Genomic DNA, 57671 nt, shown 5'->3' on the forward strand with positions numbered 1-57671 from the left:
AAAGCGCGGAAAAAACATTAAAGAAGAAGATGCGCTTGATTATGTATTCGGCTGCACGATATTTAATGACGTGACAGCAAGAGATCTTACAAAAAAAGATCCACAGTTTACGCGGGGCAAAGGATTTGATACATTCGGACCTTTGGGGCCATACATCGTTACCGGGGTGGATCCTACAAACTTAAGGATTGTGACCACTTTAAACGGCCGCGTTGTCCAAGACGGAAATACCAATGAAATGTCTCTAAGCATTCCATTTTTAATCAGCTGGCTTTCACAGGTAATGACACTGGAGCCCGGTGATATTTTGGCCACGGGTTCACCATCTGGCAGCTGCCCGATCAAGTCGGGGGATGAAGTCGTTGTTGAAGTCGAGAATATCGGTCGGTTGTGTAATGAGGTTCAGTAGGATGTGCATGGATTGATAATACCAAAAATGAAAATATTCATAAATGTATAGCTGTCTTTAAGACAGCTTTTTTTTATGCAACTATAGGGAGGGTTAGTTGCATTAGTACAAAGTTTTATCGTACTGAGCAGTAACCAACTATAATAAAATTAGAATTAAAACTAAAATCAAATTGGTGGTGTGCAGGTTGAATAAAGTCCTTTTACATCTCTCCAGAATATTTTTAGGTTTTATCTTCCTTATTGCAGGTCTAAACGGTTATTTTGTCATTTTTGACTTTGAACCATTTATTGCTACTAGCCCCGAAGCGATGGCATTATTCAAATTTGAATATCTATTAATATTTGAAAAGTTTTTAGAGATTGTTTGTGGAGTTTTACTTTTAAGTAATCGATTTGTCCCATTAGCACTTGCAATATTGGGTCCAATTGTAGCCAACATTTTCTTACTTCATTTGATCCTTGATCATTCGTTACTTGTTTTAGCAGTAATAATTGTAATCATGTATAGTTATTTGTTGCTTTGTTACAGAAAAAGTTTTAAAAGTATTTTGGAGAAAAAGCCTTCTCATTAATACTTCCTTGAATTACACATTTTACGTCAAGTTTGTATCAACTCTACAATAACGCTATTGAACAACGGGTGCGTTAACTGAAGATCAGAGCTGTCTTTAAGGCAGCTCTTTCTATATGCAACTAACGGGGCAGGTTTTTTGAAGAAGGATTTTGCAATCCTTATGCAGAATAAGGTAATGCTTAAAATCTTAGTACATAAAGGGTGTGTATGAGGATGGATTGTAAGAATGTTACCGGAGAAAATGATACAGGCAAATCACAATTAAATATACTTCTTGAAATAAATGAAATTTGCTTATCACTTAATTTTAACCTGTGGCTACGAGGCGGATGGGCGATAGATTTTCTTCTTGGAAAGATTACTCGTTCACATACTGATATTGATTTAGTTACTTGGTTACATTATCGTGAGCACTTGGAACAGGCTCTTGTTAATGCTGGTTTTCAAATAAAGCCTGTAGGAGAGTTTCAAACCGATTTCCTCAAAAACAATGTCGATGTGAGTTTTGTATTTGTTCGGTATTCTGATAATGGCGATATAGTCGCTAACGGTTTTCCAGATTGGGTATGGAGGAAAGATGCCTTGCCAATGGAACTTTATAATTTAAGAGGTGTTTCAATAAATGTTCTAAACCCATACCAATTACTTGAGGAAAAAAGAGTTTACGAACAAGGAACAGGAAGAACACTTCGTCCAAAGGATTTTAAAAGCATAGAAATTATTAAACAGATAATTGATGCAAAAAGTTAGAGGATAAAGGGAGAGCGTTAAAGATAGAAACTGAGTAGCTTTACAGAAAAATTTATGCAGTTTAGTAGCCTTTTTAAAAACAAATTTTTTTTGAAAATGGATTGTAAATTGAAAAAAAGTGATGTATCATTAATTTGTGAAATGTTTCACAAACAATATTGTCCTTTTGAAAACTTAATGAGATGAAAGGATGAAAAACCTATGACAAAAGAAAAAGTAAGCCGTGTCGCATTAATTGGAACAGGGTTTGTAGGCTCAAGCTACGCCTTTGCTCTTATGAACCAAGGAATTGTAGATGAGTTGATTATGATTGATTTAAATAAAGAAAAAGCAATTGGTGATGTGATGGATTTAAATCATGGGAAAGTTTTCGCTCCAGATCCAACAAATATTCGCTTTGGAGAGTATGAAGATTGTGCAGATGTAGATTTAGTTGTAATTTGTGCAGGAGCGAACCAAAAACCAGGAGAAACACGCCTTGACCTTGTGGATAAAAATCTGAAGATTTTTAAAACAATAGTCGAGAATGTCATGGCTAGTGGATTTGATGGCATCTTTCTTGTTGCAACCAATCCGGTTGACATCTTAACATACGCAACATGGCATTATAGTGGGTTACCTAAAGAACGAGTCATTGGATCTGGTACCATTCTTGATACAGCTCGTTTCCGTTTCCTACTAGGTGATTACTTTAAAGTCGCACCGAAAAATGTGCATGCATATATCATCGGAGAACACGGTGACAGCGAGCTACCTGTTTATAGTTCTGCAGACGTGGGTGGTATTCCCGTTTTGAAAATGATTGAACGCCAAGAACACTATAAAAAAGAAGACTTAGATGAGATTTTTATTAATGTACGTGATGCAGCCTACAAAATCATTGAAGGAAAAGGTGCTACCTACTATGGCATCGCTATGGGACTTGTGCGAATTACAAAAGCCATTCTCCACAATGAAAATAGCGTGTTAACTGTATCTGCTCATCTGGATGGCCAGTATGGTGAAAAGCATGTGTACATGGGTGTTCCAGCAATCATTAATCGTAGTGGAATCCGAGAAATTGTCGAATTAGAACTTAATGAAGAAGAACAACAGAATTTCCAACACAGTGCTTATGTCTTAAAAGACATTTTGGCACCTCATTTTGAAGAATTAAAATTATAACATTAAATAGAAAAAAGGAAGCATCATGTGGATTCAAGATTATAATCTATTGAATAACACGTACTTATCAGCCTTGGTTGCGGCCTTTCCTGTCATATTCCTTTCTATTGGGTCTGACTGTATTTAAAATGAAGGGCATTATCACAGCCCTTTTTACACTAATCATTAGCATAGGTGTATCGGCATTTTTATTCCAGATCCTTACTAGTTGGATCGTTGTTAGAAGGCCAATATGGTCAAAGAAATGTTCATGTTGATACTCCAACTGTAATTAATCGTACAGGTGCAAAAAATAATGTGGAGCTTTCACTAAATGAGAGCGAAAAAGAAAAGTTTGCACACTCTGTTAAAACACTTAAAGATATTCAATCTACCGATTGCAATCTGTGCCGTTCTATTAGTTTCATTGGGATTCAAACCTTTACAGGCAGCCATGCTCAGTCTAGTAGCAAATGGTGCTTCAGGAGTGAATAAGGGGGTGCTGCGGCAACCCCTTATTAAAAGGTTGAACGAAGGAATGTAGGAGCATCGGTTCTGTGAGACATGGGAGGGGTTGACCTCCATGAAACATGTGCGATCATAACATTGCTTAAACTGATTTTTTCCTATAATTGGTTAGTTTAGCATACACTTTTTTCGATAAATCCCTACCCTGGAGGAGTGATGCCTAGCTTACATAAATAACTGTTAATGATATGACTATGAAATCCTAAGAATTCTAGAGCGATCGTGAGAGTGTGTTTAGTTTATTGAGGGAGGTTAGTTCAATAACAAACGTAATAAAAGTTTGGAAATGAGAAATACGGGAAGTGAAATTGAACTTGAATTTACTAAAGTTTCAGCACTAGTTGTATAATAAAAGACTATTTGTCTAAATTGGAATTGCATTAATCAATTCCCATATACATTTTCGTTTAGGAAAATGTAACTTCATTGAAGAATAGAAAATCAATTTATATACTCTAACAATAATTCTTTGGTATCATTCCACAAACTTTGCTGCATAGAAACATCTTTTCCTGGATATATCGGATCAATTTTATCTCCAGTTCCAACATTAAAGTATCCTCCTGTCACTCTCTCATATTCGGAATCAAGTGCTAAACGAACAATGATGTCAGCCCCTCTTTTTGGATTTCCGATATTAAGGAATTCTAAGACTTTTCCCAATACAGAAGATATACGAAGTTCTCTTCCCAGGCCAGTATTATTGAAACCAGGATTTAGAGCGTTGGCATTTACCAAAGTTCCTGAAAACTGACGCACTAACTCACCAGTAAACATGATATTTAGAAGCTTTGTTTTTCCATAAATTTTAGATGAACCCCTCAATGTAAATGGAGATGTGTCCGTCAAATCATATGGTAATTTTAGTTCCCCATGATTTCGTGAGGCTTCCGAAGCGACATTAATAATTTTTGCATTTTTTGCTTTTACCAAAGAGTCCTTTAGCAGATTTGTTAGTAGCCAAGGCGTTAGATAGTTTACCGCAATCATCTCGGCAAATCCTTCAGAGGTAACACGTTGCTCGAACCCATGAAGCCCAGCATTGTGGATGAGTACATCAATTTTTGAATAGTTTTGTTTTATCTCAAGTCCTATACGGCGAACATCATGCATTAACGATAAATCACCAAAATAGAAATCAACCTCCGTATTTGGTGAAGCTTCTCTAATTAATTTCTCAGTTGCTTTAGCCCGTTCTTTGTTACGAGCAGTCAGCACTAAATGTGCACCACGTTTTGCGATTTCAATTGCAGCAATCTGACCAATACCACTGGTAGCACCAGTCATTACAATTATTGGATACTCGGGCATTATACATTCTCCTTCTATAAACTTGACATAGTATTAACAATTAAATATATTTGACATATATCAATCATATTCAAGTATTTGATATATGTCAAATACATTTAGTTGCGTTGAGAAGGGAGAACTATGGATATTAATAATTCTGATTTGAGAGAAGAACTGGAGTTAGCTCTTGGTGAACAGCTCAATTCGTTGATTAGTGAGGCACATGCACTTAATGTCAGAACTGCAGCTACATTTGATACAACTTTGCAGCCAGCAGCCTTTTTGATTGTTCGCTGGTTATTTTCACATGGTCCTACTAACGCATCGACTTTAGCTGAATCAACAGCAATGGACCGTAGCTCTATCAGTAGACTTATAGGGCAATTAAAAGGTCTGGGATATGTAAAGAGTGAACCCCACCCTAAAGATCGTCGAGGGGTAATGTTATCTTTAACCGAGCTTGGTCATGACAAAACAATAAAAGCTTTAAAAGAAAAAGAATCTATTTTTTTCGAACGTATTTCAGGATTGACGGATTCAGAATTGAAGGCATATATTGAAATGCTAAAAAATCTAACGATATAACACAGTTGATAATTCTATTTGGAAATAAGAGTCTACTAATGAACACATGACTAAATCTGAAAAGCTCGTGTGTTAGTGTGTTAGATAGTATCCACTATTCCTACGTTGAAAGTCCAAAAGAGTTTAGAGAGACTAATTTAGATTTTTGCAGTGAAAAAAATTGTATTACAATTGCAGCTAATTAAATAAAACTAAGTATTTGAAGAAAAATACTAAATATAAAATGAAGAAAACCCCTGATATCAAATTTTCGGGGGTTTTCTCCCTACGTGTGGGTAAGAAAAAATAAGCGTTGAACAACCCAACTGAGTAGCTTTTTTGAAAACAGGTTGTTCAGTTATATTTTGAACAAGTAAGTAGTATAACTGATTGTCAGACTATATGTATAAATGCAATTGCAGGAGCTACTGCGCTGTGAGCACGCGCCCTCAGCTTAATAAATAGGGAAGATTACAATAAGTGCAGGTTTTGTTTTGGGGGTGCATAAAATTTTAACTTGTGGGTGCATCCCTGTATAGAAAAAGTTCACATTATAAATTGAGGAATTAAAAAGTTTTATTCGTGTCTTAACGTTGTAAATCCACATTTTCCTGCCAACACTACAAAAAATAAAAGAGCTATTCAAATTTAACTAGTTGAATAGATCCTTTATTTTTCATTCATTATCATCCGAAATACTGTCTATTCTACAAATCCTTATTAGAAAAACAAGAGTCCTAGTGAAATAACAATACCACTTACAAAAAGAGTCAATACACAGTAACCCATAATATCTTTTGCCTTTAGACCAGCAATAGCAAGAGCAGGGAGTGCCCAGAATGGTTGGATTAGATTAGTCCATGCATCTCCCCAGGCAACCGCCATAGCCGTTTTTGGAATGGATACATCAAGTGCTATCGCTGCATCCAGCATGACAGGGGCTTGAACCGCCCATTGACCTCCACCAGAAGGTATGAAAATATTGACCAAACCTGCACTTAAAAACGTAAATAACGGGAATGTAAATTCATTAGATATTGAAACGAAACCATTAGATATAACAGTAGCTAAACCTGATGCTGTCATCATACCCATGATCCCCGCATAAAAAGGGAATTGGATGATGATCCCACTCGCTCCTTTTACTGCATTAACAACAGCCTCTAAAAAGTGTTTTGGGGTACCATGAAAGAGAATTCCTAAAAATAAGAATAAGAAATTAACAATATCAAGATTTAGTTTAAAACCGTTATGTACAAAATAATAGAAAAGAAAAACAATCCCTAATATCCCAATTGATAGGGAGATAATCCAGCTATTCTCAAGCCTCTCAGCAGGAGTCAAATCCTCTTTTTCAATAGTAGCTGCCTGGACATCATCCTCTAGAAGAGCAAGATCTACAGTCACTGTTTGTTCCTTTGAAGGCATCATGAATCGATTAACTAATGGAACGATTATGATTAACGCTATAACAATAAAAAGATTAAAACTAGAAAATATCGTTTCACTTGTTGGGATAATTCCAATTAAATCTTCGGAAAAGTGGCCTGGAGTAGCAATAGTCAATGGAGTTGATCCAGATATTCCACCATGCCAGATGAGAAATCCAGAATAAGCACTCGCAATTAAAAGGCGATAATCAACATTTTTTACTTTTTTTGCTAATTCTTTAGCGAACAAAGCCCCAATTACAAGTCCGAATCCCCAGTTTATCCAGCTTGCTACGAGAGAAACGACACTTACAATAATAATTGCCTGACCTGGAGATTTAGCCATAGATGCAAGAGCACCTAATCCCTTTTTAAAAATTCTGCTACTAGCTAATACATGTCCAGTTACTAAAACAAGAACCATCTGCATAGCAAAAAGAAGCAATCCCCAAAATCCATTTCCCCAATGCTGAGCCATCTGATAAGGCCCGCTATCGGTGAAAATAAGTCCCAGCCCAAACACAACAAAAGTTAAAATAATAACAAATATAAATGGATCGGGTAAATATCTCTGCATAACACGATTAAAAAAGGCTACCATTACTTTCAACTTTTTATCCTCCTTTTTAAAATCAAACCCTCTTTATAATTTCTACAATTATTAACATATTCCTCTATTAGGGGTCATGGACCCCTAATAGAGCAAAAATATGATTATGAATGGTTCAACTAATTGAAGATGATTAAAAGGACCTTGCCAATTATGCGGAGTCCTTTTTTAATGCAGGTAAAATCGTTCCAGTTGTTGAATAAATTTAAGGTTGGAAGGAGCATGAAAAATAATGAGGTTTGATACAAAATACTTTATACGTTGGGGAATCCCCGGTTAGGTGCTGATATTTTGGTTGATTTATGAAAGCTTATTCATAAAAGGCATTAATCCTTTGGAATCAAATTTATTGGATATTTCTAAATGTTTAACCGTGTTGAATTCTTTAACGGCAATAGTGGTGCCAGTCGGATATATAATGCACTAAATTTATTTTGGTATTACTTGGTTTTTGAATAAAAGAAGGAATTTAAATGAAATAGCTGATAAGATTGGAAAAGGTTTCCTAAACATGATGAGTGGGGTCAAGACACACACCAGGATTATTTCCAATTTGAATACGTTTTTGGCATGCGATGCTTATTAATCAAGATGCTGAAACAAGAAAATACCTTGAAGATAGATACAGATACTTGCTGAGTACGGTGCATGAGACCCCGCAGGCGAATGCCGAGGAGGCTCCCCGAATTGCCCGCGGAAAGCGAGTGCCCCTGCGTTCCAATCAACGTTCAAATTGTACAAGCCATAAAAATAGACAAACTCGATTGTCATCGAGTTTGTCTACAGTCTGGGAAGACCATAATAAGTGGTCTTCCTTTTGTTTTCCTAGCCCGAACTTATTTGGTGAAGGAATTGATATTTATCTGATGGGGACAATTCGTGATAGTGGGCTCGTTATAAGAACAGCAGAATACAGTATCACTAGGGATTTCAAACTTTTTCATAACCGGTTCCGCGATTTTTTAATGCTTATGAAAACAAAAAGAAGAGGCAAATATATAACAATGAAGCATACGAAGTAGGGATTGATTATTTTATTTAATATATATAAGGAATCGATATCATAAAAAAGTATATTCACAAGTAGTATGATTATGGACATTCCCCATAAGGGATACTTTTGCTGGACATTGAATAAGCGCTTGACACCCCTGCTGGCAGCCCACAAAGGAATGACCATATTGGGTATGATAATGATGGTCCACCAAGAAACAGTTATGTATTCGAACCGTTGAATAAAGGGCAACTCAATAATACTGGTCAATGTTAGTGTTGGGTATAGAGTAAGGGTCAAATGTTTCTGTGAATAAAAGACTATCGACACAAAATAAAGTAATAAGCTCAATAACGTAGTGAGCACAACTCCTCCGTGAGCATACTTTTGCGATCTTTCAGCATTTTTGATGAACGGATAATACATCAGTATCATTTCAAATCCAAGCATGGATAATGAAAAACTTTTGGTTCCTTCCATTATTTCGAATAAATTATGATGGAAAATAGGAAGAAAACCGGTGAAATCAGAGTATTTAAAACCATAAAAAGGTACAAATAAAAGCCAGTATGAAACGATTACAGTTAAGAAGGCAATACCCGTAATGGTTCGGAATCCCCCTGTATTTATATAATAAATCAAGATAAGGAAAACCAAAGCAAATGCCCAAGAAGGTACCTCTTCAAACATCCAAACATGAATGACATTTATATAACCGATTATGATCGTCATTCCAAGGACAAAGAAGTAAAGAATAAATAAAAGACTGAAGAAATTACCAATCCATTTACCGAATGCATGATTATTAGAGGAGATTATATCGCCAGGAACAAAACTAAATATCTTATAGATTAGCCAAATTAATATATGAACAATCAATCCAGCTAGGAGTATGGATAACCAGCCATCGGTTCCTGTCGCTTTAGCCAAATCTCTTTGAAAACTCAATACGCCTAATCCAGTTTGCATGGAATGCACTAAAAAAAACACATAAAATGGTGATACCTTATATTTTTCATTAACACCAGCTTGATTCATGTAGGACCCTCATTTGTATCACTCATATATTTTAATAATCTGGCTTTTATAAGTGAAATCTATTCAAAAAGATCGATTAAATTGTGAATGGAATTTTTGCAGGGAATTGGTCCCTTTTGTCAAATTAGTTAAACAAAGGGGATGAGAAAATGAATGATGATGAGAAAATCAGTATTTTATTGTCCAATATGACAAACGAATTAGTGTCGAGTAGAGTAAGGGTTAGAACTATAGTGGAATTACTGGAAGAAAAAGGTCTAATAACCCGTGAAGAGTACGAAAACAGGTTTAAAAAAGTTTTTGAACGAGATGCAATTTCGTATAGGAATGATCTATTGAAAGAATTCAAAATTAATGAATAAAAGGAGAAGGCATCCATTGGTTTGGGTGCTTTTTTATGGCGGTGTGAAAGATGAACCGTGATAAGGTAAGAAACCGGTTAAGAAGCCATTGAAACTAAGTCGTGGAATCTGGAAGATCTAATGAATATGAAAGCTTTTACATATAAGGATTTTACAATACGAAATTTAAGCCTAATTTGAAAAAGAAAGAGCGTTAATCCTTGATCAACACTCCCGTTAGGCAGTAACATTCTATTATTTCTTTAGATTTGATTTCATTAATAATGAAATCTGTTGCTCATCCGTATTCGAAATTCGTTCAGTTGATCAATGATTAACTTTTGTCCTTACAATGGATGATTTTGACATAACTTAGTTTCCCTACGATTTTGTTGATTTTTATTTTGAATCCATATTCATGACTGTCGGTCTCTTTCATCTATTGGAATTCGGTTGTTCTAAATGCAGTTAGCTTTTCCCTGATACAGCTACTTTTTTTGTTACAGGAGCATTTTTGCCTAATATGACAGAAAAGACAACAATTACTGCTATTACAATGGTGAAAAATGTGATGGATTCATCTAGAAATACTGTTGCAAATACAATCATCAAAAATGGTTGTAAGTATTGAATCTGACTAACCCTTGCTATTCCGCCCATAGCCATTCCGCTATACCAAGCAACATATGCTAGAAATTGACTAACCACTGCGAGATAAATTAAGCTAACCCAAGCTTGGATAGGGGCATGGAGCATTTCAGTTGAAAGGTTTAGTCCAACTGGAATAATGAAAAATGGAGCACCGATCATAATGGCCCAAGCAATCACTTGCCAGCTGCCTAATTCTTTCGCTAATTTCCCCCCTTCTGCGTAACTAAGTCCCAGTATGATCACTGCTGCCAGTAAAGCTAAATCGGCTAATTGCAATTGGCCGAATCCAAGATGAAGTGCATACATAATGACAGCTAAAGAGCCGATGATACTTGAAATCCAGAACTTGAGGGATGGGATTTCACCTGCCCTAAATATGGCAAATCCAGCTGTTGCTAACGGTAACAGGGCTACTTCCACAGCTCCATGAGAAACAGGCAAGGATTCCATTGCCCAAGAAGTGAGGAGAGGAAATCCTAAAACTGCACCAACTGCAACAATAAGTAGACTTTTGAATTGACTTGGAGAAGGCAGTTTTTCCTTTCGAACGATCAATACCACCGCTACTAAAATAGCAGCAACAACCGTTCTTCCTAAACCGACGACCGTAGTCCCAAAATACTCTACAGCAATACTTGTAGCGGGGAGCGTTAAGCTAAAACAAATGACACCCACCAATCCCAAAAATAATCCTAATTTTTCTCTTGTTTCCCCCAGCATCTTTTCCAACCCCAATCTTTATACTTTGTACCACATCTGTACCATTTTTCACTTATCTTAAAAACAGTTCTGATATAATTAACATACTATGAGTACATTCAATAAAAATAAACCGTTTTTTTACCTATCTGTCCTGGTACAGTTGGAGGGGGATTAATATATGAACTCAAAATATATAATGATAATGGAAGACATTAAGCTTCGCCTAGAAGATGGTTCGCTAAATGCAGGCAGTAAACTTCCTTCTGTTCGTCAATTATCTGAGTATTTTTCATGTAGCAAAAATACGGTAATTAAAGCATATACAGAACTTGAAAAAGAGCATTTAATTTATTCTGTTCCTAAAAGCGGCTACTATGTTGTGAATGAATATCAAAAAGCGAAGGAAGAAAATGAGGTGATTGATTTTTTGTCTGCCGGTCCAGATAAAAATGTTATGCCTTATGTTGAATTTCAACATTGTATGAATCAAGCAATTGATCATTACAAAGAAGAGCTATTTACATACTCTGATCAACAAGGGCTTTACTCACTGCGAGTACAGTTGGTGAAATATTTGGAGAATTTACAGGTCTTCACTAAACCAGAAAGATTAGTCGTTGTCTCTGGCTCGCAGCAAGCCCTCCATTTATTAGTTTCAATGCCATTTCCAAATGGGAAAAACAATATTCTAATTGAACAGCCTACTTATTTTGGATTTATCGAGTCCATCAATCTGCATCAAGCGACCACTTTTGGGATCGAATTATCAATGAAAGGAATAGATCTTGATCGACTGGAATACATTTTTCGAAATAATGATATAAAGTTTTTCTATATTATCCCGAGATTTCACAATCCACTTGGACATAGTTACACGAATGGCGAAAAGAAAAAAATCGTTGAGTTAGCAGAAAAATACGATGTATACATAGTGGAGGATGATATTTTAGGAGACCTTGATCCAAATCCAAAATCCGATCCTTTATTTTCTTTTGATCCTTCTGGGAGAGTGATTTATATTAAAAGCCTTTCGAAAATTTTTCTCCCAGGGCTAAGGATTGGGACTGTCGTTCTTCCTGCATTAATGATGAACAACTTTTTACGTTATAAATTCAGTTCGGATTTTAATAGTTCAGCACTTTCTCAAGGTGCGCTAGAAATCTATTTAAAAAGCGGTATGTTTAATAATCATCTCAAAAATGTAAAAGAGGTATACCGAACTAAAATGCAAATCCTTCAAGAAGCATGTGAAATATTGCTGCCGGCTAATACTTCTTTTTCTAAACCGAATTCCGGATTCTATCTTTCCATCAGTTTGCCCGAGAATGTGAAAGCAAAACAGGTGGTTCATATGCTAAACGAGCAGCATATATATGTTGATGATGCCTCCAGAATGTTTTTAGCAGAATATAAAAAGGAGAATCTCGTTCGTTTATGCATCTCTCAAGTGAACGAGAGTCAAATTAAACTAGGGGTAGAGCGATTGGCTCACTGTATTGCTTTACTTGACAGTAGAAAAAAACATAGTACTCCCAATAACTTTTTACTCATTTAGAAAGTGTCGGGTTTTTCCGGTCACAACCTAAATAATCTTAATTTGTCGCTCACTTAATTCCTTCCTATAAAGTTATTAAAAAAAGAACTGCTTGTTTATAAAGGTAGGTTCTGTTATGATTGTTTGATAAATTTTTTAAGGGGTTTAGAGAGGGTGAGTCAATTGACTAAAAACCTTAGGCAATTGAAAAATGTTTCGGTGTTCCAAACGCTTCTAACTTAGAAAAATAATTTAGAAGCGAGGAATAATCATATGAAAAATCAAAGAATCTTTAATAAATCATTTCTTTTTTTATCTATAAGCAACTTTTTAGTTTTTATTGGGTTTGAAATGTTGCTTCCTATTTTGCCTGCCTATTTGTTAAGCATGAATGCATCTTCCATTCAAGTTGGTCTAGGAACATCATTATTTACGGTAGGTGCTGTTTTAATCAGGCCTTTTGTAGGTTACTATTTAATGGATAACCAGAGGAAAAGTCTGGCCATTTGTGCAAGTGCAGCTTTAATGGTCATTACAATACTATATCCGTTTCTTAATATGATATGGCTTCTTCTATTGTTACGGCTTTTCCATGGTGCAGCATGGGGGGTATCAACCACTGCTAACAGTACAATGGTAGTGGATTTTATTCCTAAGACACGCTTAGGAGAAGGGATAGGGTATTTTTCTATATCCACAACGGTCGGGGCTATCGTTGCACCGAGTATAGGTATCCTTATCTATGACTCTTTTTCCTTCGATATATTGATATGGTCATCAGCCGTATTGAGCTTATTGGCAGTACTTGCGCTTCAATTTGTCTATTCACCTACTATTGTAAAGCGTGAGAAGAAGCCATTTCGCTTTTTGGATATGATTTTTGAAAAAGACGTATGGTTCCAAGCGTTACTTACGGTTATTACAACACTAGGTTTTGGGGCTATCATCACATTTTTGGTTCTTTTTGGGAAGCAAAGGGAAGTAGATCATATTTTTCTATTCTTCCTTATCAATGCAACTGTCTCAACTTTACTACGTCCGTTTACCGGAAAATGGTATGACAAAAAAGGACCTTGGTCTATTATCATTATGGCGGCTGTGTTAGGATTCTTTTCACTTGTTATCCTGTCATATACGACAAATGAATCTCAACTCATCGTTGCTGCGATTTTATTTGGGGCAGGTTATGGTACCGTTATGCCATGTTTACAAACATGGACTGTTCAAAAGGTAAGTGAAGAAAAAAGAGGAGCAGCCAACGCAACCTTTTTTTCCAGTTTTGACGTTGGTGTTGGAGTTAGCGCGTTTGTATTAGGTATTTTAGCAGAATGGATCAGTTTAGAGATGATCTTCAGGATTGTTAGTCTAAGTTTTATTGTTGTTGCTGTGTTGGTCTATAAGGATTATATAAATGAAAAGATAAGGCATAATAAATCGATCTAAAACAAATCCACCTCTATTTTAATAGAGGTGGATTTGTTAGCTGGAATACCAAAATGAGTAGAACTGGAATACATCCAGTTCTACTCGTAAGGGATGAAGTGCTTTGATTCACGAATCGCAAACTTCAAAGCTCCTCTCAAATTTCCCAGGTGCGAAGTTTGAGTTATAATAGTAAAAAACATCCGTCTTCTATAGGATGGATGCTTCTTGATTGAAATACATATAAAGGATTGGTGAATAAGAATGGCAATAGTTGATGTAACGGTTATTCCTGTCGGTACACAAACTCCAAGTGTTAGCAGCTATGTGGCGGATATTCAAAGAGTATTAAAGCAATATGAAGAGAAGGGGGAAATTCGTTTTCAATTGACACCCATGAATACAATCATTGAAGGCGACCTGCCTAAATTGTTTGAAGTGATCCAAGCGATGCACGAAGTACCTTTTGAAAAAGGTCTTGCTAGAGTTTGTACGAATATCCGAATCGATGACCGTCGTGATAAAGAACGCAGGATGGAAGACAAAGTAGAGCGAGTGAAAGGCATGCTTGAGGAATAACAGGCTTTGTAAATAACAGTGAAATGTAGATAATGCTGTTTTCAGGGGTATATCCTGAATTTCGTCGATATATTGCTGTTTTTCGGAGATATATCCTGAATTTCGTCGATATATTGCTGTTTTTTGGAGATATATCCTGAATTTCGTCGATATATTGCTGTTTTTCGGAGATATATCCTGAATTTCGTCGATATATTGCTGTTTTCGGAGATATATCCTGAATTTCGTCGATATATTGCTGTTCTTCATAGATATATCCCGAGTTTCGTTAATGATCTTTATTTAATGTCAATGTATTAATAGCTTTAAAGCCTTGGTATTACTGATTAATCAGTTCCCAAGGCTTTTTTATTTTTTATTTCATACATTTCCATTTTATATCTTGCTGAGGAGATTAGGTAATGATAGATATAGACCGTTATCTGGATAATTTATAAACGTTCGCCATAAAGTTCTTTTTCTTCATTTGGATGAAAAAGAGTGAATCCTTTTGAACAAAACACAAACCTTCTATCTATCTCGAATCCAGCCTTATTCAAAATTTCAACTGTCCCCTGTGAACCAGTGCCAGCATACCCGCAACTACAACCAGAAAGGTGTAGCTCATTTCCTTTTTTGTCTATAAGGATGAGATCGCTATCGAGCAAAATATTATCTTTAATATTTTCTTTAGTAATTTTAGCAATTTTAAAACGATCAAAATGATCCTTGACTGCTTCGAATAATGCAATACTTTTATTGGTAATACCGCGGTCTTCTCCGTAATCTTTTATGACGAAAACTTCCCGCTCATATGATTTCTTATATAGATGGTACTTTTGGTAAGTGACGTCATTAATTTTACAAATAAGCGGCCTAATATTATCCAGTTTTTGATTAAACATTGCACCCCTCCTAAATAGTTAGTTTATTAAGTTTATTAGGAGAAAAAGAGATTAGTACTAAGAAACTGATAAGAAGCAAATTTTTTTCATTTTTGATTCTCGTTTGTTTAATTAATAGTAATGAAACGTATACCTATAAGGAATGAATGAAGCTGTCAGGAAGAAGTGAAACTGTGAAGTCAAATTAAAAAAGCACCAAAAAAGGTGCTTACTAGTTTTATATCTTCTTAAAGTAATGGACAAACATGATATTCATGACAATTTCAACTATAGCATGAATACTTACATCGAAAATATTAGTTTCCTCAAGTGAATGATAAGGAGCATATAAGACAATGTAAATTGAGCCAATGATAGTTAAAAGTATGGTCCATATGCTGTTACGTAAAAACAGTGGAATCAGTAAGCCAAAAAAGGGCAAGAAGAAATTTTATTCTTTCCTCATTCTCTTTTTATAAATACCGACTAAAAGATAGATTGCAATCATATTGATAATAAAAAATAAAATTAGATCAATAACATCATATCCATTCATAGATGAAGGGTTATCAACTCCTGGCAGTGAAAACACTGTAAGGGCAACTAGTACCCAAAAAGTTATCCGATATCGTTTCTTTTGTTTGCCAGTTATTGTTCCTGCTGTAACGCCTTGACAAGTTTGTTAATATTCCAAATATACATGGTTGTCTCCTTATGTAGATTACCGCATTAATTATAGGGGAGGGTCCACTTAAATAGTAAATGCAAGATGCAGAAGAATATGACAACCCCTCTTTGACATAACATTTAGAAAAAGATAAGGGTGTGACCATTCTGAGTATGAAGAAAAACGACCAATTCGTTATTTATATAATAAAAGGTTCAACAATTAAAAGGTTTTTAATCCTGGATCTAATTATTGGATCAGGAATTTTTTATGTGGTCAAATTCATTTCTTCAAGCATATTAATAGCGAGTGCGAGCAGTTTTGTTGGAACCGAAGGAATTAAAAAGGCACCGAAAGTACTAAAAAGTGCAATTGGATTAATATCCTAAAGACTGGAAATTAAATGACCCCTACCCTTACTTATTACAAGAAAATGCACAACAAATAGCCATTCAAATAGGGATCAAAGGGATCGGCCGTAGGATTATACAAACTGGATTTAAACAGATGGTGTGTAGGATGAAGTGGGCAGTAACGAAGTATACATCTATAATGATTCATATTAATAAGGAGGGAACCATGACAAAACCTCAAAAAGTGAGACCCTATTTAACTACGCGTAGTTTACTGCCGGAAAATCAGGAGACACCCATTCAATTCATCAATAATGATAGTGTGGAAAACCAATTATTTTTTAGAAGGAACCACTTTACTTATCCGGCACTTTCTTCTTCAAACTATTGGCTTCCTATAAATGGAGCAGTATCAGCTCCATTACTGCTGTACTTGCAAGACATTCTTCAATATCCATCCAAAACGGTTGAAGTTGTCCTTGAATGCTCGGGAGACAAGCGTAATCTCTTCGAACCTAAAACATTTGGAGAACAATGGGAAAAGGGGGCCATTAGTCAAGGGAAGTGGAAAGGTGTACCATTACGGACATTACTTGAATTATCTGGCATAGGAGAAGGGGCAAAAGAAGTTGTCGTGGAGGGATATGATTATGGCCTTAGGACCGATTTGGATGAGGTTTACACCTACACGAGGAGTTTGCCTATCGAGAAGGCACTGCATCAGGATACAATCATTGCATATGAGTATAATAACCAGCCAATTCCTTTTAAACATGGTTATCCATTGAGATTAATCGTTCCGCAGTGGTATGCAATGGCATCTGTTAAGTGGATAAAGCAGATAAGTGTTATTAATACTACTTTCAATGGACCTTTTCAAAACATTGATTATATGTATTATCCAAATAAAGACAATGATCAAAATGCATTTCCGGTCACTGCAATAAATATCAATTCGACTATCCAAAAACCGCTGGACATGGAAAAAATTAATACAGGTGTGCATTTAATCAAAGGGATTGCATGGACAGGAAAAGGAGTTATTACAAAAGTGGAAATTAGTATGGATGATGGCTATACATGGAGTAACGCCGATATATTACCTGGTAAGAATGTTGGTTATGGATGGGTTAGTTGGTCATTCGAATGGAATATATCAGAAAAAGGTGAGTACACGATTAAATCCAGAGCAACAGATTCATTTGGTCAAATTCAACCTAATTTACCTTTCTGGAATAAAAAAGGTTATGGGTATAATGCCATTGATAAGATTAAGGTTAAGGTAGAATGACTTAAATTTTATTTTAGGAAATGAAAACGGCTGAAAAAACTTTTGGATTTAGCCAAATAACGGTTTTGTGATATAGAGAAAAAACCCTTCCAAAAGGGGTTTGGAGGGTTATTTGTCATGGCCAAAAATAGTATATCATAAGGGAATGAAAAATTTAGAGAAAGAAATTGACATCCTATTAGCTGGCTTAGTTTAAGTAGGTATGGCTGCTTCGTCAGACTTTTGATAATTGCCTCCAGAAACAGCTGAAGGCATGGTGAATTCCAATCTATCTGCTCTCTTATGGTCAGCAAAGAAGGCGAGTGTGAGCTTGGTTTTACAGACATTTGGGTAGTTCCGTAGAAGAAGGAAAAAGTGTATGTGAGTTTATCCATATACAAAAACGGGGATATGTTACTAAACGATAAAGAGGAGGAGACATTTTATGAAACTCGAAGTTTTGTGTAACGTAGAGAATTGTACGTACTGGGCCGAGGGGAATCAATGTATTGCCGACTCCATTTATGTCGTGGGCCTTGATAACAATGACGCTGACAATGTTGAGGAAACGGCATGTAAAACCTTTGAACATCGCAAACAATAATGGAATACAGAATGGGCCGGACGGCTGATGCCGCCCGGTTTTTTATTTCTAGAAATAGGAACAGTCCCCTATCTGTATGCAGTCATACCGGGTTCCTTTCCCATTTTTAATGGGGACTGTCCCCTTAAAAAAAATTTAATTAGCACGACTATGAAAGAGGGATATACCTTGAAAATCAATTTGAAAACTTTATTAATTTAATGAACAAGAGTCATTCCAACTGTTAAAAAAGAAGGGCAGATACCTAAAAATTATCTGCTCTTTTTTAATTTATCCTCTATTTGAACTAACATGTGAACAAATGTACTTACACTAAAGGGTGCGTTAGCGCCATAAGAAGGTTGCCAAATGGTGGCCTTAGGATGAGAAAAGTGACAATAGCTGATTAAATCGGTCTTATAATAGGTGAATAAAGAATATAATTAGACTTCAGATAGGGGTGAAAATAAAAATGAAACCAGATGAAACAGAAGAGTTTATTTTACTAAATCAGATTGTTGTAACGGAAGAGTTTTTAAATTCCAATCCGAGTGTTGAAAAAACACTACAAGTTTTAAATCATGCTAAACGGACAGGCTGCTTAGATGAACCCATTATGATAAATAGGGATACAAAGATCCTTAGGGACGGTTACAGACGCTATATTGCAGCCCAAAAGGTGGGGATGGAATTAGTCCCCGTTATTTATGAAAAATAAGCTTTTACATAATCAAAAATAGAAAAATGGAAGAAAACCCCTGCAATCAAAATTTTTAGGGGGTTCCTATAAAGTTCGTTTAGTTTAAACCAGAACCATCCAGCAATCACTGAACAGCTAAACGTAAACCTACCTGAAAGTAAAACATAGTTTTTAAAGTCAAAAACACTACTTTTTTAAAAATTTAATGCTGAGAAATGCTCTACAAATAAATTAACTAACTTTAGATTTATAATTACCTATTCGATTCAAATTAGAGAAATAAGATTATTTAAGGAAGTACTTATGTAATAAATAATTAGTTTTGTTATTGAAAACATATAAAACAATTATCTGTCTAATAGATATATTATTGGAACTACTTAGATAAATATTTGAATATTCTGAAAACTGGTGGTATAATAGAAAAAAGGTCAAGGAGTTGGTTTCCTATGGAAAAGAATTTGGCTAATACACCACCACAAGCTGAAATAAACGTTAAGGATTCTGAATTTGCTGAAATGGTGTTAAACAAAGCCCTTCTTAATTTCCGAAAAGAGCAAATCCGAAAAGAGATTGACCAGTCATTACAGGATTATAACAAAGAAGAATTCCTACGATTAACAGAGGAATTGAAAAACATTTCTTAATATGTTGTTTAGAAAATGAACTAATCATATTTGTAACTTTAAGAAGTACGCCAAAACGCCAACCCATATCTATGGATTGGCGTTTATGATTTTTATCGATTAAGCACGATATTATAAATAAGTTATTATTTGTTCCAAAACTCGTCCTTTTTTGAACACATCACTGTTCGATTTGATAAGGACGTTTTTTATTGCCTTCTCCCTCAGCTTCCAATTCAATAGCAATATTATGAAGGTCCCTAACAGAACGGGCCAAGCGGTCATTTTAGTAACGACTAATTTATCACCTTTTCTTAATGCTTTTCTTGCATTGTCTAAATCCTGGCGATCTATTTTCTTTCCACTTTCTTTTTCCATATATATTATTTCGGAATCATATTCTATTAATTGTTCAATTTGGCTTTCAAGCGACTGTCCAACTGTCGATACCCTTGCATATCCACCTTTCATTTGCTCATACTCTTTTTTTACCTTAGTTATATATCTTCTATACTTTTAATTACAGACTATCTTTTACCATCATGAAAGAACGGACTCAACGAGTACTTACCAGGTTTTTGACATAAATGTTTAGGTCTAGGTCTTAACTAATAGAAAAAGTAAATTTGTTAAAGTTTATATTTTGAAACCGTATAATTCTTTTGTGAAAGCAATGGGGTTTTACGTTTTTATTATCAGTAGAGGGAAAGGGAAAGAATCTATTTCACGACTACGTTCCTGTAATCTATGTGACAATATATAATCTTTAGAACCTTGGAAACAATATTGTTCATAAGTTGCTAGCATAACTTTGTCTACATCGGTTGAGCGTGACTGCTCCGGAGTATCAGCGGATAACATAAGTATCATTTTGTAATTCATTTGGAAAACTCCTCTTCTATTTAAATGAGAACACAAAAATAGCCACCTCCGATTGTTACCGGAAGTGACTATTCTTCTTGTTTATGCATATGAGAATCAACCTAATACACCGCTTCTTTAAATGGCGGCATCGTTTTATCGTTTGCTATGAGCATGATAAAACTAAAGACTTCTTCATCCGGAACGATTAAATCTTAGCCGTTCAAATCTAAGAAGGTGAATACTGCTAAATAAGAAGTTCGTTTATTACTATCTTTAAAACAATGACCACGTTTTATCAATTTAGCGCGTGGAAATTATTTGTAAATAATTTATGTTTCTGATGTATGAAAAAAGGATAAAAATTCAATTATTATTAACTGAAAATTCTTAATTCGCACAAAAATAAGTGTATAATATTATAAAACAGTTATCTAAGCTTGTAGTTACTATTTCTTAATAAGGAGGCGATACTCTTAAACATGTATGGAAATTTAAAAAATTAGTAGGGTGCAGAAAAGGAGAAATTTATTAGTCTAGAAAGGAATTTAATCAGCTACAGTAGCCAATTCGGGTAGGTATTGCGTTAATTGACTAATATATATTTTAATTGAATACAACACGAAATGACTCGCTAAAGGGCTGAACAAACCATGTTGAAAGCGGTTTATTTTTATAATGTTGAACATACCACATCGTTAAAAATATTCTTTATAAAATTTGATAAGCTCCCCCAGCAAGTAACACTACATAAATTTGACCTTCTGAAACTAGTGCTGCAATAGGAGAGCGAATCCCAATAAAATAAACATTGAACGACTTGGTGGGATATATACAAAAAAATCATACTGGAGGTTTTAGGATGAAAAAGAAAAAAGCATTATCCGGCCTGATGGCTGTGAGTCTACTAACAGTAATACCGTGGAGTTCTGGACATGCTGAGAAACCTCAATGGACAAATGTGAATACATATGAGGAACAGGACGGAAGCAAGTTTAATAGCGAAAACTATGACTTTGTGAAATTTTCACAAATTGGTTCCAAATTAAAAGAGATTGAAAAACTTTCAAACCGTGTGAAAGTTGAAGTCCGTGGAACATCAGCTGATGGAAACCCACTCTATGTTGTCACGATTGCCGACCCAACAACACAAGGGAAGTTCGGAAAAGTGAAGGCACTTAGAAAGCAAATGTTTAAGAATCCAGGCAAAGCTCAAGAATGGGTTGCCAATAATCCTGACTTTAAAGTTCCAATCATGATTAATGGCTCTATTCATGGGACTGAATTTGTCGGAAGCGATGCAATCCTTCAATTAATTGAACGTTTTGCTACCCAAAATGATGCAACAACCAAAGACGTTTTAGAGAATAATATTCTTATTTTCAATGTCGTACAAAACCCTGATGGACGTATTGATGCCACCCGCTTTAATGGCGAAGGAATTGACATAAATCGTGACTTTATCACCCAATCGCAGCCAGAAACAAAAGAGATGGTTCAGCTCATTAAAGAATGGAACCCGATGGTGTTCCTTGATACTCATGGTTATGTGAAGAATTATCAGCCAAATCTGCAGGGGTTAATTGAGCCTTGTACGCCACCGCATAATCCTAATTACGAGTATGACTTATACGGAAAATGGGCCTATAAACAGGCAGAAGCGATGGAAGCGGAAATAATGAAGGATCATGAGAACTATTCAGGATCCTTGTATCAAAACATGAAAGGTACCTATATTCCGCTGCGCGATGACTCCGCTGGCTGGGATGATTATCCTCCAATTTTCACACCAATGTATGCGATGTATCATGGTGCTTACGGTCATACATTAGAAGCTCCAACAAATGATTGGGACGGCGTACGATGGATGTATAATTCGATTATGGGAGCACTGAAATTCGCAACAGCCAACAAGCAATCCATGATTACAGATCAAATTGAAGTTTTTAAAAGAGGAATTAACTTTGACCATCCTTTTCATAAGGAAGGCTTATTTCCAAAAGCCTACATACTTCCACTAGACCCTAAGGATCCGACTGTTACGAATAAGGCTGTAAATCATTTGATCAATAATGATATTGAAGTTGTTCAAGCTGTGAATGCATTTGAAGCGGATGGAGTGTTATATCCAAAAGGAACTTATCTCGTTGAGATGGACCAGGCGAAAGCCGGATTAGCAAACACGATGCTCTGGGATGGGGAAGACATCACGAACGATACCCCAGCAATGTACGACATTTCCGCATGGAGCTTACCGGAGCTTTGGGGATTCAAGGCAGTAGCCACACAAAATCCTATTAAAGTCAATGCAACGAAAGTAAACCAGATTACAGGTCAAGGCAAGGTTTCAGGAAAAGGACCGTTTATGATTCCGAACAGCTCTGTCCAATCGGTAAATTTAGTAAATAGATTGCTTAAGCAAGGAATACCTATTGTACGTGATGCACAAGGTAACTTCTTTGCAAAAACAGTAGCTAATCAGGTATCAGCAGCGGTGAAAGAATCTGGGTTACAGGTTGGAACTGCTGATGTACCAGCAGATGCAGTGGCTATTACGTCTGTAAAAGTGGCTATATTAAAGGATGGAGGTATGGGTAAACAGAAATCACACGCAGGAACAAAGCTTGCTTTGAAAAGACTAGGTTTTGATGTGACAGAAGTTACGCCAGTCGAAGTGGCTAAAAATCCCCTTAACGGTTTTGATATTTTTGTCTATAGTGGAACGGAAAGTCTCATTTCTACTAACCTTTCCGAAGCTAATAAAGAATTTGGATTACAGAACGCCGGGCAACTTAATGCATTTAAAGACAATGTGACAAGCTTCTTAAATGAAGGAGGCAAATATATAGCTGTAGGTGCTGGTGCATCTAGAGCAACTAAAACACTCGGTCTTACAGACGACATCATTAATGTAGGAGGTTCCAACAGTAATGGTATCGTAAAAGTCGATTATGAGGGAACTGGTTTAACAGCAGGTTATGGAGAAAATGATATCGGATTTGTCTATCGTCCAACATGGTTCACGGATACTGGTAATGATGAAATTGTCGCGACCCTTGAAGATTCAGATAATTTCTTCGTAGCTGGTCACTGGCAAAATAACATAACCGCAAAGGGCCAAGCCGTTATCGTAAAAGAACAGAATAAAGATGTAACTCTTATTGGGTTAGAAGCAGGTTTCCGCGACCACCCGGATTACTTGTTCCGTCTTCTATCTAATGCAATTTTCGAAAAATAGTAGAATTAGCCAAAGCCGGATTCAGCAATGAATTCGGCTTTGGTAATTTAAAAAATGCTGAACGCTTGCTCTGAACTCATTACTTTTAAATCAACTGTTTCAAAAACCCTGAAGGACAATAAGTAGTTTTTTAGCCGATTAAAAATGGTGACTACTCTTATAATTCACAAGCTGGATATGGATTAACTAACCAGGAATCATTATAGATGAAGTTAAATGATTTGATTAGCGAACAAAATTATTAACTTGCAAAGGGGGCTGTCGTTCTCCTTTTAGTTTTAAACGACGTATCGGCCCTAGGAGGTTTGTACGGGTGAGTACACCTAGATAATTTCAAAGGAGTGGGAGATGGTAAACAATTTATCTTTGCGTAAAATATCTATATTCTTTATTTAACAAGGTAAAAGGAATTCAATAAAGGACATAAAATAATAATAATCGATCAGGTAATACTGCTTAACTTCCTGATTCATTTTTTATTTAAGTAGTCTTAGATATGATACGGGGACCTCATTAAATAAACACTCATTTTAAATCCCTCAAGCGGTATAGTATCAGTAGTTAATACCGGTGATTAAATAATGATAAAAAACCTGTAGTTTTTTGTCTAGTTGTAGAAGAAGGAGTATTAAGCTGGATAGCTGTTTCCGACATACTCGACCATTCCAGGGTCGAGTATGTCTTTTTTCACTTTGTCTAAGCGTAAACTTTATAGGATATGAGGTCTGATACTTATAGACTGACTACTTTACTTGAAATTGATGTAGCCCGGTGGTGAATTTATATTCATTTTGCTTGAGCTAAGTTATGTTTCCCCTAAAATATTAATAATTCTTTTTATCTGGATCACAGTAGCGGGAGTTTTTTAATCCCTCTTTTTGAAATCAATATATAAATAGGAAGAAATACGTCTTGATTACCGTAAACAGTGGTATATGCTGTTAAAAAGTTTGTTTGAAAAGTAAGTAATATAGCAATTTTTCCTTATTGGAAAAAATAACTTCATTGTTAAATTATTGTTATTACCTTATAATTTTCTAGAAACATATGAAATGATATGAATAGGAGAAAAGTATGAAAAAACTGTGGACCATTTTAATTTCATTTACGTTGTTAATTAGCTTATTCCCCCAATTAGCATCGGCGGCACCAAGCAAGAATTTTGAGAAAGAACTTACAAAGTATTTAAAAGAGGTAAGCCTTGTCAGGGGTTTTGAAGTGACGAAGGATGATATTGAAACATCTCTTTCTTTTTACGATGAAAGTATTGAGAACTTTGAATCTATTGGTGATCTAAAAGAAGCCTTGGGCGAAGTTATTAAGGCTGATTTGAGTAATCTAGATGCCATTTATGAAGATTATAATCTAACTAATGAGAGCCTAATTAATCTATTACACGAAAATGGCGAAGAACTAGACGATTATATCTTTATCTGGGACCTCGATGAAACTGTTTATTTCTATACAGAAGAGACAGAAGAGGGCGATTTTGAACGCGATCCGAATTTTGACAAAGAATTAGTCAATTATTTGGCCAAGGTTAGCAAGGAAAGAGGCTTCCAAGTAACACTAGAAGATATCGAAGCGTCATTGAAACCCTATGATTTTAGCACGGAAGAATTTGAATCTGTCGAAGAGCTTAGCGAATTCCTGGGTGACGTCATAAAGGCAGACCTAAGCAACTTAGATTATTTTAATGAGAATTATGGATTGGATAAACAAGCCTTGCTTCAAATGTTAGAAGAAAATGGTGAAAATATTAACGATTATATATACATAGATAATCTTGAAGAAACTGTTTGGAACCTTACTGGCGGCGGGATGGATGGCGAAGTTGCCGATGAGCTTCTTCCTATTTTCGAGCAGGAACTCGGTCTAACGGAAGAGGAACTACAGCGGCTTGAAGACCACTTGATGTCTTTGGAAGACCATCTTTCCAACCCGGAAACAGTCAAGCGACTTGAAGAATTGGGCAACCGCATGATGGCTTTCGAGGAATTTGATGTAGCAACCGAGCTTACAGCTGAACAGATAGCTGAAATGGCCTCAATCTATGAAGAATTACTTTCCATCTTTAAGCTTAATGTTTCCTATTCCCTTGTGAAAAGTGGTTCGGAATCACCTGTATCCCTTTTGGATTTAATGAAATTGGAAGAATTGAAGGGTGCTAACCTGAAAATATCAATATATAATACTGACGGAAAGTTCTTGGCTGATCTGTTAATAACAGGTGATATGGTCGATTCTGATACTCTTACTAATGCAGGCGGACAAATAAAGGAATCTGCTAAAGAGGTACAAAAGACCATTGAAAAGGCACCAGTTGCTAAACCAGTAAAACAAAAGATTAGTACCCATACTAATTCAGAACATCAAACGGTAAAAGGTGCTAAACTGCCAAATACCGCTTCCGGTTATTTGCCTAGTGCCCTTTTAGGACTATTTCTTGTCTTGTTCGGAAGCTTGATGTATCGAAAAATCAGGAAAGCTTAATATGAAAAAATTAAAGAAAAAGCGGTTACTGCTGCTTTCTTGTGCAATTGCCATCATTTTATTTGGGGTTTGGTTTTCCACATCCAATTTGTATAAGTTTGCAAAAGGCTACTTTCTTTACAAGACTCATGCTCCTAGCAGCCAAGTGAATGAAACAGTGCAGAAACCACCAAGTAATAAACCAACAATTGATAAAACACCAAGTAATGACACAACAAAGAAAGAGCTATATCCTGTCCGCCCTAAAACGGGTGAAGAAATCGGGGAGCTTTATATACCCAAACTAAAAACAAAACTCCCTATTTTCCATGGCACAAATGAGGATGAATTGGAAAAAGGCGTTGGTCACTTTGCAGGAAGTGTGTTACCTGGTGAAAATGACAATTCCGTACTTTCCGGTCATAGAGATACCGTATTCCGTAAACTCGGGCAAGTGGGCGAAGGAGATTTGTTGATAGTAAGAACATCGGCAGGAGAGTTCACATACAAAGTCAACAAAGTTCGAATTGTGGATAAGGATGATCGAACCGTAATCGTACCAAAGCCACGGGCAACGCTAACCGTCAGTACCTGTTACCCTTTTGATTATATTGGGTCAGCACCTGAACGCTATATCCTTGTCGCGTATTTAACTTCAAAAACAGTAAGTTAATCAAATGTACTAAAAAAAAGCGTCCCAATAAGGAAACCTATTGGGACGCTTTTGATTTTATTTCTTATTAGAAAGAAAAGCGAAGATGATATCACTTCCTCCACTTTTAAACCAATTAGAAAAAACACCTTTCACGATGTTTTTTCATGGCCAATTTATTTATATTGTTAAACTATTCTTATTGCTCGATGTGCCAGATGAAGCGGATTTTAATATTTTATGATGGTAAATATAAGAGCCGGCTATCAATATATACCCGATAATGAAAATCAGCCATCCACTGGCAGGGTCGCCCACTGAAATGCTTGAATACATAGCCCCCGTCAAATCAAATACAAAACCGGCATAAGCCCATTCCTTGATTCTTGGAAAGCCTGGAATAAGTATTGCCACGACACCTAATAATTTGGCAATCCCAATAAAGGGCAGGAGGTAAGTAGGATAACCTAAATGATTGAATAATGCGACTGCATCGGGAACAGACATTATATCCGGAATAGAACCCAAAACCATTAGTGCCACTAAAAGTCCTGTGAAAATCCAATATATAATTTTTGTTTTTTTCATTTATTCACATTCCCTCCCTTAGATTGACATTTTAATCATATTCCACTTTTCTTTTTTTAATGCATTCTAAAAAATCTTAATCTTAAACAGTTGTGGCACAATCCTTTAGGAATCACGCTTGACTGAAGGATAACTTGAAGAAAAGCGAGTTTGCCTGCAGTTATTTCTTGAAAAATATTCATTTGATTTCAGAAATCTGCTCCCTTTCCCAATGCCAATAGCAGTGGTACTTCTTATTCTCCGTTGAAGAATGAAAGAAATTATATTCCTCCTTAGGTTTTAGACGGATATAGAGAACGGAGGAACTGTGTATGGAGCCAAACTAAAAGAAAAATCTCTCATTATGATGAAAGAAAGTTATTTCCATTGATGGACTACAAAAAAATGTTTTATCTAGAACCTAACTCATTTAACACAATTATTCTTGCATAGATATGGGGACGAAAAAAACAAGAGAGGTCTTACTCTAGGTAGAGAAAGACCTCTCTTGTTATGTTAGGAAAGATATTCAGACATCTATCATCTATACTCTGAAATAGATTAGCTTGTAGTGACATTTAAAAAATGTTCGATCACAATTGAAACAGCTCCTAATGCAGGTGCATTTCTTCCTAATGAAGAGGGCAATAGTTCACACATACTTTCCAAATGAGAATTTACCCTAGAAGAAACCTCATTCTTAATGGTATTTAACACAATCGGGTGAGATTCGATAATGTAATTTCTCAAAATAATAGCTTGTGCGTCAAATGTATTGAGAATATTTGTTAAGCCAATACTGACGTAGAAGCCAAAGTTCTGGAGTGCATTTAAGACGGCTACATCATTTTTATTTGCACGTTCAACAATTTCTTTTCGTAACATATTCTTTTCGCCAGAAAAAGAATCCAGTAATGCTTTTTCGGATGCATATAATTCCCAGCATCCCCGGTTCCCGCAGCTGCATTTGGGACCGTTAAAATCTATCGTCATATGACCCATTTCTCCAGAAAAGCCATTTACTCCTTTAAATAATTCATTATTAATAATAATTCCGACTCCAATTCCAACGTTAATACTGATGTAAATGATGTTTTCATAGTTTTTAGTAACCCCAAACACTTTTTCACCGCATGCGCCTGCATTAGCCTCATTTTCAACAAAAACAGGTACATTGAACTCGCTTTCAATTAAGAGTTGCAAATCTTCAATATACCATTCCAAGTTGGGCATGAAAATGATTTTTTGATTGCTATCCACAAGACCTGGTACACAAATACCTATTCCCACCAAACCGTAAGGAGAGTCGGGCATATGAATGATAAAATCATGTATAAGTGCAAACAGAATTTCTTTCACTTCACCAGCTGAAGGGCTAGACAAGTCAGAAGCCTTCTCAAGGATAATATTGCCTTCTAAATCGGTTAGAATTCCATTAAGGTAATCCACACCTATATCGATACCTATTGAATAGCCTGCATTTTTATTAAAAACGAGCATCACAGGTCTTCTGCCACCACTAGATTGTCCTGCTCCAATTTCAAAAATAATATTTTTTTCAATTAACTCATTTACTTGGGAAGAAACAGTGGATTTATTTAACCCTGTTATCTCAGAAAGGGCTGCCCTTGAGATAGGTGAGTTTTTTAAAATTTCATTTAAAATCAACTTTTGATTCATTTTCTTTACTAATGCTTGATCTGCTATCGGAATGATAATCGCTCCTTTGTTTTACCATTGAACTAAGTGTTTTTTGTTTTTTAATTAAAATTTAGGGTAGACATAGTATATTTCTTATTATAACGTTAATTTTCAAAAAAAACATTGAAATAACTAATTATTTTGTATATCATGAAATAAAGTTAGTTTATTGACGCAACAAACTTTCACGATTTATATTTCTGAAGAAAGTTTTTCACTTTAATTAAAGGGGGAAGTAACCATGATTCAAACTGATACAAATAAAATTAATTATTTTGAAAGCGCAAACAAAGTCTCATATGAGGGAAAAGATTCTAAAAATCCTTTAGCTTTTAAATACTATAACCCAGAAGAAGTAGTAGGCGGTAAAACAATGAAAGAACAACTACGTTTCTCAGTTGCTTACTGGCATACATTTACAGCAGATGGGACAGATCCTTTTGGTGCAGCTACGATGCAAAGATCATGGAATAAATATGATGGAATGGACTTAGCAAAAGCTAGAGTAGAGGCAGCTTTTCAACTTTTCGAAAAATTAGGGGTTCCTTTCTTTGCGTTTCATGATCGAGACATCGCACCTGAAGGAAACACATTGAAAGAAACAAATGAAAATCTTGATGTAATCGTTAGCATGATTAAAGAATACATGAAAACAAGTAACGTAAAGTTATTGTGGAACACAGCTAATATGTTTACAAATCCCCGCTTCGTTCACGGTGCAGCAACTTCTTGTAATGCAGATGTATTTGCTTTTGCAGCAGCCCAAGTAAAGAAAGGACTCGAAACGGCAAAAGAGTTAGGAGCAGAAAACTATGTGTTCTGGGGCGGCCGTGAAGGCTATGAAACACTGCTCAATACAAATTTAAAGTTAGAGTTAGATAACTTGGCTAGATTTATGCATATGGCTGTAGATTATGCTAAGGAAATTCAATTTAAAGGTCAATTCTTAATTGAGCCAAAACCAAAGGAACCAACAACGCATCAGTATGACACCGATGCAGCTACGACCATTTCGTTCCTGAGACAATACGGATTAGATAACCATTTTAAATTAAACCTTGAAGCTAACCATGCTACTTTAGCTGGGCATACGTTTGAACATGAATTACGCGTAGCCAGAGTTCAAGGCTTCTTGGGATCATTGGATGCAAACCAAGGTGATCCTCTTTTAGGATGGGATACCGATGAGTTCCCAACAGATCTATATTCTACAACTTTAGCAATGTATGAGATACTACAAAATGGAGGATTAGGCAGTGGAGGGTTAAATTTTGATGCTAAAGTGCGCAGAGGTTCCTTTGAACAAGAAGATTTAGTATATGCCCATGTGGCTGGGATGGATGCGTTCGCTAGAGGTTTAAAAGTGGCTCATAAATTATTGGAAGATCGTGTTTTTGAAAACATCATTGATGAACGCTACAGCAGTTTCAAAAAAGGAATTGGTCTTGAGATTGTTGAAGGAAGAGCCAACTTCCAAACACTAGAGCAGTATGCATTGAAAAATCCGAACATTACGAATAATTCAGGAAGACAGGAACGATTAAAAGCCACCTTAAATCAATATATTTTAGAAGTTTAACGGATAAAAGAGAGTAGAAACAAATTCTGCTCTCTTTTATAAAAGTGGAGGAATCAAGATGAAATATATTATAGGAATTGATCTAGGAACGAGCGCTGTCAAAACTGTTTTAGTTAATACAAAAGGTGAGATCTGTGCAGAAGCTTCTAAAAATTACCCTCTTCTGCATGAAAAAACGGGATATAGTGAACAAAATCCAGAGGAGTGGATTCAGCAGACTGCTAGTGCTTTAAATGAGATACTCTCCAAATCCGATGTAAGACCAGAAGATATAGAAGGAATAAGTTATTCCGGACAAATGCACGGTCTCGTACTGTTGGATAAGAATCATAATCTCTTACGTCATGCTATTTTATGGAATGATACAAGGACGACAGCACAGTGTCATCAGCTATATGAAATGATTGGAGAGAAACGTCTTTTAGAAATAACAAAAAATCAAGCTTTGGAAGGATTTACACTACCTAAGCTGCTATGGGTTAAAGAGCATGAACCGGAGATATTTGATCAAGCAGCTGTATTTATGCTGCCTAAAGACTATTTACGCTTCAAAATGACAGGCTTAATTCATAGTGAATATTCAGATGCTGCCGGTACATTATTGTTGAACGTGAGTGAGAAAAAATGGAGCGAAGAGCTTTGTCAATTAGTGGGCATTGATATCAGCATTTGCCCATCGCTGGTGGAATCAAGTGAATGTGTCGGAACAATTAATGAGGAATTCTCTCAAAAAACAGGACTAACATTATCGACTAAGGTATTTGCGGGTGGGGCTGATAATGCTTGTGGAGCAATTGGAGCTGGTATTCTATCATCGGGAGAAACGTTATGCAGCATCGGGACATCTGGTGTCGTACTTTCTTATGAGGAGCGAAATGATAGGGACTTTGCTGGGAAAGTGCATTATTTCAATCATGGAAAAGAAAATGCTTTTTATACGATGGGAGTTACATTATCTGCTGGCCACAGTTTAAGTTGGTTTAGAGATAACTTTGCTGAAAATGATTCATTTGAAGAACTACTGGCTGATATAAACAATGTTCCAATTGGTTCAAATGGGCTTCTATTTACTCCATACTTAGTTGGGGAACGAACACCGCATGCAGATGCTACTATACGTGGAAGCTTTATAGGAATGGATGCTTCTCATAAAAAGAGGGATTTTACAAGGGCAGTCATTGAAGGAATTACCTTCTCATTAAATGAATCAATAGAAATTATTCGAGAAAATGGAAAAGAAATTACGTCTATTGTATCAATTGGCGGGGGTGCAAAAAACGATAGTTGGCTTCAGATTCAAGCAGACGTTTTTAACACAAAAATTATAAAACTATCTACTGAGCAAGGACCGGCGCTAGGGGCAGCCATGTTAGCCGCTTATGGTTGTGGGTGGTACAACTCGTTAGAAGAATGCGCAGATTCATTCATATCTTCTTCAAAGACATATCAACCTAAATTAGAAAATGTTCCAGTGTATAAACAACTTTATGCTTTATATAAAGAGGTATACTACCAAACAAAAGACTTAAGCAAAAAGCTGAATCAATTTAGCAGAAAGTAACTGGTTGCATTTGAATCATGCATCCCTTTCTTCGAAAAGGAGATTAATATGAAAATAGAAGAGGGAATTTTCGGTGAAATAAATAGAGAATTGGTAAAGTCTTATACAATCATTAACAATCAAAACATAAAAGTAACCTGTATTGATTATGGATGTACGATTACTAGAATTGATGTACCAGACAAAGAAGGGAATATAGAAAATATCGTGTTAGGATTTGATTCTGCAGAAGAATATTTACATTATTCCCCTTATTTTGGAGCAGTAATCGGTCGAGTGGCAGGGAGAGTTAATCCACTTCTAACGGACGGAAAATGATAGTGGAAACAGATGAGCCATATGTTGTTTTATATACGGGAAATAGGTTAGAAGATACTTTTCTAATTAGAGGAATTCCTTGTCAAAAACACCTTGGCTTATGTCTCGAAACTCAACATCCGCCAAATGCCATTTATAATCAGCAATTACCTTCCATTTTATTAGAAAAAAATAAAGAGTATCATTCTAAAACTCGTTTTACGTTTACCGTCGAGTAAAAACCTTTGGTATTCAATGTCAAAAGTTGTTTTAGTGAAATGAAAATCTATAATGGAAGGGAGGATAAAAGCAGTTAGTAGAATGAGTGAGGGAAGAGAGGTCCTTCTTGTTCATTAATTTTGAAAGCGCAACCAAAAGTATGTGCTTTAATATTAATAGACTTCATTCATAACTGTTTTTAGTAAAACATGAAGCAAAAACGGAACTCATTATATATCTTTTCGATTACATTAGTCGCCGCAATTGGAGGATTACTGTTTGGATATGATACAGCTGTAATTTCTGGAGCAGAAGAATCGTTAAAGGTTTATTTGATCGATAGCTTAGGCTTAGGCCCTTTGGCACATGGCGTCACCGTATCAAGTGCTTTAATAGGATGTATTATCGGAGGATTAATTTCCGGCTATTTTGGATCAAGACTAGGACGTAAAAAATCACTTATACTTGCAGCGATTCTTTTTATAGTATCAGCATTAGGTGCTTCTTATCCTGAATTTTTATTTTTTACAAAAGGTGAACCAACACTTTCTTTATTACTAGCTTTTAACTTTTATCGAATTATAGGGGGGATAGGTGTTGGATTAGCGTCTGCCATTTGTCCAATCTATATAGGAGAAATTGCTCCGGCTGATATTCGCGGCAGATTGGTATCATTTAATCAGTTTATGATTATTTTTGGTATGTTAGTCGTTTACTTTGTAAACTGGGGTATTGCAAATGGTGAAACGTTAGAATGGATAAATGATGTAGGATGGAGATACATGTTTGCTTCAGGAGCGATACCAGCTTTAATTTTTGCTGTACTTTTGTTATTGGTTCCAGAAACACCTCGCTATTTGGCAATACAGAATCAAGATCAAAAAGCTTTAGCTATACTTACAAAAATCAATGGATCTTCAGAAGCGAAAGCGATTTTGAGTGATATTAAAAAAACGACCACTATCAATATTTCTTCCGAAAAATTATTCGCTTATGGAAAATTAGTTATTTTTGTAGGTGTACTGCTTTCTGTCTTTCAACAATTTGTAGGTATAAATGTAGCCTTATACTACGCACCGCGTATCTTTGAAAGCATGGGAGCAGCTAAAGATTCTTCTATGCTGCAAACCATTATTATGGGATTAGTGAATGTTATCTTTACAGTTATCGCGATTTTAACAGTTGATCGATTGGGAAGAAAACCATTATTGATAGTAGGTTCTATTGGAATGGCAATTGGTATGTTTGGTGTAGCAAGCATGGCCTTTTCTAATATAATTGGAATAGGGACGCTTGTATTTATCATTATTTATACAGCTTCATTTATGATGTCGTGGGGTCCGATCTGCTGGGTGCTAATTTCAGAGATTTTTCCTAATAAAATTCGAGGTCGGGCTGTAGCTATTGCTGTAGCTGCCCAATGGGCGGCTAACTATTTTATTTCTTCTACATATCCTATGATGATGGAATATAGCGGGGGACTAACATACGGTTTCTATGGTTCAATGAGCGTGCTTTCTGCCCTATTTGTTTGGAAAATGGTTCCTGAAACCAAAGGCAAGACTCTTGAACAGATGGAGAAAATATGGAGAAGAAATGTTAAAAGTTCCGAAGATAGTCAAATTATTTAATTAGTAAAATTCACATAAACTGGACACAAAATATTATATAAAAGGATTCTTATTGTTGGATAGTAAGTATTGTTATTTCAGGGGTTTTATTGGAGCACGGACAGGTGGACAACAAAAAAGAGCAAATTTTCATTCAGTAAAAACAAAAAGTCGAATCTTTAGGACGAGAATAGCATTAATCCAGGTCTCATAGCTGTAATTCCGTTTGGGTATTTCTGGATTAAAATGCTTTGTATAATAATACTTTGCTCTTCAACTAATGGGCTCTTACTCTAAAATGGAAGGTTGCTGAGGCAGCCTTTTTTCTTATGGTACTAACGGGGCAGGTGTGATAGATGGAAATTTCGGTAAGATAGCGAATAATATGAAATTAAAGGTGATTATATGACACAAGTGATGTGCAATATCTACATCCAGGTTTAAGAGTCAGGTGTGAAAAGGATAAAAATCCATCAATAAGACGACCTTGTTCAAGCTTTTCGGTTTGGTTACGGACATATATGGAATTTTCCTATAAAGGTTATTGTATATCTAATCAACTTAAAACCAGAGATGCAAGAGAACTGGCAAGTGCTAAACGGTGCGAAATTATGGGTACAGCACGAATTCACGAGTAAACGTGCTGAATTCACGAGTAAATAAGCTGAACTCACGAGTAAATAAGCCGAATTCACGAGTAAACAGGCTGAATTCACGAGTAAATGGCCAAAACTCACGAGTAAACGAAGCAAAATCACAAGTGTAGCACGAACTCACGAGTAAATAAGCCGAATTCACGAGTAAATAGGCTAAAATCACGAGTAAAACAGCAAAACTCACGAGTAAACGAAGCGAAATCACAAGTGCAGCACGAACTCACGAGTAAATAAGCTGAATTCACGAGTAAACAGGCTGAATTCACGAGTAAATGGCCAAAACTCACGAGTAAACGAAGCGAAATCACAAGTGCAGCACGAATTCACGAGTAAATAAGCCGAATTCACGAGTAAACGGCCAAAACTCACGAGTAAACGAAGCGAAATCACAAGTGCAGCACGAACTCACGAGTAAATAGGCCGAATTCACGAGTAAAACAGCAAAACTCACGAGTAAACGTAAAAATCCCGAGTACAGTACAAGCAAAATGCATATCGTAAGGGAGTGCATTCCTTGTTCAGCACTTGTAAGTACAACTTTATCTTAAAAAGTTAATTGTCTTAAAAGAATTGATTATAATGACGCAGAACCCGACACAGGATATCGTGATGAGGGAATACATTAACTTTAAGTCTTTCAATATGATTATTCCCGCAATTACTATGAGAGAATCAATGATAAAAATAATAATTCCAGGATTGATTGCTGTGGTTTTAGATATTAATAGTGCTAGTAAATCCACTCCACCTGGGCTAATATGTTGTCTCAGCATAAAACCGACACCTATCCCAATCGTCATTCCACCGATAATGGCACTTGTTATGATCGGCAGATGAACCAAACCGTTTAGTGGTGTTAGCCAATCAATAATGGTGGAAGTGAAAGCTAACCCAAGGATGGCATTAAAGAAATAAGACTTATCGTATAGAAGAGATAGAAGGTATATGGGAATATTGATCATGATCATGGTATGTCCAACCTGGATTCCCCAAACATATTTGATTAATAAACTTATGCCAAATATCCCGCCATTTATTAGATGAATGGGAATAATAAATAAGTTTAGACCTACTCCAATGAAAAAACTTGAAAAAAGCAGCGTAACAAACTTTTTCATAAAAAAATTCCCCTTGTCCAAAGCATTATCTTAAAATATATGAGAGAAATCTAAATATATACTTAGCTGATTGGAAATTACGATTGCTATTTGTTCTTCATAAGACATTTTTAATTCACATGGGAGTAAGCTAATCAAAGTAAAGGCCTTCTCGTTTTAGGCCATGATGTAATTAGGGCAAAAAAAAGAGACACTAAAAGAGTCTCTTTTTTTTTCCTTGTTTTCATGGGGCAAGTCAGTTTAATAATATAAGAATTTTTTTTACCTTGGAAAATAGGTTGGATTTAGCCTTTTTTATTTAAGATGGTTTTTTTGATAGGCGATTTGTAATAGTATCTTCTTGTGGTGAAGTTTGCCGGATATAAAAGGCCAGTATGAATGCAACTATGGTCAGACCTGTTGCTATCATGAATGCATCATCCACTCCCATTACGCTGCCTTGTTTAATGGCAGTCGCCATTTGTGATGTATTATCCGGTGATATGTTCCTTTGAGATAAGATTTCCTGAACATGTTTCGTTCCTTGGTTTGTCATGATGGACACAAAGAATGCCATGCCAACAGCACCTGCCACCATTCTCAATGTATTGACCATCGCTGTGCCGTATTTATTTAGGCTAAGTGCCAATTCATTTAATCCGGCTGTGAAGATAGGCATCATCAGTATCGACATTCCGAACATTCTAATGGTATATACCCACACCACATAAGAATAGGATGTATCTGTCTGAAGCCGCGTTAAAAGATAGGTTGTAATGATAGTGATGGCAAGTCCGCTCACCGCAAGCCATCTCGCACCAAATCGATCAAACAGTTTACCTGTGATAGGGGACATGATCCCCATTAAAATCCCGCCAGGCAATAGCATGAGACCGGATTCCATCGGAGTGAACCCACGGATATTCTGCATATAGATCGGCATGATGATCATTCCAGAGAACATACCCATGGTTGCGATGATGTTGATGATTGTCGTTAAAGTGAACATCCGATACCGAAAAATTCTAAATTCCAAAATAGGATGTGATACAGTAAATTGCCTCCAGACAAATAAAACTAAACTGATTCCTCCAACAAGGAACATCGTCAGTACTTCGGGACTGCCCCAGCCCTTGGTACCGCCAGTAGCAAATCCATATAGAACCCCGCCAAATCCGATAGTGGATAGAATGACACCCAGTTTATCGAGTTTAGGCCGGCTGGTTTTCCCTACTTTTTTAATGATGAAAATGGCAAAGATGAAGTCAAGCAGGGCAAATGGGAAAATGATAAAAAACAGAACCCGCCAAGAATAGTTTTGGATAATCCATCCTGATAGCGTAGGTCCTACAGCCGGGGCAAAATTCATCGCGATACCAAATATGCCCATTGCGAAACCGCGTCTGTTAGGCGGAAATAAAGTGAAAATCACATTTGTGATCAACGGGAACAAAATCCCCGCACCTGCAGCTTGAACCACACGTCCGATCAATAAGACGGAGAAGCTGGGGGCAATTCCGCATAAAAAAGTTCCTAAGGCGAAGAGTCCCATCGAAGCTAAATATAATTGTCTTGTATTGAATCGTTCCATTAAGAAAGCGGTAATCGGAATGACAATCCCATTGACCAATAAGAAGATAGTAGTAAGCCAATTCGCTGTTGCCGCTGATATGTCAAAATGAGTCATTAATTGAGGCAATGCGATATTAATTAAAGTCTGATTTAAGAAAGCGACTAGAGCACCAGCCAGCATCACCGCAAACATGGGACCTGTACGTACTTTAGTGATGGCTGTTTTGTCGTGATTCATTATAATGGCACGTCCTTTCCGCTAGGATAGTACAAATTGTACTGCCTGCTATTTTTAAAAGTTTAGAAACTAATTCGTCTCACGAAGTATTAGTGTAAACCCACCTATATTTTCCGGTAAATTACAGCATTTAAGGAGATTCCCCTCAATTACGGCTTTTTTGAGGTGTTTATTCTTTATTAACCACTCACTTACAATATTTCAGGATACATTATCTCTTGGAAATCCCCCAGGTTAACATCCATTCTACAGGTATATCATATTTCAAACAATAATCACCAATATAATACTTACAATGTACCAGAGAAATTTGTGCACTAGGTATAATACTTTAACATTCTACCATTCGTATTCACTAAAAAATAGTTAATTAATGTTGAATAATAAAATCACGACTTTTCCGTATTTTGCGAATAATTATTTTTTTAATATTCAAAATAATTATTGCATTCAATGTACTGGTTAATTATAATACAAAGCATAACAAATAAAAAGTCATTATGAGGGGGTGAAATAATTGAATATTGCAGGGATGAATATAACTTTTAGGCATTTCCCTTTTCATCATTTTTTGGATTGCATGGACAACCTTGGGGTTAATAGCATTGAGTTATGGGGTGGGGAGCCGCATTTGTATGTTTATCGCAACATACTAGGAAATATAAGGAGTTTGAGAAGGGAAATTAAGTCTAGAAATATGAAAATCATCTGCTATACTCCAGAACAATGTATCTATCCTTATAACATTGCATCCTCGGATGCTCATTGGCGAAAAAGAAGCATGGAGTATTTTATGGAAAATCTTTACGCCGCGCTGGAGTTAGACACAAACATGATGCTTATCACTTCTGGAATAGGGGACTTTTCTGTTTCACAGGAGGAATCATGGAAGTATGCAAGTGACTCAATCTTTCAATTAACCAAAGTAGCTGAGAAGGAAGGTTTGATTCTTGTTTTAGAGCCATTGACAAAGCATGAATCCAATCTGGTAATCGACTCTAAGGGGTTAAAGAAAATGTTAGAGGAAATCCAATCTCCTTCGCTAAAAGGAATGATAGATACAGTTTCCATGCATCTGGCAGGTGAAACACCTGATGAGTACTATTCCTTCCTTCCCGAATTAAGCCATTTTCACCTAATCGATGGAGATGGTCAATCAGATGCACATTTGGCACTGGATGATGGGGTTTTAAATTGGAGGGAATACTTAACAAGCCTTCAAAGCCATGATTACAAAGGAAGTTGTACTTTAGAGATTATGGGATCAAATTATTATCAAAATCCAAACGATGCAATCAAGAAATCAATTGAAAAAGTTAGGGAATTGGGAATTTAATCATCTAATTTGGAGGAACTCTTTATGAGTAATGGCACACTTACACGAAAGCTGGGTTTTTGGTCTGCTCTGGCTATTGCTGTTGGAACTACAATAGGGTCGGGTATTTTTGTCTCATCCGGTGATGTTGCAAAGGCTGCGGGTACTCCTTCCATTTCCATTCTGGCCTGGATAATAGGCGGCGTGATTGCCATTCCGCAAGTAATGGTGCTGGCGGAGTTATCGACAGCATACCCCCAAAATGGAAGCGGTTACGTATATTTGAATAAAGCTGGGTGGAGGCCTCTGGCATTTTTATATGGATGGGCCACTTTCTGGGCGTTGGATCCTCCATCCATATCGATTATGGCTTTAGCGATCGTTTCTTATTTAGCAACCTTTTTCCCATTTTTCTCTGGGGTCGCCGGGAAATTATTGGGTATTGCGATCATCCTGCTCATCACATCGATTCATTATCGAAGCGTGAAGGAAGGAGGTCTTTTCCAAGTCATTATCACGGCTATCAAGATCATTCCTTTCCTGATTGTCATTGTCTTGGGAATTATGTACATGAACCCTGATAACTTTGCTTATACACCAGGACCTGGTGCCCAAAATTCAAGTTTAATAGGTGGTGTATCCGCAACCACATGGGCATATACGGGAATGGCTGCGATTTGTTTCATGGCTGGGGAGTTCAAAAATCCAGGGAAAATACTTCCGCGGGCTCTTATTAGTTCGGTATTCATCGTGTTGGCTTTATATACACTGTTAGCCGTTTGTGTCATCGGTTTGATGCCGTTTGATGAATTAATCAACTCCAATGCGGCTGTTTCTGAAGCTGTAAAATATATTCCGGGATTATCTGATATTGCATCATCATTCGTGGCCATTACGGCGATTATTGTTATCTTGGGTTCGCTGAGTTCTTGCATAATGTTTCAGCCCCGCCTTGAGTACGCAATGGCAAAGGACGGACTATTCTTTCAACGTTTTGCAAGAGTTCATCCTAAATATGAAACTCCAAGTTTCTCTATCATCGTTCAGGTTGCGTATGCATGTATACTTGTGTGCTTCAGTAATTTAACTGTGTTACTGGGCTATTTCACACTGATTCAATTGGTAATTAACATCCTGGACTTTGCCGCTGTTTATAAATGCCGTAAAAGGGATGATTATAATCCAATCTATCGTATGCCAATGTGGAGGTTAACGACGGTTTTAGCTATTCTTGGAGCATCATGGCTGGCCTGGGGAACATTTACTTGGGCGCCTATTCAAGGAGTGATTGCAGCGCTGATCGTTATCTTAACAGGTCTGCCGGTATACTATTATTGGGAAAGGAAATATGGATCAAAGAAAAATAACGACAGCGATATCGTGGCTTAGCAGAATGATAAGGGAAGTTAGGCCTTCTTTTGATAAACCGAAAAAATTTTAAAATAAATCGATTGTGCAAATTATTATGTTTAGATATAATACAAGACATAACAAATAAGTAGGGATAAGGGAGGAAGCTGTTAATGCTAAAGTTTGATGAGGAGTTATTTCTAAATCTTGTAGAAAAAGAGGGCCTTGCTTTTAGAGGCCAGATTGAAGAAATCGTAGATGGAATCACAAAAAGGGGCTACAGCAATATTTTCCTTATCGGTGCTGGTGGCACCATAGCCATGATGTATCCATATGAATACATTTTAAAATCAAATTCTACCATCGATGTCCATGCAGAAATTGCGGCTGAGTTCATGGTGATGAATCATAAGCATTTCAGCAAAAATTCAGTCTGCATTTTTACATCTGTATCCGGGACTACTCAAGAAACAGTTGCAGCGGCTGAATATTGTAAAGAAAAAGGGGCCACTACAATCGCTTTAGTTGCAGAGCCAAATACTCCGTTAACACAAATTGCGGATTACTGTATAACGACCGGTTCTGAAACGCACTCTTTTGATACTTTCTTTATGCTTTTGTACATGGTCGTCTTCCGTTTCATGCATAACAACGATGAATTCCCGCAATATGAACAATTCACGAAGGAGGTTTCTCTACTTCCGCGTGCAATTCTAGATGCCGTTAAATCTTTTGACAAAAAAGCAGAGGAATTCGCCATTACACATAAAGACACGGATTACCACATGATGGTCGGCTCTGGTAACCTCTGGGGAAACACTTATTCATATGCCATGTGCATTTTAGAGGAAATGCAATGGATCCAAGCGAAATCCATCCACGCTGCAGAGTTTTTCCATGGTACGCTTGAACTTGTTGTTGAAGATACAAGTGTTATTTTATTAAAAGGGGAAGATGAAACTAGACCGCTGATGGACCGTGTAGAGAGATTTGTAGAAAAAATCTCAAAAAATATAACGGTTATTGATACCAAAAGCTTTGAAATGGAAGGCATCAGCGAAGAATTCAGAAAGCACTTTTCAGTTAGCATCAACTGGTCAGTATTAAGTCGAATCAGCGTATACCTTGAGCGTGAGAGAAATCATCCATTAACACTTAGAAGATACTATCGCCAAATGGAATATTAAGATAAGTGGAGCACTACTTAGTAGTGCTCTTAAGTTTAAAGAAAGCGGGGGAAAATGATGAGAACGGTTACAGTCGGAGATAACTGTATGGATGTTTATCAAAAGAGCGGGGAGGTCTATCCTGGCGGTAATCCTTTAAATGTGGCTGTCTATTTAAGAGGGTTAGGTGCTGAATCTGCTTATATCGGCTGGGTGGGCTCCGATCAATACAGTGAAAAAATGGTTAAAGCGATACAGGAAAAAGGTGTTGATATTTCTCATCTTTCGCGGAAAGAAGGAAAAACAGCTGTTACCTTTGTTGAACTGGTAGGAAATGACCGCAGGTTTGGAGAATACGATGAAGGTGTCATGAAACATTTCCGCTTAACGACGGAAGAACTCCATTACATTCAAACATACCAGCTCATACATTCAGGGATTTGGGGACATGCGGATAAGTACTATTCCTTATTTAAAGAAAATGGAATGCTCACGTCTTTTGATTTCTCAGATCAGCTAGATCACGATCTAGTGAAGACTTTACCACCGTTTGTTGATTATCCTTTTTTCTCTTATACGAAGGATGATGCTTTTATCCGCCAATTTTTAAAAGATGTAAAAAATCAAGGATCTAAAATTGCGGTCGCCACTTTAGGAGAAAATGGTTCACTTGCCTATGACGGCATTCAATTTTATCAATGCAGTGCCGTTAAAGCGAATGTGGTGGATACAATGGGTGCGGGGGATTCCTTCATTTCCGGTTTTATTTATGGATTATTGAAAGGGCAATCTATCGAAAATTGCTTAGAATTGGGTACAGAGTCTGCTGCGAAAACCATTAGCTATTTCGGTGCGTGGTGACTGGGACTGTAAATCATGTATAATAGGTAGTAAATAATAAATTTTTGACGGATAAGGATGAATCTAATATGAATTTAAATCCTTCAACCCCCCAGCCACTATATATGCAAATAAGGCAAATGTTGAAGAATGATATTCAGAACGGTAAATACAAACCAGATGAACAAATCCCAACCGAAGCAGAGCTTTGTGAAACTTATAACGTCAGCCGCATCACCATTCGAAAAGCAATCGAGGAATTGGTGAAGGAAGGAACACTGACACGTATTCCGCGCAGGGGTACCTTTGTTGCATCTAATAAGTTTCATAATGAGTTGTTATCCATAAGTGGATTCTCAGAGTTTAGTCATCAGCTTGGGAAGATACCGAATTCCCGGATCTTAAGAAGTGAGGTCATAGCAGCACCAAAGGATGTTGCAGGTCATCTCCTCATTGAAGAAGGAAGCCCCGTTCTCGAACTGGAACGACTCATGTATGTAGATGAGCGTCCGCTATTCTACGATACCGCTCATTATTCGTTACTTCGTTTTCCGGATTTGGAAAAGAAGATTGCAAGGGATGAATCAACTTATAAGATCCTATTGGAAGATTACCATACCGAAATAGTCAGTAACGATAAAATTATAGACGTGATTGGTGCTACAAAAATCCATGCTAAATATTTAGAATGCGATATTGGCGCAAATTTATTTAGAATAGTGAAGATTGCTTTCGATGCAAACGACCAGCCTGTGCACCTCTCAACGTTCATGTGTGAAACCAACAAGGTCAATCTGACTGTTCATCGGGCAAAATAGGTCATGCCATTAATTTGGCATGACCTATTTAAACATCTAGTTTTGATTATCCTCCTCCAAACTTTCTTCTTTGATCATCGCATTTAAAATATCCTTACAATTAAAACATAAGATATTCTTGTTATCTAAAAGAATACCGTTCAGAAAACCAGCCGTACAATACACATCATGTGCACAGCGAACACAAGAGCCAACTAGTTCATCCATCGATACATCCCCCTATTCAGGAAATGGTATATAGTTTGGTGTTCTATTTTGTATAAAGGTAAAGACCAAAATCTTGCATAACGGAAGTATGCCCCATTTGCCGTAACATGGTAGCTATATTGCCACGATGATATGATCCGTGAGTGACAACGTGTAATACCGATTCGGAAATGGTAGTTTCAAGCGACCCAGCATATGGGTTATCCACAACCATTACCTTTTCCATATCCTCTGTACTCAGAAGTGCTTTGTTTCTTTCGTACAAGTCTATAAATATTTTTTTCATTTCCTCAATACTTTTCTTTTCCACCTCTTCTTTTAATTCACTAGAAGATGCCATTGCTTCATCCATACTTATACCAGAGATAATATCAAACCACGTGTAATCTGTCAGATAAATGTGAGACAACACTTTTGATACCGACGAAAAACCACTCTGAATTTCCTTATGGTAAATGTGTTCTGGAAGTTCATTTAACCGATCGATGATGACTCCATTTGCCCATGCGTGATAGTTATACATTTCTAATACTGGCTCGAGGTGATTCATTAAAAAACCTCCATATACACTAGTTTTATCGTATTGGACAATTTATGCAGTAAGAACAAAGTATTCAGGTTTATTCAATACAGCATATTCATTAATATGCTGTTCTATAATTTATATAACAATTCCTCCTTATGATTCTTCGGGTATATGTGCTCCTCAAATGTAATATATATAAATAAGAGGTTTTGAGATAATACGAGCTACGAACATTCGGGTTATAAATGAATAGATAGTGGAGCATCACATATAGGCTTTTTTTCTTGCAGGAAAATAGCACCCAATATCGAACTGATAGTAAAGGAGATGGTAATATGAATCTGAGGATCAAATATAGGCTTTATATCCATGTAGACGGAAAACTTATTCCAGAACAGTATGACCGATACGAGATATTAAACGTCAGAGAAGGTATAGATCCCAATGATACTAAGGATTACCAAGAGCTTATTAAAAAATTGAGTAAGTCGATTAATCGGCCTCTAAATGAATTTGAAATAAAAAACTATGAAACAATGTAATTGCATCCCCTCTGGAGGGAAACGATTATTTCGTTTTCGAATTTATTCTCCTTCATTACAACGAAATTCTTAACGTTTAAAAGTGTAAATAAGAGAACTGTTTATAACCTGTAGCTTGCTAAATGATCCTCCTCCTTATAATAATAAATATAAAAATATAAGGAGAGAGGAGATTTATGATCATGCACATATTTCTAAGGTGAAAAATGGGTATAAATAATCAAGAAAGCCTTTGTCGTCATTGCAAAACCTCCGTGATTTTTCAATTTGTCGGAAGAGTCTTTAAAACGGATTACCTGGGTCTATAACTAGAATCTTATAAAAGTTTATTAAAATCCATTTTTCATTATTTAATGATAAATGGATTTTTTTTTTATTTTTGGAAATATAAACAAAATGATTTTTGAACGGTGAATCGGCTATCTGGATCCAACAAAAAGTACATACTAATAGGTCAACCATCTACGGACTGTTATTCTGGATAAATTGCCCATTATCAAACAGGAAAGCGAGTGTTGGCCTACTCTAAGTTTTGTACTTAAAGCTGGTCAATGTTTTGTTTTCTTTATAACTACTGTAATCATAATATTAGTTATTCAACTAGAAAAATCAGAAAATTATTGTTTTTCTGAAATATACGTTTTATAATTTACCTAATAAACGTTAGGTGGGGATGAATTGAAAAGGCAAGAATTAATAGATGCAGCTCTTTTGCATTATTCACTACATGGATACCAAGGAGCTACCATGAAGAAAATTGCGGATGAAGTGGGAATAAAACCAGCATCCATTTATTTTTTTTATAAAAACAAAGAGGAATTATTCATCGCTGCATTTCAACATTTACTTGATAACCATTTAGCTGAAATGAAACGAATTTTAGCTGAAACAAGTTCACGATCTGTTGATCGAATTTTTAGTGAAATGCTTCATGGGATCGTTAAGTACCACAAAGATGATGAGCAAGGGACTATGGCGTATATTTCGTTGGTTACGTCACCCATTCCGGAAATTAAATTATATTTACAAAAGTATTTATTGCATTTTAATGATTGGATGGTCAGTTCACTTGAGGATCTCTTGAGGCAGAGTTATCCGAGCCTTTCTACTGACGAAGTGGACCAAATCATTAAGCAATTTGTTTTACTCGGCAATGGAGTATTCTGGGGTATAAACTTGTATGAGGGACAGGATTTAATGGAACAAGTTCAGATTGCAGATCGATTCATCAGCTCCATGTTTAGAGATATAGAGAGGAAATATGGGCCACTGTCCAAAAGTGAATAGCCAAAAAGGAAGTGAATGTCTAAGGGGAACATATGAAAGTCTTTAAAACATTATTTCTAAAGATGGAAAAAGTGAGAAGATATCCACGGTTTGAAATAATATGAAGTCAAAACAGTGGCAGAAACGGAATGGTTGCCTAAAGGGGGGGGGTATAAATAATAAAATCATGCCAAAGAAAAAAATTGGTTTAGCAGGTCCAATAAAAATAAAGGAGTGTATTCCAATTAAAATTAAAGTAATCATGCCGGTTATATCGGACATTTTTAATGAGGAAATTAGAAGAGAGATTAAATCTTATGTTTTCGAAAACACTGAAGTAGGAGTTTGCAATCTTGATTATGGACCTGAATCAATTGAAAGCGAATATGATGAAGCACTTTGTATACCTAATTTCCTGGAAAAAGCAAAGCAGGCTCAAGATGAGGGGTATCAGGGTGTAATTAGTGATTGTTTTGGAGATCCAGGTGTGAAGCCTGCAAGAGAAATATTGGATATCCCAGTTGTTGGACCGTGTGAGTCTTCTTTGCTTGTTGCGAGCTCATTAGCAAAATCCTTTTCTATTGTAACGGTACTGCCCAATGTTGTGCCTATGATTGAAAACATAAGTAAAACTCTAGGTGTAGATGGTAATGTCGCCTCAATTAGATATGTAAATATTCCTGTTCTGGAAATTCAAGATAAGGAAAAGTTAAAAAATGCATTGTTTGATGAAATGATAAAAGCGATTGAACAGGACAAGGCACATGCGTTAGTGTTAGGGTGTACAGGCTTTATGGGTGTTGCAACGGAGCTTCAGGAACGATTATCGCAAAAAGGTTATGATGTTCCGGTTATCGATCCCGCATTTGCAGCCACAAAGATGCTTGAAACTTTAATTGCTATGGGGGTTAAACAAAGCCGATTGACCTACATGACACCACCTTCTAAACAGAGAGTAAAACGTTCATAGACTTTTTAAGAAGGAGGATACACAAAAGGTTAATTCATTTAAAAATAATTAATTGAATATTCAAATAATGGTGTTGCAAAAGATCTTCAAAAGGCAGGGAAATCTCCAAGTTGATTGATAAAGCTGAGGAGTAAATTATAGGGGGTGAATTTATGGAAGATCATACAAAGTTGGGTGACGATTACTCTCTATCAAGAGTGCCGCAAAATGCTAGATTGCCAATGTGGGATATCATGATTGTCAGGGTTGGTGCCCTAGCTACACTTTCTCAATTTATGCTGGGTGCGGCATTAGGATACGGAATGACCTTTTGGCAGGCATTTTGGGCCATGATGTTTGGAAGTGTCATTTTACAGGTTATAAGTTTTCTAATCGGTTATGCAGGTGCACGTGAAGGCCTTTCAACTAGTCTTTTGTCACGTTGGACAGGGTTCGGCAGGTATGGTTCGAGTATCATTGGCGCGGTCATCGCTTTTTGTACAATAGGCTGGTTTGGAGTGCAGAATACTGTTTTTGCAAATGGTTTGGTGGAAGCTGCCGGCGGCAAATTGCCCCTCCCAATTGCAGCTGCCATAACCGGATTAGGCGTAACTGTACTGGTTATATTTGGTTTTAAACTATTGAGCATGACAGCCAAAATTACCGTTCCTGCCTTTCTATTAGTGGTAGGGATTGGCATCTATCAAGTTCTCGGTGATCATTCCATTTTTAGTTTAATGGGCACGCCTCCTCCGGGAGAAAGTCTTTCCCTTGGCGTTGGTGCAACAATGGTTGCGGGAGGATTTATTATTGGTGCCGTAATCACACCTGACTTCAGTCGGTTTGCCCGAAACGGCAAGGATGTTTTTTGGATGACCACCATTGGTACATTAGTGGGTGAACTTGGTGTAGGAATGATCGCTGTGTTAATGGCCCATGCAGCAAAAACGAGCGATGTTGTAAGCATCATGCTGCAAACGTCTGGCTGGCTTGGCGCTGCAGTTGTCGTTTTTTCCACAGTGAAAATTAATAACGTAAATTTATATTCCTCTTCTCTGGGCTTTACTAATATTTTCGATTCTGTTTTTAAGGTCAAGGTGAATCGAGGACTCGTTACACTTGTAATTGGTGCTATCGGAACTTTGCTTTCCATTATGGGCATTCTCGATAGATTTGTAGACTTCCTTGTTTTACTTGGAATCATGATACCTCCAATAGCAGGTATTATGGTGGTTGATTATTTCGTGCTGAAAACGTATCGAAAAGCTCTTGATGAAAGCAGAGAGAAAGGAACATTGCCATCAGAGCCTGAAAAATTGAATCCAGTTACCTTAGTTGCCTGGGCAGCAGGATTTGCAAGCGGCTATTTTATTACAGTTGGCATACCATCTATTAATTCCCTTTTAATAAGCGGCATTATCTATTACGCAGGTGTGTTATTAATAAAATCCATCAAATGGAAAAAAGAGAATAGGGATCATATCGCATCATAATTTTTGAAAAATGGGGGTTCGGGAAAATGAGGAAATTAGGTAAACAGGAAATTGAAGATATAGCAGTAGGTGCGGCGTTACTCGGAACAGGCGGAGGAGGTGATCCTTACATTGGTAAACTAATGGCTTTACAGGCAATTGAAGAATACGGGGAAATCACATTGTTAGATGTGGATGAAGTTCCTGATGACGCATTAGTGGTTCCTTCCGCGATGATGGGAGCACCGACGGTAATGTTGGAAAAAGCTCCAAGTGGTGAAGAAGCAACAGCAGCTTTCGAAAACCTCGAATCTTATTTGGGAAAAAAGATTTTTGCAACGATGCCGATTGAAGCTGGCGGAGTGAATTCGATGGTGCCCCTTGCACTTGCTGCAAAGCTTGGCTTGCCTGTGGTGGATGTTGATGGGATGGGGAGAGCATTTCCGGAATTGCAAATGGTAACTTTTTATTTGGACGGAATTGCTGCTACTCCGATGGTGCTTGCGGATGAGAAAGGCAATACTTCACTGCTCTCAACGATAAACAATGTCTGGACAGAGAGGATTGCCCGTGCAGCAACGATTGAAATGGGCGGTTCCACAATGACAGCGATTTATCCAATGACAGGAAAGAATATTAAGGAAAGCGGAATTAAAAATATACTGACCTTAGAAGAACAAATCGGCAAGACGATAAGGCTTGCAAAGCAAAATAATGTTGATCCAATAAAAGAAGTGTTGAATAAGGCAGACGGGTTTGAATTGTTCCGTGGAAAAGTGAGTGACATCAACCGCAAGACAGAGTCGGGATTTGCTAGAGGAGTGGCAACATTTGAGGGAATCAATGAGTATAAGGGAAAAAAACTCGAGGTGCGATTCCAAAACGAGCATTTAATTGCACAGACAGAAGAACGCTTGCTATGTGTCACTCCAGATTTGATTGCCGTGCTTGATGCAGAAACAGGCTTGCCGATCACTACTGAAGGGATCAGATATGGAGCAAGATGCGTGGTAATCGGAATGCCTTGCCATCCAAAGTGGCGAACGGAAAAGGGAATTGAAGCTGTTGGTCCAAAATACTTTGGCTATGAAGTCGGTTATGTTCCTGTTGAAGAACTAATGAAAAAAGGAGGGCTAGTATAATGGGCGTTTATCGAATAGGGATTGATGTGGGGGGAACCCATACAGATGCAGTGCTTTTAGATCAATATAACCAGGTCATTTCGGAAACGAAATCACCGACGACGGAGGATGTTTCCATAGGCATATATACAGCAATGAGAAAAATAATCGATGACGCAAAGGTTCCGAGGGAGCAAATTAAATATGCAATGCTGGGTACGACCCATTGTACAAATGCTATTGTTGAACGAAAGAGATTAAACAATATCGCCATAATCCGTATTGGTGCGCCGGCTACTTTAGCGGTTAAACCGCTTATCGGCGTACCTGATGACCTTCGCGCAGTCCTCGGAAAATACGTATACCTAATCCGCGGCGGACATGAATTTGATGGCCGGGAGATTGTTGATTTAGATGAAGCGCATTTGTATCAAATTGCCGAAGAAATCAAGGGGAAAGTGGATTCCATCGCGATAACTTCTGTCTTTTCACCTGTATCGCAAACGCACGAACAAAGAGCAAGTAAAATTTTCAAAGAAGTACTCGGAGAAGAAATCGCAATTTCTTTATCTTCAGAAATTGGTTCAGTCGGTTTACTGGAAAGGGAAAATGCGACGATTCTTAATGCTGCTGTCGTGAATGTTGCTAAAACGACTGCGGGCGGATTCATCAATGCATTGAAGAATGAAGGAATTGAGGCAAAAGTATTCTTTTGCCAAAATGATGGGACATTAATGTCAATTGAATATGCAGTCAAATACCCAATCTTCACTGTTGCTTGCGGTCCGACTAACTCTTTAAGGGGAGCATCATATTTGAGTGAATTAACCGATGCAATCGTTTTGGATGTTGGGGGAACAACTACGGATATCGGAGTCCTCGTTCAATCGTTTCCAAGGGAATCTTCTTTGGCAGTAGAGATTGGAGGAGCCAGAACGAACTTCCGGATGCCTGATTTAATCTCGATTGGACTTGGGGGAGGTACAATAATCCGGATAGGAGAAAATGGAGAGTTCACGATTGGACCAGACAGTGTCGGTTACCGACTGCCAGAAAAAGCCTTGATTTTCGGAGGTGATACTTTAACAACAACGGATGTTGCTGTGGCTCTTGGAAAAGTGGAACTTGGGGATGCTTCAAAAGTTGCTCACCTTGATAAGGAACTATTAAATATAATCTATATAAGCATGGTAAATCTGGTCGAAGAAGCTATCGATAAGATGAAAACAAGCGCGGCACCAGTGCCTGTCATTCTCGTTGGGGGTGGAAGCATCCTCTTACCCGAGGAATTAAAAGGTGCATCTGAAGTCATACGCCCATTACATTCAGGTGTAGCAAATGCCATTGGGTCGGCTATCTCCCAGGTTAGCGGGCAGATTGAAAAAGTATATGCACTAGCGGAAATAGGAAGGGAAGCGGCATTGGAACAGGCCAAGGAAATAGCGATGACAGAAGCGATCAGTGCTGGAGCCGATCCTCAAACGCTTGTTATTGTCGACATAGAAGATGTACCTTTAGCATATATGCCTGGGAATGCAACCCGTATTCGTGTGAAAGCTGCTGGTGATTTAGCCCAGTCTGAAATGAATGAACTGGTTTAGTCTAGTTAGGAGGGAAGGAGCTTTTCCTTGAGCGGAGGAAGCTTCTCTTTAGTTAAATAAGTGGAAAAAGAAAAGCGCTAAGGGTAGTGGAATTGACGAAAATATGACGCATATTTATTTCTTCCTCTCTTGAATTTTTAACAATAATGGGAAAAAAGTGCTTCCTTTTCTGTGGGAGATTGGGTGAATTTATTTTGTAAGGAAGAATTTCGACCATATGAAATAAACGGTTAAGTGTCGCCTGTCTAGTTATAGTAACGGATTCGTAGTTCGTTATGATATTAAACAGCCCCTCTCAATTAAGAGAGGGGCTTTATCTTATTCTTTAGTGCAAGGAGCATTTAAAGTTGGACAACCTCCTTATGATTTATATGTAATTAAACCATTGAATTACTATTATCCGCCAACAGAACTTTTAGAACAAATGATTGAGGATCAAGAAAAAGGTGCAGAGCAAACGGTTAGATATGCACTTGCATTAAGGGATAAATACTGCCGCTAAATAAAAAACAGGGAGAGGTTCTTTTGGGAATGTTCTCCCTATTTATTTTGCAGAAGGGTGCTTGAGTTTAACAAAAGGATTGTTACGCAACACTTTCTTATGGAACTAAAGGGGCTGGTTAGTTCAAGAGTGAGTATTGATCTTTGTTCAACAATTGTTCCAGATTGTGGAAGATCATTTTAAAAGAAAATTTGATATTTGTCTGTGAGATTTTAAAGAATTGTACAAGCTAAAGAACAGAATAGTTGAAGAAGGAAATCAAGTTTATATATATTTTGTCTTTCAACGTTCCATTGTAATGTAATCCTTCTTTCCATCTTTTTATAAGATTTAAATAGAAATATTACATCAATTGGGTTCTAACTCCCCCAAAAGTAGCAAGATGAGCGAATAAAAAAACAGTACCACCGCTATAAAAGTGGTGGTACTGCTATATTGAGTGACAAGTGTTTTATTAATTAGAACGTACTTGCTACTTTAACAGCTTTTTCAAGCCCTGCAGCAATAATTTCTTCTGCTTTATCAGGGAATTGATTGTGACCCTCAATCACTACTTTCTCTATATTTTTTACACCGAAGAAGCTCATCATACTTGCTACATATTTAACAGCCATTTCTACTTCAGCTTTTGGTCCTTCAGAATATACACCGCCACTTGCGTTTAATAATGCAATTTTCTTATCTCCAATCAGACCTACTGGACCTTCTGGTGTATATTTAAATGTTTTGCCTGCGCGGTTTAAATAATCAATATATGTGTGTAGTACAGCTGGAATTGTTAAGTTCCATAACGGGAAACCAAACACAACTTTATCAACTGCAAGGAATTGATCTAAATATTTATCAGCAACAGTTACTGCCTTTGCTTCTTCTGCTGTTAACTCAAGTCCTCTACTAGTTTTAAAAGTGCCATTAATCATATCTACTCCTACATATGGCAATTCTTCCTTGTATAAATCAAGCTCTATTACTTTATCATTTGGATGTGATTCTTTGTAACTCGCTAAATAAGCCTCATATAATTTTACACTAACTGATTGATCTGCTGGACGATTGTTTGCTTTTACAAATAAAATTGTTGTCATTCTCTTTTCCTCCTATAAGTCACTCTTTTGTTGTTATATATTTATTCACTAAAAAGGGAATCATATTGTCTTTACAATATCTTTTTAAAATAATACTCCATTTCTCCGCCTAGAGCTTCAGGTGTATCACCAGTTTCTCTGAAGTCATGAGTATGAAGTTGCTTAAATGGACCAAAATTTACTTGCTTATAAAATTCAAAACAAGGGAATCCATCATGTGCACCTTGCATATCGACAATACCATCCTTTTTGACATGTACAGTTAATAGATAGTCAACCGGAGGTGCATATACATTTAATGGGTTGCTAGCACTTGCACTCATCTGAAATTTGACGTCATATGACCCCCGAACAACATCAGTGCACAAAATGCCTTCCGTATTAGCTTTTCCAGTTCTTTTATTAACGGAACCATCAGGAGTTGTGATTCTTTCTGTTGTTATGCCCGTATTCGCATATGTGAAAATTTCTTTTTTGTAAAAATCTACAACTACTTCTTGTTCCACTCTAGAACGCATAGCGTTTACCGCATAAGGTGTAAATTCACGTGCATCACCTTCAAATTGAATAATGTTTCCTGTTTGAGTATCCTTCTTAGGTTCAGTCCAAGACATTGGAATAAATACACTTGCTCTAACTTTAACGATATTTGTCATGAGGCACACCTCTGTAATTCTTGATTTATTTTGGGTAATAATAATATTGACCCATTGAGCAAAACAGATCACAAGTTTCCTTCGTTTGATCAATTGCTTTTCATTTAATATTTGTTGCTGCTTGTAATCGTCTACTTAATATTTATATCTAGATTGTCGTTTTAAAACTGTATTCCATTTCCCCAGCTAGTGCTGCCGGAGTGTCACCAGTTTTTCTGAAATCGTGTGTATATATTAATTCAAATGGACCGAAATTTGTTTGTTTATAAAATTCATAGCAGGGGAACCCATCATGTGCACCTTCAATCTGTGCAGCACCACTCTTGTTAACATGTATAGTTAATAAATAATCAGCCGCAGGTGCTGCTGCATTTAAAGGATTTCTTGCACTTGCCCTCATTTCAAAAGAAACTTCATCAGTGCCCCAGGCAACATTAATATATCCAATGTTTTCTGTACTTGTTTTTCCTTTTTTATAATCAATAGAACCATCTGGATTTGTAACTTTTACAGTTACGATACAAGCATTTGTATATGTGAAAATTTCTTTTTTATAAAAATCAATGATCACTTCTTGCTCTAATCTTGACCGCATAGTGTTTACAGCGTTTGGTGAAAATTCACGTGCATCACCAGTGTATTCGAATATCTTTTCTGTTGCAGTATCTTTAATAGGTTCCAACCAAGCATATGGTGCAAATACACTTCCTCTAATTTTAACGATAGCCATGAGAACCCTCCATAATGTATTAATTTTTTTATAATCGAATTATAGTCAATTTGATTGACTACATTGCGTATAGTACAATGGATTTAAAATAAAGTCAATCTAATTGACTTTATTTAAGGAGGCTTTATGTATGAATCATGAAATATTTAGTGAGTTGGACCTTACAACACTTTTATCATTATCCTTTAGTACATCAATTACTGAATTACATGACAGATTGAGTGAATTGGGATTTGGAGATATTAGACCTGCACATGGTTTTATGTTTAAATGTATCACTCCCAATGGTGCAACAGGTATAGAACTTGCCGAATATTTAGGAATTACAAAGCAAGCTGTGAGTAAAATGGTGGATTATCTTGAGAAAAGTGGCTATGTAATGCGCAAAGCTCATCTCACTGATAAGAGAGGGAAAATTATTGTTTTGACTGAACGAGGTTGGTTAGTTGTGAAAGCAAAAGAGAAGATACTAACTGAAATTGAGCAACGTTGGATTGAAAAGATAGGTGCTGAACGCCTGCAAATGCTCAAAGAAGATTTAACAAAATTAGTTTATGAAGAAAATGAAGATAAACTATCATCGAGGCTAAAACCTGTCTGGTAATTATAGAGTTTATAAAGGGAACTTATAATCGTGCTTAAATTCGTATTAACAGTACACATTCCTGTAATGATTTTAATTAGCAGCAAGGTTTGTGGAGAATTTTACGGGAGCGGTAGTCAAGAGAAACAAGCTAACATTTGTGTTTCTATTTTCGTTGTTCCATTAAAGGGCGCAATTCTTGAAGAAGGTTCGCTTTTCTTATAGAACTAGCAGGTGCTTTACTTCAATAACAGGGGTTGTTGCGGGCGCCTTTTTCTAATGGAACTAAAGTGGCAGGATGGTGGAAGAAGGGGTCAAATTTAATTTTATATTTAAGAGGAGTTAAGCAATGAGGGCACCATATCAAGTTTTGATATTTCCTTATATAATCAATTATGGATGTTGGCAGGGATTAGCTGGTGATGGAGAAGATGATGAGACTCCTAACGAATCAGCAAAACGAGAAGCATTTGTAGAGGCTGGCATTGTAGGTGATTATCCATATTTTAAATTAGATTCTATGTCTTCACTACCAGTAGAGAGGATGTGGTTGGGAAATTCCTTTGGGGAGAAGACGTTTATGTAATAAAAGAATTTTCTTTTGGTGTTAAAGTTCCTAGAAAAGATATTTCATTATCAAAAGAACACCTCAATTACAAATGGTTATCTTTTGAAGAGGCAGTAACGCTTTTGAAATGGGATAGCAATAAAACTGCATTTTGGGAATTAAACAAAAGGCTATTAAAGCATTTAAATGAATAAATATTAAATATCTTATTACTCCAAGTGAAAGTTTGTGAAATAAAATACTTCAGCTAACGGGTGCGTTCGTATTATAAGGTTAGCCAGTTTTTACTGGTTGACCTTTTTTTAATAGAATCTATTATATCAGTAGCCAGGGTAGGACGTACGGGTGCGTGGGACTTGATCCCGTGACCTAAACCGTCCGCCCCCTACTTGTAGAAACATGTTTGAGGCTGGTTGGGACGCAGATCTCGTATAACAAGCGAAGCTATGACATACATGGAGGACTAGGGGGACTGGCTTTTATAATAGGCGATACGGCCGCGATGGCAGCCGCACCTTAAAAAATAGAGAAAAGCCAAAAAATAACTTAAAAGAAAGCCTACTTCCTTACATAACAAGGATCCTAGGATTTCTTTATTCTTGTAGGTGTTTAGTTTACAATTTTGAAGTTAAACTCCATTTTGTTCCAAACTGGCGTATGTTTTACTTGCTTCCGTCATAGTCTAATTTTTTTACAGCATAGAGTATATTTCTTCTTATGCGAGAAATGATAAATCTGAGAGAAAGGGGGCGTTTCATATTTTTTTCTCCGGTTTATTTAAAAGGAAACGTTATTCTAAATACAAGCAAACAAACCAAAATGTTTATTCAGAAAAACTTAGTTCGATAGATCATTATCCGCTGTATCCTGATTTATCGATGAATATACAAGTACTTCAGCAGATGTTTCACCATGCTCCGGATCTGGTGATTCGCCACTTCGAATTAGCCGGAAAGGGAACAAAGGCAGCTTTAGTATACGTAGATGGTTTAACAGATAAAAATTCAATAAGCAATAATGTTCTAAGTGCAGTGATGCAATCCTCTTTCGACCCAAAGAAGGGATTGCCTACAACTGTAGGGGATGTTGAAGACGTCCATTCATGGAAATTCGTTGAAGATGCACTTTTTGCAGGTGACAGCGCCTTATTCATCCAAGGGGAAACTAAAGCGTTTCTATTGGATACAAAAGGATGGCCTCAAAGAGCGATTGAAGATCCGAAGTTAGAAACATCACTGAAAGGTGCCCACCAGGGATTTGTAGAGACCGGAAGTCAGAATGTAGCAATGTTGCGAAGGTATATTCCTAACCGAGAATTGATCATAAAGGAACTTACAGTTGGTGTTCGCGGAAAGTCAAAGGTCTTTATAGTTTATTTGGGAGATGTTGCTAGTGAAGAAGTACTGCAGGAACTTGAAGACAGAATCAAACAAATTCAAGTGGACGTGATAATTAATACTGGTGAACTATCTGAACTCATTGAAGATAACCCATATTCCCCGTTTCCTCAGTTTATATTAACAGAGAGGCCGGACGCAGCAGCTTCACAAATTCTTCAAGGTCGATTTGTCGTTATCGTCGATCGTTCGCCATCTGTTTTAATTGCTCCGGTAACATTAGTATCTTTTCTTCAGAGTGTTGATGATTACAGCACACGTTGGTTAGCTGCATCATTGATACGGTTGCTGCGCTTTTTCGCTTTTATGATCACATTATTTCTACCTTCAACATATGTAGCCATTATATCCTATAATTACGAAGTCATTCCTTTAAAGCTTTTTTTATCCATAGCCGAATCACGGGTGGTTGTGCCCTTTCCGCCAATCATAGAAGCACTCCTGATGGAGGTTACCATTGAAATGATGAGAGAAGCAGGCGTTCGTCTTCCGGCTCCAATAGGCCAAACGGTTGGAATTGTGGGAGGAATTGTGATCGGACAGGCAGCTGTTCAGGCAGGTATAGTAAGCAATATTATGGTGATTATCGTTTCTGCAACGGCAATCGGCTCTTTTATCATTCCAAGTTATGACATGGGGACGGCTATCCGAATGCTGCGATTTCCCATGATGTTATTAGCAGTCATGTTTGGAACTACCGGAATCATGATTGGTGCCATGACGTTGATGGCCCATTTAATTAGTCTTGAATCGCTGGGGACTCAGTATGCAAGCCCATTAGCTCCTTTCCGGTTTGCTGATATGAAGGACTCATTTATTCGTTTTCCTTTATGGAAAATGATTACACGACCAAAAAGTGTAAGGACCATTCAATCCAATCGTCAGGGAAAGCCTAAAAGATAAGGTGAGGAAAATGAAAAAATACACTCATAATGAAATCACCATCCTGCAATATATTTTTTTAATTGTTGGGACCCAAATGGGGGTCGGTTTTTTGTCGCTTCCTAGAGTTGTTGCCGAAAAGGGTGGAA

General features: G+C 36.8%; 53 protein-coding genes and 3 pseudogenes (1 of these 56 running past the window's edge). 38 read left to right on the plus strand and 18 right to left on the minus strand.

Annotated elements, in window-relative coordinates; genetic code table 11:
* The 6 genes and pseudogenes from OTG27_RS16575 to OTG27_RS16600 all read left to right on the plus strand — a co-directional run.
* On the plus strand, positions 1–409 hold a 409-nt coding region (locus OTG27_RS16575), incomplete at its 5' end, for a fumarylacetoacetate hydrolase family protein (protein WP_268937455.1).
* A 187-nt stretch (positions 410–596) separates the two neighbouring features.
* Positions 597–983 carry a DoxX family membrane protein gene (locus OTG27_RS16580; RefSeq protein WP_268937456.1) on the plus strand — a complete coding sequence of 129 codons (387 nt, stop codon included), beginning with the start codon at positions 597–599 and terminating at the stop codon, positions 981–983.
* 215 nt (positions 984–1198) lie between these two features.
* Positions 1199–1735 carry a nucleotidyltransferase domain-containing protein gene (locus OTG27_RS16585; protein WP_034313386.1) on the plus strand — a complete coding sequence of 179 codons (537 nt, stop codon included), beginning with the start codon at positions 1199–1201 and terminating at the stop codon, positions 1733–1735.
* A gap of 201 nt (positions 1736–1936) precedes the next feature.
* Positions 1937–2899 (plus strand): L-lactate dehydrogenase, encoded by a 963-nt coding sequence (locus OTG27_RS16590; protein ID WP_268937457.1) that lies wholly within the window; start codon positions 1937–1939, stop codon positions 2897–2899.
* Positions 2900–3073: 174 nt separating this feature from the next.
* A pseudogene (locus tag OTG27_RS16595) lies at positions 3074–3205 on the plus strand (L-lactate dehydrogenase); the annotation flags it as partial.
* Positions 3206–3263: 58 nt separating this feature from the next.
* A pseudogene (locus tag OTG27_RS16600) lies at positions 3264–3365 on the plus strand (L-lactate permease); the annotation flags it as partial.
* A gap of 482 nt (positions 3366–3847) precedes the next feature.
* Here OTG27_RS16600 and OTG27_RS16605 read toward each other — a convergent pair.
* Positions 3848–4717 (minus strand): SDR family NAD(P)-dependent oxidoreductase, encoded by an 870-nt coding sequence (locus OTG27_RS16605; RefSeq protein ID WP_268937458.1) that lies wholly within the window; start codon positions 4715–4717, stop codon positions 3848–3850.
* A 123-nt stretch (positions 4718–4840) separates the two neighbouring features.
* On the opposite strand from OTG27_RS16605, the gene OTG27_RS16610 reads away from it, so the two are divergent.
* Positions 4841–5284 carry a MarR family winged helix-turn-helix transcriptional regulator gene (locus tag OTG27_RS16610; protein ID WP_034313372.1) on the plus strand — a complete coding sequence of 148 codons (444 nt, stop codon included), beginning with the start codon at positions 4841–4843 and terminating at the stop codon, positions 5282–5284.
* A 699-nt stretch (positions 5285–5983) separates the two neighbouring features.
* On the opposite strand, the gene OTG27_RS16615 is transcribed toward OTG27_RS16610, so the two are convergent.
* Both OTG27_RS16615 and OTG27_RS16620 read right to left on the minus strand, forming a co-directional pair.
* Entirely contained in the window at positions 5984–7294 is a 1311-nt protein-coding gene (locus OTG27_RS16615) for a short-chain fatty acid transporter (RefSeq protein ID WP_374941268.1), read from the minus strand.
* A 949-nt stretch (positions 7295–8243) separates the two neighbouring features.
* The gene (locus tag OTG27_RS16620) at positions 8244–9335 is read right to left on the minus strand and encodes a GerAB/ArcD/ProY family transporter (RefSeq protein WP_268937460.1); all 1092 of its coding nucleotides are present in this window, start codon (positions 9333–9335) and stop codon (positions 8244–8246) included.
* Positions 9336–9484: 149 nt separating this feature from the next.
* Between OTG27_RS16620 and OTG27_RS16625 the strand changes: the two genes are divergently transcribed.
* Positions 9485–9697, plus strand: a complete 213-nt coding sequence (locus OTG27_RS16625; protein WP_268937461.1) for a hypothetical protein — start codon at positions 9485–9487, stop codon at positions 9695–9697.
* A gap of 447 nt (positions 9698–10144) precedes the next feature.
* Here the strand turns inward: OTG27_RS16625 and OTG27_RS16630 are convergent, their stop codons facing one another.
* Complete coding sequence (locus tag OTG27_RS16630) at positions 10145–11047, minus strand: DMT family transporter (RefSeq protein ID WP_268937462.1); 903 nt, start codon at positions 11045–11047, stop codon at positions 10145–10147.
* 160 nt (positions 11048–11207) lie between these two features.
* Between OTG27_RS16630 and OTG27_RS16635 the strand changes: the two genes are divergently transcribed.
* The 3 genes from OTG27_RS16635 (at position 11208) to OTG27_RS16645 (ending at position 14564) form a co-directional block, all read left to right on the plus strand.
* Positions 11208–12584: an aminotransferase-like domain-containing protein gene (locus OTG27_RS16635; protein WP_268937463.1), complete on the plus strand. Its 1377-nt coding sequence runs from the start codon at positions 11208–11210 to the stop codon at positions 12582–12584.
* A gap of 252 nt (positions 12585–12836) precedes the next feature.
* Positions 12837–14006, plus strand: coding sequence for an MFS transporter (locus tag OTG27_RS16640; RefSeq protein ID WP_268937464.1), 1170 nt, complete (start codon positions 12837–12839; stop codon positions 14004–14006).
* Positions 14007–14249: 243 nt separating this feature from the next.
* Entirely contained in the window at positions 14250–14564 is a 315-nt protein-coding gene (locus tag OTG27_RS16645) for an MTH1187 family thiamine-binding protein (RefSeq protein ID WP_057276246.1), read from the plus strand.
* A 431-nt stretch (positions 14565–14995) separates the two neighbouring features.
* On the opposite strand, the gene OTG27_RS16650 is transcribed toward OTG27_RS16645, so the two are convergent.
* Complete coding sequence (locus OTG27_RS16650; protein WP_268565066.1) at positions 14996–15448, minus strand: hypothetical protein; 453 nt, start codon at positions 15446–15448, stop codon at positions 14996–14998.
* 1225 nt (positions 15449–16673) lie between these two features.
* On the opposite strand from OTG27_RS16650, the gene OTG27_RS16660 reads away from it, so the two are divergent.
* From OTG27_RS16660 to OTG27_RS16675, 4 genes are all read left to right on the plus strand, one after another.
* A complete protein-coding gene (locus tag OTG27_RS16660; protein ID WP_268937465.1) occupies positions 16674–17738 on the plus strand; it encodes a sulfite oxidase in 1065 nt (354 codons plus the stop codon).
* 424 nt (positions 17739–18162) lie between these two features.
* Positions 18163–18321, plus strand: a complete 159-nt coding sequence (locus OTG27_RS16665) for a DUF1540 domain-containing protein (RefSeq protein ID WP_268937466.1) — start codon at positions 18163–18165, stop codon at positions 18319–18321.
* 451 nt (positions 18322–18772) lie between these two features.
* On the plus strand, positions 18773–19018 hold the full coding sequence (locus OTG27_RS16670) for a ParB N-terminal domain-containing protein (RefSeq protein WP_057276244.1): 246 nt from the start codon (positions 18773–18775) through the stop codon (positions 19016–19018).
* A 431-nt stretch (positions 19019–19449) separates the two neighbouring features.
* Positions 19450–19647 (plus strand): IDEAL domain-containing protein, encoded by a 198-nt coding sequence (locus OTG27_RS16675; RefSeq protein WP_268937467.1) that lies wholly within the window; start codon positions 19450–19452, stop codon positions 19645–19647.
* Between the two features lie 111 nt (positions 19648–19758).
* Here OTG27_RS16675 and OTG27_RS16680 read toward each other — a convergent pair whose 3' ends face one another.
* Both OTG27_RS16680 and OTG27_RS16685 read right to left on the minus strand, forming a co-directional pair.
* Positions 19759–20097: a recombinase family protein gene (locus tag OTG27_RS16680; protein WP_268937468.1), complete on the minus strand. Its 339-nt coding sequence runs from the start codon at positions 20095–20097 to the stop codon at positions 19759–19761.
* A 210-nt stretch (positions 20098–20307) separates the two neighbouring features.
* Positions 20308–20508 (minus strand): hypothetical protein, encoded by a 201-nt coding sequence (locus tag OTG27_RS16685; RefSeq protein WP_057276234.1) that lies wholly within the window; start codon positions 20506–20508, stop codon positions 20308–20310.
* Between the two features lie 841 nt (positions 20509–21349).
* On the opposite strand from OTG27_RS16685, the gene OTG27_RS16690 reads away from it, so the two are divergent.
* From OTG27_RS16690 to OTG27_RS16700, 3 genes are all read left to right on the plus strand, one after another.
* Complete coding sequence (locus OTG27_RS16690; RefSeq protein ID WP_268937469.1) at positions 21350–23725, plus strand: M14 family zinc carboxypeptidase; 2376 nt, start codon at positions 21350–21352, stop codon at positions 23723–23725.
* A gap of 1074 nt (positions 23726–24799) precedes the next feature.
* A complete protein-coding gene (locus tag OTG27_RS16695; RefSeq protein WP_268937470.1) occupies positions 24800–26218 on the plus strand; it encodes a processed acidic surface protein in 1419 nt (472 codons plus the stop codon).
* Between the two features lies 1 nt (position 26219).
* Positions 26220–26870, plus strand: coding sequence for a class D sortase (locus OTG27_RS16700; protein WP_268937471.1), 651 nt, complete (start codon positions 26220–26222; stop codon positions 26868–26870).
* Between the two features lie 159 nt (positions 26871–27029).
* Here the strand turns inward: OTG27_RS16700 and OTG27_RS16705 are convergent, their stop codons facing one another.
* A complete protein-coding gene (locus OTG27_RS16705) occupies positions 27030–27437 on the minus strand; it encodes a DoxX family protein (RefSeq protein ID WP_048687048.1) in 408 nt (135 codons plus the stop codon).
* A 540-nt stretch (positions 27438–27977) separates the two neighbouring features.
* Positions 27978–29129 (minus strand): transcriptional repressor XylR, encoded by a 1152-nt coding sequence (gene xylR / locus OTG27_RS16710; protein WP_268937590.1) that lies wholly within the window; start codon positions 29127–29129, stop codon positions 27978–27980.
* Between the two features lie 229 nt (positions 29130–29358).
* Here xylR and xylA point away from each other — a divergent pair, with 229 nt between their 5' ends.
* From xylA to xylE, 5 genes are all read left to right on the plus strand, one after another.
* On the plus strand, positions 29359–30696 hold the full coding sequence (gene xylA / locus OTG27_RS16715; RefSeq protein WP_268937472.1) for a xylose isomerase: 1338 nt from the start codon (positions 29359–29361) through the stop codon (positions 30694–30696).
* 58 nt (positions 30697–30754) lie between these two features.
* Complete coding sequence (gene xylB, locus OTG27_RS16720; RefSeq protein ID WP_268937473.1) at positions 30755–32257, plus strand: xylulokinase; 1503 nt, start codon at positions 30755–30757, stop codon at positions 32255–32257.
* Positions 32258–32305: 48 nt separating this feature from the next.
* A complete protein-coding gene (locus OTG27_RS26510) occupies positions 32306–32575 on the plus strand; it encodes an aldose epimerase family protein (protein WP_307730106.1) in 270 nt (89 codons plus the stop codon).
* On the plus strand, positions 32572–32793 hold the full coding sequence (locus tag OTG27_RS26515; RefSeq protein ID WP_307730107.1) for an aldose epimerase family protein: 222 nt from the start codon (positions 32572–32574) through the stop codon (positions 32791–32793). Before OTG27_RS26510 ends, OTG27_RS26515 begins: the two co-directional genes overlap by 4 nt.
* Positions 32794–32982: 189 nt before the next feature.
* Positions 32983–34404 (plus strand): D-xylose transporter XylE, encoded by a 1422-nt coding sequence (gene xylE / locus OTG27_RS16730; RefSeq protein ID WP_268937474.1) that lies wholly within the window; start codon positions 32983–32985, stop codon positions 34402–34404.
* A gap of 588 nt (positions 34405–34992) precedes the next feature.
* Here xylE and OTG27_RS16735 read toward each other — a convergent pair.
* From OTG27_RS16735 to OTG27_RS16750, 4 genes are all read right to left on the minus strand, one after another.
* Positions 34993–35244 carry a hypothetical protein gene (locus tag OTG27_RS16735; RefSeq protein WP_268937475.1) on the minus strand — a complete coding sequence of 84 codons (252 nt, stop codon included), beginning with the start codon at positions 35242–35244 and terminating at the stop codon, positions 34993–34995.
* On the minus strand, positions 35241–35429 hold the full coding sequence (locus tag OTG27_RS16740; RefSeq protein ID WP_268937476.1) for a hypothetical protein: 189 nt from the start codon (positions 35427–35429) through the stop codon (positions 35241–35243). Before OTG27_RS16740 ends, OTG27_RS16735 begins: the two co-directional genes overlap by 4 nt.
* 149 nt (positions 35430–35578) lie before the next feature.
* The gene (locus OTG27_RS16745; RefSeq protein WP_106028347.1) at positions 35579–36157 is read right to left on the minus strand and encodes a YitT family protein; all 579 of its coding nucleotides are present in this window, start codon (positions 36155–36157) and stop codon (positions 35579–35581) included.
* 298 nt (positions 36158–36455) lie between these two features.
* Positions 36456–37946, minus strand: a complete 1491-nt coding sequence (locus OTG27_RS16750; RefSeq protein ID WP_268937477.1) for a DHA2 family efflux MFS transporter permease subunit — start codon at positions 37944–37946, stop codon at positions 36456–36458.
* Between the two features lie 517 nt (positions 37947–38463).
* Here OTG27_RS16750 and OTG27_RS16755 point away from each other — a divergent pair.
* The 5 genes from OTG27_RS16755 (at position 38464) to OTG27_RS16775 (ending at position 43435) form a co-directional block, all read left to right on the plus strand.
* On the plus strand, positions 38464–39282 hold the full coding sequence (locus OTG27_RS16755) for a TIM barrel protein (protein WP_307730108.1): 819 nt from the start codon (positions 38464–38466) through the stop codon (positions 39280–39282).
* Between the two features lie 24 nt (positions 39283–39306).
* Positions 39307–40650 carry an amino acid permease gene (locus OTG27_RS16760; protein ID WP_268937478.1) on the plus strand — a complete coding sequence of 448 codons (1344 nt, stop codon included), beginning with the start codon at positions 39307–39309 and terminating at the stop codon, positions 40648–40650.
* 134 nt (positions 40651–40784) lie between these two features.
* Positions 40785–41798: an SIS domain-containing protein gene (locus OTG27_RS16765; RefSeq protein ID WP_268937479.1), complete on the plus strand. Its 1014-nt coding sequence runs from the start codon at positions 40785–40787 to the stop codon at positions 41796–41798.
* Between the two features lie 57 nt (positions 41799–41855).
* Positions 41856–42638: a fructoselysine 6-kinase gene (gene frlD, locus OTG27_RS16770; protein WP_268937480.1), complete on the plus strand. Its 783-nt coding sequence runs from the start codon at positions 41856–41858 to the stop codon at positions 42636–42638.
* A 68-nt stretch (positions 42639–42706) separates the two neighbouring features.
* Entirely contained in the window at positions 42707–43435 is a 729-nt protein-coding gene (locus tag OTG27_RS16775) for a GntR family transcriptional regulator (protein ID WP_048678490.1), read from the plus strand.
* Positions 43436–43471: 36 nt separating this feature from the next.
* On the opposite strand, the gene OTG27_RS16780 is transcribed toward OTG27_RS16775, so the two are convergent.
* On the minus strand, positions 43472–43642 hold the full coding sequence (locus tag OTG27_RS16780; RefSeq protein WP_252297683.1) for a hypothetical protein: 171 nt from the start codon (positions 43640–43642) through the stop codon (positions 43472–43474).
* A gap of 43 nt (positions 43643–43685) precedes the next feature.
* Complete coding sequence (locus tag OTG27_RS16785; protein ID WP_063576772.1) at positions 43686–44192, minus strand: DinB family protein; 507 nt, start codon at positions 44190–44192, stop codon at positions 43686–43688.
* A gap of 311 nt (positions 44193–44503) precedes the next feature.
* Here OTG27_RS16785 and OTG27_RS16790 point away from each other — a divergent pair, with 311 nt between their 5' ends.
* The 6 genes from OTG27_RS16790 (at position 44504) to OTG27_RS16815 (ending at position 51119) form a co-directional block, all read left to right on the plus strand.
* On the plus strand, positions 44504–44710 hold the full coding sequence (locus OTG27_RS16790; protein WP_053534520.1) for a hypothetical protein: 207 nt from the start codon (positions 44504–44506) through the stop codon (positions 44708–44710).
* 678 nt (positions 44711–45388) lie between these two features.
* Positions 45389–45997, plus strand: coding sequence for a TetR/AcrR family transcriptional regulator (locus OTG27_RS16795; RefSeq protein ID WP_268937481.1), 609 nt, complete (start codon positions 45389–45391; stop codon positions 45995–45997).
* A 100-nt stretch (positions 45998–46097) separates the two neighbouring features.
* A complete protein-coding gene (locus tag OTG27_RS16800) occupies positions 46098–46946 on the plus strand; it encodes an aspartate/glutamate racemase family protein (RefSeq protein WP_268937482.1) in 849 nt (282 codons plus the stop codon).
* Positions 46947–47098: 152 nt separating this feature from the next.
* A complete protein-coding gene (locus OTG27_RS16805; protein WP_268937483.1) occupies positions 47099–48418 on the plus strand; it encodes a purine-cytosine permease family protein in 1320 nt (439 codons plus the stop codon).
* A gap of 26 nt (positions 48419–48444) precedes the next feature.
* Positions 48445–49539, plus strand: a complete 1095-nt coding sequence (locus OTG27_RS16810) for an S-methyl thiohydantoin desulfurase family protein (protein ID WP_268937484.1) — start codon at positions 48445–48447, stop codon at positions 49537–49539.
* Positions 49539–51119, plus strand: coding sequence for a hydantoinase/oxoprolinase family protein (locus OTG27_RS16815; protein ID WP_268937485.1), 1581 nt, complete (start codon positions 49539–49541; stop codon positions 51117–51119). Before OTG27_RS16810 ends, OTG27_RS16815 begins: the two co-directional genes overlap by 1 nt.
* A gap of 960 nt (positions 51120–52079) precedes the next feature.
* Here the strand turns inward: OTG27_RS16815 and OTG27_RS16820 are convergent.
* The 3 genes from OTG27_RS16820 to OTG27_RS16830 form a co-directional block, all read right to left on the minus strand.
* A complete protein-coding gene (locus OTG27_RS16820) occupies positions 52080–52706 on the minus strand; it encodes an FMN-dependent NADH-azoreductase (RefSeq protein WP_268937486.1) in 627 nt (208 codons plus the stop codon).
* Between the two features lie 71 nt (positions 52707–52777).
* Positions 52778–53362 carry a DUF3238 domain-containing protein gene (locus tag OTG27_RS16825; protein ID WP_268937487.1) on the minus strand — a complete coding sequence of 195 codons (585 nt, stop codon included), beginning with the start codon at positions 53360–53362 and terminating at the stop codon, positions 52778–52780.
* 148 nt (positions 53363–53510) lie between these two features.
* The gene (locus OTG27_RS16830) at positions 53511–54092 is read right to left on the minus strand and encodes a DUF3238 domain-containing protein (protein ID WP_268937488.1); all 582 of its coding nucleotides are present in this window, start codon (positions 54090–54092) and stop codon (positions 53511–53513) included.
* 130 nt (positions 54093–54222) lie between these two features.
* On the opposite strand from OTG27_RS16830, the gene OTG27_RS16835 reads away from it, so the two are divergent.
* From OTG27_RS16835 to OTG27_RS16850, 4 genes and pseudogenes are all read left to right on the plus strand, one after another.
* A complete protein-coding gene (locus OTG27_RS16835) occupies positions 54223–54696 on the plus strand; it encodes a MarR family winged helix-turn-helix transcriptional regulator (RefSeq protein ID WP_268937489.1) in 474 nt (157 codons plus the stop codon).
* A 328-nt stretch (positions 54697–55024) separates the two neighbouring features.
* Positions 55025–55437: pseudogene (locus tag OTG27_RS16840) on the plus strand (NUDIX hydrolase).
* Between the two features lie 684 nt (positions 55438–56121).
* Positions 56122–57543 (plus strand): spore germination protein, encoded by a 1422-nt coding sequence (locus OTG27_RS16845; protein WP_374941265.1) that lies wholly within the window; start codon positions 56122–56124, stop codon positions 57541–57543.
* Positions 57544–57553: 10 nt separating this feature from the next.
* On the plus strand, positions 57554–57671 hold the start of the coding sequence (locus tag OTG27_RS16850; RefSeq protein ID WP_268937490.1) for a GerAB/ArcD/ProY family transporter. The gene runs 983 nt beyond the window's last position; 118 of the gene's 1101 nt are visible here — the first part of the coding sequence; it begins with the start codon at positions 57554–57556; the stop codon falls past the right edge of the window.

Source organism: Peribacillus sp. AS_2, from assembly GCF_026891895.1.
GTDB classification, from domain to species: domain Bacteria; phylum Bacillota; class Bacilli; order Bacillales; family DSM-1321; genus Peribacillus; species Peribacillus frigoritolerans.

Coding starts and splice junctions, on each gene's coding strand:
- OTG27_RS16585 (WP_034313386.1), top strand. CDS start 1,199: ATGGATTGTAAGAATGTTACCGGAGAAAATGATACAGGCAAATCACAA.
- OTG27_RS16590 (WP_268937457.1), top strand. CDS start 1,937: ATGACAAAAGAAAAAGTAAGCCGTGTCGCATTAATTGGAACAGGGTTT.
- OTG27_RS16605 (WP_268937458.1), bottom strand. CDS start 4,717: ATGCCCGAGTATCCAATAATTGTAATGACTGGTGCTACCAGTGGTATT.
- OTG27_RS16610 (WP_034313372.1), top strand. CDS start 4,841: ATGGATATTAATAATTCTGATTTGAGAGAAGAACTGGAGTTAGCTCTT.
- OTG27_RS16615 (WP_374941268.1), bottom strand. CDS start 7,294: ATGGTAGCCTTTTTTAATCGTGTTATGCAGAGATATTTACCCGATCCA.
- OTG27_RS16620 (WP_268937460.1), bottom strand. CDS start 9,335: ATGAATCAAGCTGGTGTTAATGAAAAATATAAGGTATCACCATTTTAT.
- OTG27_RS16625 (WP_268937461.1), top strand. CDS start 9,485: ATGAATGATGATGAGAAAATCAGTATTTTATTGTCCAATATGACAAAC.
- OTG27_RS16630 (WP_268937462.1), bottom strand. CDS start 11,047: ATGCTGGGGGAAACAAGAGAAAAATTAGGATTATTTTTGGGATTGGTG.
- OTG27_RS16635 (WP_268937463.1), top strand. CDS start 11,208: ATGAACTCAAAATATATAATGATAATGGAAGACATTAAGCTTCGCCTA.
- OTG27_RS16640 (WP_268937464.1), top strand. CDS start 12,837: ATGAAAAATCAAAGAATCTTTAATAAATCATTTCTTTTTTTATCTATA.
- OTG27_RS16645 (WP_057276246.1), top strand. CDS start 14,250: ATGGCAATAGTTGATGTAACGGTTATTCCTGTCGGTACACAAACTCCA.
- OTG27_RS16650 (WP_268565066.1), bottom strand. CDS start 15,448: ATGTTTAATCAAAAACTGGATAATATTAGGCCGCTTATTTGTAAAATT.
- OTG27_RS16660 (WP_268937465.1), top strand. CDS start 16,674: ATGACAAAACCTCAAAAAGTGAGACCCTATTTAACTACGCGTAGTTTA.
- OTG27_RS16665 (WP_268937466.1), top strand. CDS start 18,163: ATGAAACTCGAAGTTTTGTGTAACGTAGAGAATTGTACGTACTGGGCC.
- OTG27_RS16670 (WP_057276244.1), top strand. CDS start 18,773: ATGAAACCAGATGAAACAGAAGAGTTTATTTTACTAAATCAGATTGTT.
- OTG27_RS16675 (WP_268937467.1), top strand. CDS start 19,450: ATGGAAAAGAATTTGGCTAATACACCACCACAAGCTGAAATAAACGTT.
- OTG27_RS16680 (WP_268937468.1), bottom strand. CDS start 20,097: ATGAAAGGTGGATATGCAAGGGTATCGACAGTTGGACAGTCGCTTGAA.
- OTG27_RS16685 (WP_057276234.1), bottom strand. CDS start 20,508: ATGAATTACAAAATGATACTTATGTTATCCGCTGATACTCCGGAGCAG.
- OTG27_RS16690 (WP_268937469.1), top strand. CDS start 21,350: ATGAAAAAGAAAAAAGCATTATCCGGCCTGATGGCTGTGAGTCTACTA.
- OTG27_RS16695 (WP_268937470.1), top strand. CDS start 24,800: ATGAAAAAACTGTGGACCATTTTAATTTCATTTACGTTGTTAATTAGC.
- OTG27_RS16700 (WP_268937471.1), top strand. CDS start 26,220: ATGAAAAAATTAAAGAAAAAGCGGTTACTGCTGCTTTCTTGTGCAATT.
- OTG27_RS16705 (WP_048687048.1), bottom strand. CDS start 27,437: ATGAAAAAAACAAAAATTATATATTGGATTTTCACAGGACTTTTAGTG.
- xylA (WP_268937472.1), top strand. CDS start 29,359: ATGATTCAAACTGATACAAATAAAATTAATTATTTTGAAAGCGCAAAC.
- xylB (WP_268937473.1), top strand. CDS start 30,755: ATGAAATATATTATAGGAATTGATCTAGGAACGAGCGCTGTCAAAACT.
- OTG27_RS26510 (WP_307730106.1), top strand. CDS start 32,306: ATGAAAATAGAAGAGGGAATTTTCGGTGAAATAAATAGAGAATTGGTA.
- OTG27_RS26515 (WP_307730107.1), top strand. CDS start 32,572: ATGATAGTGGAAACAGATGAGCCATATGTTGTTTTATATACGGGAAAT.
- xylE (WP_268937474.1), top strand. CDS start 32,983: ATGAAGCAAAAACGGAACTCATTATATATCTTTTCGATTACATTAGTC.
- OTG27_RS16745 (WP_106028347.1), bottom strand. CDS start 36,157: ATGAAAAAGTTTGTTACGCTGCTTTTTTCAAGTTTTTTCATTGGAGTA.
- OTG27_RS16750 (WP_268937477.1), bottom strand. CDS start 37,946: ATGAATCACGACAAAACAGCCATCACTAAAGTACGTACAGGTCCCATG.
- OTG27_RS16760 (WP_268937478.1), top strand. CDS start 39,307: ATGAGTAATGGCACACTTACACGAAAGCTGGGTTTTTGGTCTGCTCTG.
- OTG27_RS16765 (WP_268937479.1), top strand. CDS start 40,785: ATGCTAAAGTTTGATGAGGAGTTATTTCTAAATCTTGTAGAAAAAGAG.
- frlD (WP_268937480.1), top strand. CDS start 41,856: ATGAGAACGGTTACAGTCGGAGATAACTGTATGGATGTTTATCAAAAG.
- OTG27_RS16775 (WP_048678490.1), top strand. CDS start 42,707: ATGAATTTAAATCCTTCAACCCCCCAGCCACTATATATGCAAATAAGG.
- OTG27_RS16780 (WP_252297683.1), bottom strand. CDS start 43,642: ATGGATGAACTAGTTGGCTCTTGTGTTCGCTGTGCACATGATGTGTAT.
- OTG27_RS16785 (WP_063576772.1), bottom strand. CDS start 44,192: ATGAATCACCTCGAGCCAGTATTAGAAATGTATAACTATCACGCATGG.
- OTG27_RS16790 (WP_053534520.1), top strand. CDS start 44,504: ATGAATCTGAGGATCAAATATAGGCTTTATATCCATGTAGACGGAAAA.
- OTG27_RS16800 (WP_268937482.1), top strand. CDS start 46,098: ATGAAGTCAAAACAGTGGCAGAAACGGAATGGTTGCCTAAAGGGGGGG.
- OTG27_RS16805 (WP_268937483.1), top strand. CDS start 47,099: ATGGAAGATCATACAAAGTTGGGTGACGATTACTCTCTATCAAGAGTG.
- OTG27_RS16810 (WP_268937484.1), top strand. CDS start 48,445: ATGAGGAAATTAGGTAAACAGGAAATTGAAGATATAGCAGTAGGTGCG.
- OTG27_RS16815 (WP_268937485.1), top strand. CDS start 49,539: ATGGGCGTTTATCGAATAGGGATTGATGTGGGGGGAACCCATACAGAT.
- OTG27_RS16820 (WP_268937486.1), bottom strand. CDS start 52,706: ATGACAACAATTTTATTTGTAAAAGCAAACAATCGTCCAGCAGATCAA.
- OTG27_RS16825 (WP_268937487.1), bottom strand. CDS start 53,362: ATGACAAATATCGTTAAAGTTAGAGCAAGTGTATTTATTCCAATGTCT.
- OTG27_RS16830 (WP_268937488.1), bottom strand. CDS start 54,092: ATGGCTATCGTTAAAATTAGAGGAAGTGTATTTGCACCATATGCTTGG.
- OTG27_RS16835 (WP_268937489.1), top strand. CDS start 54,223: ATGAATCATGAAATATTTAGTGAGTTGGACCTTACAACACTTTTATCA.
- OTG27_RS16845 (WP_374941265.1), top strand. CDS start 56,122: ATGAATATACAAGTACTTCAGCAGATGTTTCACCATGCTCCGGATCTG.